Consider the following 57,671-nt stretch of genomic DNA (forward strand, 5'->3'; position numbering starts at 1 on the left):
AGTCAAAGCAAAAGCACCTCCAAGATTTATTTTCTCAGAAGTGCTCTTATTTATCTGTATCAAATTATATACTCAGTACCTTGCATTTTTAGTGAGAGTCCTTTTATGTTTGTCAGCTGAAATAATATGATTTCAGTCGACGACTATGAAGGGATTTTTTCATTTCCAGATTAAATTTAATGCTATTTAAAAATGATAAATTGACGGGTACTGAAGTATTTCGCAGTTATTAATTGGTTGAATATCCAATATTAAATCCTAACTTCCTAAATTAATAATATTGGTATATACTTATTTATATAGAAAAAGACGAATGTAATCGACATATTAAAAATACAGTCAAATACATTCGTCTTTTTGTGTTTGTTATAGAGGGGGAAATATGAAGCGTAAAAATTATATACTAGTAATTATCAGTATTTTATTTTTACTAGTAATAGCTGGCTGTGGTAATAAAAAGGCTGATTTGAGTAACGTAAAAGAATCAAGTGGCAATATTGTGATTAAAGGCCACAATTTTAGAGGGTTGCATCAAGGAAATGGAACAGTTAAAGATCCAGATTATAAATATTCTATTTATTTTAGTAAAGATGGCAATTTTGTTCAGGATATTATCAGTTCTAAAGGATTTGCGGGAAGATTCACAGAAAAGGGTACTTACAATATTTCCAAGAATGGTGATGTAACAATGAATATTGCTAGTGTTACTGAAGAAAGATTCAATAGTGATTCTGCTCTATTAAAGGGATATACACCAACAAGTATTGTTCAAAGGGAAGATAACACTTTAAATGATGCTGAAAATCATCCGATTAAAATTGAGAATAAGAAGACTTATTTATTAGGTACAGTAAATAACGTCAAGCTTTATCCAACAGATGCCAAGACGGTTAATTATAAAGAACATTATCAAGATGAAATGAAGAAATATGATAATACTTATAATAAATTTTCAGGTCATGGTTTTACTTCAAATGGTATGGACACATCAATGAACGGCATTGCTTTCAAGGGGAATAGCTTCATCTGGAGATATGGTTATTTAGGCAAAAATACAGATAAGGACAACGCTGTCATGACTGTGTTTGAAGGTACTTATTCATATAGTTCTAATAATCATATTTTGACTTTGAATGTTTCCAATCAATCAAAAGCTTATTATGGCAATTTGATGAATCTTAATGATTTTAAATATATGAAATCTGACAATTCATTGGCCGTAAACAGATTGAAATTAAAATATCGAAATAATGTTCTTACTTTAGTTGATAGTTCACTTAAGGGTTGGAAAATGAAAGATGCATACCCAGATGACACTTCACGAAGTCAACTTAAATATGATGACTATCTAAATAGTTATTCAGTATCAATCTTTGATTCAAAGATGCAAAAAGATAGCGATGATAATTCATCCGTAAAAAAGGTTTTTCCTACTAAGGAAGATTTTGCTGATTGGGTAACAGATTATTATCAGGATGATGAAGATACTGAAAACTTTCACGTTTTAGAAGCTGGGGATGGTGCAACATTACCGATCCAGGAAAATACCGGCGGGATTAAAAAGGATACGCCGATGGTATATAGATTATATTATTCTCTTGCTGAAGAGGGTAACGACGAGTCTGACGTTGGCAGAAACGTTGGGATTACCTCAGATGGTAAAATTTATAGTGGTCACGATATTATGTTTGACCCTGATTTAACTCAAGCATATAAGGACTACATAAATAATTAAAAAACTGATGGTGGAACAATTACAAAAGACGGATTAACTTTCACCATAACATTAAAGGCTGATACAGCGATATCTGAAAAATAATTATTAACCAATGAAGCACTTAAACCAATCAAGGTCTAAGTGCTTTTTATAACTATTCCGATATAATAAAATTAATCCTATAAATTACTGTCAAACTGTTTTATACTTGTGATTATAGAGAACTTTTTACAAAAAACTCAACTTTGAAGGGAAATGTTAATTATGCCACTAGTACATATCGAACTAATCGAAGGACGCGATCAAGAACAATTAAAAGGAATGGTAAAGGATGTTACTGAAGCCATTTCTAAAAATACTGGTGCGCCTAAGGAACATATTCATGTTGTTTTGAACGAGATGAAGAAAGATCGTTACGCTGTTGGTGGCGTTCTTAAGAGCGACGAATAGATATTAATAATGTCCGTGTCGATTTTATCGATGCGGATTTTTTATTTGAGGAGTTTTAATATGTTAGAGTCAGTTTTACCAAATAAACAACTTACTATTGAGCAGCAAGATGTTTTAAATGAGATATTAGAATTTTGTCATAGCAATTCAAACGATACTAGATCGTTATTCCAACTGAATGGTGATGCAGGTACTGGTAAGAGCGTTATCTTGACTCAATTGTTTTTAAAAATAGAACAGGATGCGAAAGTTTTCAATAAAGATAATTATTTCTTAGTTAATCATCCAGAGCTTCTAAAAGTCTATCAAGATAATGCTGGAGAATTTTCCGAATTACGTAAAAATAGATTCTTGCGCCCAACTACCTTTATTAACAAAATGAATAAAAATCATAAACAGGCTGATGTTGTCGTGATTGATGAGGCTCACTTACTTCTAAGTGAAGCCGATAAATATAATAATTTTTCTCAGAATAATCAATTGGAAGAAATTATTAAACTCAGTAGAGTAGTAGTTATTGTCTATGATGAGCGCCAAGTATTAAAAATGAAAAGCTATTGGTCTCAACAAATTATCGATAAACTAGTTAAACAGTTTGGCTTAAGATATAAATTAAACACTCTTCATACTCAAATGAGGATGAATGCCCCTCGTAAAATAGTTAGATGGATCGATGATTTAACTAATAATCTACAACTTGATACGATTGATAATAAATCTAATAATTATTTGGGAGGAACTTATCAAGGCTATGATTTTAAAATATTCGAAGATGCAGAGGAGATGTATCAGAAGCTACGTTTGGATAATAGAATAGTCCAAAAATCTCGTATTGTATCAACTGCAGACTATCCGTCAACTTTAGATGGTAAGAAGCACTATGTTAATGAGGGAAAGTTTCATTTGCCATGGGATCAATACAATTATTCTAATGTGACCTGGGCTGAGAAAGAATCTACAATTAATGAAGTAGGGTCAATTTACACTATTCAAGGATTTGATCTGAATTATGTTGCTGTCATTATTGGACCATCGGTAGTTTATGATAAGAATGGTCAAATTAAAATTGATCCTGCTAAGTATGAGGATCATGAGGCCTTTAAAAAGCGACATTTAAATGATGTTATCCAAATTGATCGAGCTAAAAAGAGGATCATTCAAAATTCTATGAACGTTTTATTAAAACGTGGGGTCAAGGGTCTATATATCTATTTTCATGATCAAAGGATCTATAATTTTTTAGCAAATAAATAAGGTTACATAACAAAAAATATTAGAAGATAAGAGTCAATATTCAAAACAATGGATATTGGCTCTTTTTGTCGATCTAGCATCTGGCAAAAGGGAAGATGATACAAATAGTATCAAATTAAATTTAAACAGTTAGAGTAATACGCTTCCACTAAACCATCTTAGTGTTGGTTTAACAGAGAGATTTATCTGAACTATTTACAGAATAACTATGCTAAAATATACATAGTGTTGTATTAAGGATGGTGGTATTGTGCGAAGAAACACTAAAACGAGTGCAAAAATAAAAAAAGCCTTCATCAATTTGATGAAGGTCAAAGGATTTGAATCTTTAACGGTTAGAGATATTACTAGTACTGCCAAAATAAACCGCAGTACATTTTATGCCCATTATAATGATAAATACGATTTGCTAAAGAGTTACGAAAATTCTGTCTTAAAGTCGTTGAGTCAAACTTTAAATAATAATCTCAATTCATTAACAAAATCACAAAATATTAAAGTGGATGATGAGTCTTATCCAGTGATAAATTTAATTATTGGATATATTGAATCAGAGTTTGATTTGATAAAAGTTCTCCTTACGATTTCCTCGTTTGGCGAAAAGATCAAAAATATTTTACGACAGATAATCATTAAGGGATTATATCTTGATAAAGGAAATAATAAGACAGTTGGTACGATTCCAAATGATTATGCGTATGAAATAATTGTATCTGGATTACTCAGCACAATTACATATTGGCTGTCTAAGGATCATCCTGAGAACAAGGATACAATTATTGATATCATTCTGAAATCACGTTATTTAAGTCCCTATGATCTATTAGGTGTCGATGATCAATTTGGAAATACTATTAGGGTTTGATTTTTAGTTCATTGATATTGTTAGAATTCATGAACTGCTTTATTTGATCCATCAATTCATTATTGGCGTTATAATCAGCAAATGCTATTGCTGTAGTCAGAGCATGGCTCAATTTATTGTAATCAATAGGATCAGTTCCTAAGGTATTTATAGCAGATAGATAATATAATTCATCAGTGAATCTGGCCGTAAAGAACTTATCGAAATTATGTAGCCCAAGATCGATCAGTGATGCACTGCGGTCGTAATCCTTTTGTTCCGTATACCATTTAGTTAATCTAACGATATTAGAGCGATAGTAAAAATAGTCGCTTCTTGAATTGACTACAACATCGATGTTTGCGTAAGCCAAATCAAAGTAATAGCCTGTTTTAAGATTTTGATGTTTTTCCAGATAAATTTGCCCTAATGCTGAGTAAATCATTGTTCCCCAAAAGCTATTACGATTAGTTAATAATCCCAGTGAATAGTTTAATTGGAAAATGGCCTCGTCGAAGTCTTGCTTTGATTTTGCTAATGCGGCATACAAAAAATGCGAGTGTATTTTCTCCGAAGAGGGGAGTGCACTTTCTTTTATTGTTGGTAATTCTGATGATAGTATTTGGTAATCTTCATGTTGAATGGCAATATCTAATTTTTTAAATTTATCTTGAGCTAAATTACTAGTTGGCAGAGAAGAAAATTCTGAAAAGATTTGATCCAAAGTGAGATTTAACCTCTGGCAAATTGAGATCAGTATGCCAACAGAAGGAGATAAATTCTGATTTTCAATCTTACTTATAATTGCTTGAGTACATATTCCATCAGCTAATTCAGTCTGATTTAGATTAAGAGATTTGCGTTTGTTTTGAATGACTTTTCCTAAAAGCATGTTTCACCTCAATTAATATTATTTGAAGTAATAAATTCTGGTTAATTCTTATTCATATATTATCTATAGTAATATTATATTCAAATAATTCCAAGCCAGAGTCAAATAATTTTTCGGATAATTAATAATAGTGAACATTGTAAATGATTTGAATAGTTGTCTGATAGAACTGATTTATAAAAATAAATTTAATTTATGATACAAAAAAAGAGTGAACCTAAAGGTTCACTCGAGAATGCTCAACTATGAATGTAGCTTAATATATTCTAAGATTGTTTTCGCTTCATCAGATGTAGGTTCATAATCACCAGATTTAAGATTATGAATCCTTTCAACTGAAAGGTGACTTTCAAAAGCAAATTGTGTATCGTTCATATTTTTATCACGTTCAAAGTGAATAATTGTTTCAGCAATATTTGGTTTATCCATATCACTACCTCCATTAGTTAAATAATAGCATTAAGACAAGATTATTTAAAACGTTGACCATTTATTTAGTGGCCAGTAACGCCATTTAACTTCACCAATGATACTTTTCTTATTGATGAAACCAATGATTCTACTATCTTTAGAAACGGTTCTGTGATCACCCATAACAAAGTAAGAACCTGCGGGTACTTTGTTAGTTTTTTCAACCTTTTTAAGATAGCTTGTGCTGTATCTTTGTTTGTATTCTGATGATTCTTTAGCAAGTTTGCTTAATGTAAAATTATAAGTATAGCTGTATGGTGTATTAGCATAAATGCTTGTATCTGGTTCTTTTACCTTGGAGCCCGCATCTAAGAATGATTCATCAAGTTTTTTACCGTTGACATACATCTTATTATTCTTAGAAACAACTGTATCACCAGGTAATCCGATGATACGCTTAATATAAAACGATCCTGGTTCATCAGGTGCCTTCAAAACAACTACATCGCCTCGAGATAGCTTGGTATGTCGAACTGCGATTACCTTATCCCCGTTTTCAAAGGTCGGTTGCATAGAGGGTCCTGAAACCTTGTCATTTGAAAAAACAAACTGCATAAGTAGGAAGAGGACTGCGTAGATGGCTGCGGTCAATGCGATTGTTTGCAACCAAAACTTCCAACCGCCTTCTTCCTCCTTCTTAGGCTTTTGTCTTGTTCTATTGTTTGCCATAATTCACCTCGTATGTATACTAACTAGAATATTACACTTTTTGAAGATTATTGGAAATAATTGTATCATTTTTAAATTTTTTTAATTAACAAATTGACAGACTAACTATTGTATAATATTTAAGAATTTTATTTTAAGGGGATCGTTATTATTAATTCATCGAAAAGATTGATCTATATTGATTTTATCAGAGTCGTGGCTATGCTTGGTGTGGTTATGGCTCATTCAAGTGCTGATATTTTGATCACTAAATCATTTTCAAATTATTGGAACTTAGCCAATGCAATGATTGTTATTGTTACACCGGCTGTACCACTGTTCTTTATGATTAGTGGAGCGACTATTTTAAATAGTCAAAAAACATATGGAGTAGGGTATCTATTCAAACATCGGCTGACACGTGTTTTAATACCATTTGTGTTTTGGTCATTTGTTTCGACGGCTTTCTTCCAATATATTGATCCAAATACCGGTTTCTCATGGCATTTAACTTTGAAAAATATGTCATTGATTTACCATCAACCTGTTCTAGAGGCCTACTGGTTTATCTATCCATTGATAGCCTTCTATCTGCTTTCACCAATACTCAAGGCTTTAGTGGATAATATGAGTGATAAATTGCTGAATTATGCTTTGATCTTATGGTTTATTACTAATATGATTTTGCCATTCTTGGTTGTCACTATGCCAAGTCCATGGTCTGATATTTTTAAAGTTGATAATTTTGGTAATCTATTCTTTGTTTCTAAATCATTAGGCTACTTTATCTTGGGTTATAAGTTGTCTAAGGTAGATACAAAGAAACTTCATTTGTCGGTCAATCTACTTGTTAGTGTCATTTTGATGGTAGCAATGATCAGTATTAACTATTGGACTTATCATGACAGCAGCGTACATATTCCTGTTACGGGATACGAGCCATCAGTTTTCGTACCAGTCATTTCAGCATTGATTTTCTTATCATTCAAGAAAATCGATCCTAAAGTTTCTCCATTTATGGGAAAAATCATCGAGTATATTGCTCCTTTGACTTACGGGGTATACTTGGTTCACGGTATCGGTATTCGTCTAGCACAATACTATGTAAATAGTTTGAACTTTTTAGGTGTATTCGGACTGGCAACGATCATTTCATTGGTTATCGTTTGGATCATCAGTCTGATTCCGGTTGCAAAGAAGTATCTAATTTAGAGGTGATATCATGAGTTTGAGTTATATCGGTGAATTAAGAGATGAAATAGATGAACTTACTAATGGAAAACGTTTTAAAGCTCGAATTGATTTTATGGATCATGTTTGCCAAGCTTTGTCAGACAAGAGACTGCCTAAATATCACTTTCCGAAGTTTCAGTTATCCGAAAAGGATCTTTATAGTTATTTAGGATCATTAATGGATTTGGATCGGCCGTCATACGATGATGCTGTGAGAAAGTTGGAAAAATTTGATCATAATTTACGTGAGTTCAGAACATACTTACAGATTCGCTTTGGATATTGGGCTACAGTAACCGAAGATTTTATGAGGATTTGGAGTGAGTTATATCCTGATACCAAATATTTAGAATTGATGGCCGGTAATGGCTATATCTCACGTGGTTTCAAGAACTTTGGTGTGGAGTCAATTTGTACCGATGATCTTAGTTGGGCTAAGCAAAGTCAAACTGGATTGAAAACTTTAGTAGATGTTGAGAATTTAGATGCTATAACAGCTTTAGAAAAGTATCAAAAAGACATTGATGCTGTGGTATTAGCTTGGAGTCCTGATCGAGAAGAAATTGATTATGATATTTTACAATTGGTTAGAAGAGCTGGTATAAAGCTTTTTGTGATAGGTGAAAAAGATGGAGCTACTAATAGTCATAAATTTTGGGAAAATGCTGAAATAGTTGAAGATCCTAAAATAGAGCAATTAAATAAAATGTATTCTCACTATGATCTTGTTTGTGATCGACTTTATTTAATTAGGTAGAGTTTTTTGTGCTTAATACATAATAGAAGCAGTAATCAAAATCGATTACTGCTTCTATTTTCATCAGTGCGTACAAGCTAACCATGTTTTGTTGAACTATCTCTATTAGTGTAAAATGAGTTATCGTACAAGTATTAGTTAGACTAGGTGGATTGAATGAAAAAAATAATTTCTAGTATTATCATATTTATTTTAGTTCTGTTAGCAGGAACCGCTATTTCTAAAAGTGATTCGATCAAATATAGTAATACTATGAATCGCTTAGGAATGAGTGAAGATGCGACCGTTTTAGAAACTAATTCTAAAAAGAACTTAGTTACAGCAATCAAAGATTTGAATAAGAAAAAATTAACCAGTTATCAGATAACCTTCTTTGATAAGAATAATAGTGATATTGGCTATATTTATAACTATAAAAGAAATGATAAATTACCGATAATATCTGGACGTTATTTTTCTAAGAGCGATTTTTCGTCTCAAATTCCATTTGCTGTTCAAGGTAAGAGTTCTGAGATTGAAGACTATAAGCCGCAGAGTCAGTCTTATATTAAGATAGGTCAACGTTATATTTCAGTGATTGGTACGATGGGTTTTGGAAATTCTGATCTGTTGAATAATCAAACATTGATTTCGCTGTCACCTAAGCAGCCTAAAGTCAAAAAGTCTTTAAAGAACGTAATTACTGTGTTGGACGGAAAAGCGGTCACTTCTAAAGAAAGTTACAGTAGGATCAAGAAGACGTTACACGTTAGAAGTGCCCATAAATACAGTCCTCAAACGGATGATTTTAGTGCCGTCAAAGTAGAAAATAACGGTGAACTTTATAAGGTTGGAATTGTTTTATTGTTTATTATGGCAATTGCAGTTGAATTTTATATCCTGATTCCGTTGAAGTATGATCTTCAGAGATCTAATTTGACTGGTGATTTGAAGAATAATTATCGAAATGGTTTATTAATTAGGTATTTGTTGTATACACTGATTCCTTATTTAATAGGATATTTAATCGTAAATTGGAAGATTGTCATCATCAGTCATACAACGTTTAACATGTTTATGATTGGTTCATTAGGTTTGGCAATAATTGTCGGACTTCATCAAATATTTTTTGTGAAACGAACGGAGTGAAGGATTTAATGAGAGTTAATTTAAGCGATGAGTTTAAAACTAAATATCATGGTTTACTAGGCGATAGGTCAGAAAAGTTATTTGCTGCCATTGAAACAAATAGTCAGAGTGCTTTTCGACTCAATCCTTTAAAAAATGATTATAAAAATGTTCAATACAGTTTGGAACAACCAATTGAGTATTCTAAGGTCGGTTACTTTGGAGATATTGATGGTAATTCGATCGACCATTTGTCTGGCTATGTTTATAGTCAAGAACCAAGTGCAATGTATGTTGCTGAGGTTGTTGATCCTCAGGCCGATGAGAAAGTTCTCGATCTTTGTGCAGCTCCAGGGAGTAAGACAACTTATTTAGCCTCAATAATGGACTCTCAGGGACTTTTGGTAAGTAACGAGATAAATAACAAACGAGCACGTATCCTTTCCTCAAACGTAGAAAGAATGGGTATCAAGAATGCAGTGGTAATAAATAATTCGCCAAAAGATCTTGAAGATGGATTTGAAGGATACTTTGATCGAATTTTAGTTGATGCACCATGTTCTGGTGAAGGGATGTTTCGAAAGGATCCAGAAGCGGTCCAATATTGGTCATTGGAATACGTTGAACAGTGTGCTAATCGACAGAAGCATATCTTAGATTCGGCTTTTAAACTATTAAAAGATGGCGGAACATTAGTTTATTCAACTTGTACTTTTGCGCCCGAAGAAAACGAAGAAAATATTTCTGAATTTGTTGAGCGACATCCAGAAATGGAAATTGTACCAATCAAAAAATATCCTGGTATGGAAGATGGACGTCCACAATGGGGACATAATAATCAGGATTTAACTAAGGCCCTAAGAATGTTTCCGGATCAGTTTAATGGTGAAGGACATTTTATTTGTAAAATGATCAAAACGGGTTCCGCTAGTTCGGCTAAAGTTAGAACCTTCAAAAACCAACCTACAAAAGTTGAAATGAGTTATTTGGATAAATTTGTTAAACAAAATTTGACTAATAATTCATTGTCAGAAATTTTTAAAGTTAAAGATGACCTTTATCAAGCTGCTACATTTGATACTAGATTTAAAAAATTACACGTGTTACGTAATGGATTAAAACTTGGAGAACTCAAAAAAAATAGGTTTGAGCCCAGCATCTCATGGATGCTAGCACTCAAACCAGATGATTTGAATTCAGTATGTGAATTAACCGATGATCAATTTGCTAAGTATTTGCATGGTGAATCGGTTATGGTAGATCAGGATTTCTCCAATAAGTGGATAGGCCTTAGTTATCAAGGTAAACTCTTCAGTTGGGGTCGATACAGTAATAAACAGATCAAAAATGTTTATCCTAAAGGATTAAGGAAGTAAACTGATCTGACGTTGTTTAGCATAATTTATCAAGCTTTCATCATAAATGATGGGGGCTTTTTTTATTTGTTCAATGTTTTGAGCACCAATGTTAGCCATGATCACTTTTAATTGAACGATAAAGCTTTCAAAGAAGAGTCTTGTTTCTTCGTATGAATATTTTTGCAGATGATGTAATACTAGTCCAGACATACCAACTGACTTAGCACCCATTTTCAATGCTTTGATAACATCCATTGGTGTACGAATTCCACCTGAAGCAAAGATGTCTAAGTCATTTTGGAATGGTTTAGTTTCGATTAGTGATTCAACAGTAGAAAGAGAAAATTGATCTAAGTACGTGAGATCTAATTCATGATTTCTAGCACTTTCTATCTGAGCAAAATCAGTTCCACCAAAACCAGAGATATCAATATGCATTACACCAATATTTTTTAATTTTTGAATAGTATTTTGTGACATTCCGAATCCGACTTCCTTGACAATTACAGGCACAGAAATATTTTCAATAATGTCTTGAATATTCTTTAACCAAATAAATTCACGATCGCCTTCAGGCATAGCGAGTTCTTGGGTGACATTTAAATGAATTTGCAGAGCACTAGCTGAAACTAGATCAACTGCTTGTTGTGCCATCTCTGGTGTTGCTTTAGCAGAAACATTGGCAATTACAAATCCGTCTGGGTTATTTTTACGTAAAGTTTTAAAACTGTCAGCAGTTTCAGGTATTCTAAAATAAACGCCCATTGAGCCGCTTGATACGGGGACGTTTATTTCTTGAGCTAGTTTCGATAATTCATTATTGAATTGTGCTGATTGCTTAGATCCACCAGTAATAGCGTTAAAATAAATCGGCAAACTGGCTTTGAAACCTAGGAAATCAACTGACAAATCAATATTATGATAATTTAGTTCAGGCAATGCATCGTGTAATAATCTAACATTATCAAAATCGGCGAATGATTCGTCGGTATAGTACTTTTCGGCCAGAAATAGATGTTCGACTTTACGTTGAATTTGTTTGTCTTGTTTAGGCATTGGCAATTATTTCTCCGATTTTTAAGGATAGAGGAGTGATACCAACCTTTTTCCATTGTTCCTCTAATAAATCTAAGTTTAAATCACGATCACTGATGACAATCCCGCAATCTCCGCCACCAGCACCGGACGTTTTAGCAGAACCGCCTAATTTTTGCGCTATATCACATAAATCAGTGAGCAATTCTGTTTCGATATGAACGTTACTAAATTCAGCCAAATCAGCTAACAAAGTACGATATTGATTGATCATTTCTTTGATCAATTCAGAATTGCAAGTTCTAAATCCGTGAATAAGTGTCTCAACACTCTTACGACTTGCTTTTAGGAAGTTTTGATATTTCTCAACTTTTTGAGCTTTTGTCAAAGCAATGCGGTCAACTAAGATTGAAGTTGAGGCTGGGGAACCAGTCCAACCGACAGTTAGTTCGAGATCACTGGGCAAAATCAAAGTTTCAATTTCAAGATCAGGCCAATTAAGTTCAAGAACTTTTGATAAGCTGTGATTACGAATTATGTTAAAGACCCAGTTACGGTCCGGTGATTTGTAGGCTACGATACCGCCAAAGGCACTTGCAGCAATATCTCCTAAACTGCCATTCCCTTGAACAGATAAGTGAGCGATAGAAGCTAATTTATAAATATCTATTGGCGTTAATTTGAGTTTATAGAACTCTCCTAAAGCCTTGACAACGGCAACAGTCACAGCGGCTGATGATCCTAGACCATATTTCTTGCCATCTTTTGAATCAAGCTCACTTGTAACTAGTAGGTCATAATATGCTAATTCTTTGTTTTTCTCTAAAGCATATTTTTCTACAAAATTAATGGCCGCCAAGATGTACTGTAATTGACTTTCAGTATCGTCAAAAACTAATTCTGTACCTTGTCGGTCCCAGTGAATAAGTTCTTTATTAAGATTTTTAGATTGAATTGTGCCACCATCCTCGGAGCGAGTGATTGTGGCAGTAACATACTGGTTAACTGAAGCGATAACAGCAGGGAAACCAGTTTCAACAACAGCGTATTCTCCTGCTAAATATAACTTCCCAGGTGCTTTTCCTGTAGACAAAAATATCATACCTTTCAATATCTGTATCAGAAGTATTGTATACCATGACCAATATTCGCCACAACTGTAGTAACATCAGATAAATTATTTAAATAAGATTTAATTTGTTCAATAGATTTATGTGTTCCAAGTATTTTTACGTTTGGACCAGCATCTATAGTAACATACGCTAAGATGCCTTTTTGCCTGAGTTCTTGAATTAAATGAATTATTTCAACGGTCTCTGGTTCAAAATATGTAAATGAAGGCTTGGCGGATAATGTCAATGCATGCATACTCATTGCATTATGTTCAGCAATCTCACCGATTTTTTGAATATCCTTTTGTTTGATTGCTTGTTTGATTTCGTTTGTTTCTGAAGACACTAGTTTAACCCAATTTGGATAAAAAGGGGATGTTTCGACACTTTTTTCCATACCACTGGTGGATGAAATCTTCTTAGCCTTCTTATTTATAACAGCTGACAAGATTTCTAAATCAATATCTGGATTCTCGTCGATCGGAACAGCAAATGAGTTATTATTGTTGTCTCCGGCGATCCATTCAACAAACCCACCATAGATAGAACGACTGGCTGAGCCAGAACCACGACGAGCTAAAATAGATAATTGTGACTTATCGAGATTTAAGGCCATCGTTTGGTCTATCGAAGCCGCCAATGCCGCAAATCCAGAGGCCGATGAAGCAAATCCGGCTGATGTAGGGACGTGGTTAACTGAATTGATTTTAAAATGTTCAGAAAAATTGTATTTTTTTCTAGTACTATCTAAATATTTTATGATCCGTTTGCTTTGTTCCTCATTGAGTAACATATCATTTAAATAGATAATATCTTTACTTGAATCAATTATTTCAGATGAAGTATCAGTGTAGAAACGGTCTAATGTTAAAGATAGACTGTTTGTATAAGGTAACTTTAATTTTTGATCTTTTTTGCCCCAATATTTTATCAGAGCGATATTAGTAAAGGCCCGAGCTGTTTTAGTCAACGTCAGTTTCCTCCGCATAGATAGATAATGGTTGAATCCAAGTCTGTTCGGCACCATTTTTTATAAGTGCTTTTTGAACCATAGTGGCATTATTTAAACTTTTGGCTAAGGCAATGATGCAACCGCCACGTCCACCACCAGTGATTTTACCGCCTAGTGATCCAGCATTTTTAGCGGCAGCTATTAATTGATCAGTTTTAGGTATTGCTAGATTCAATTTAGTCAAAGTAGCGTTTGCCTGATCAAAGGTTTGTCCTAAAAGACGTAATTTATTATTTATCAGACTCTTCTTAGTCGTTGATGTGCATGTACCTAATTGTTCTAAATACGCACCGATCGTCGCTTTATCAGTTTGATACATTTTATGCACATCGGCAACGGTTTCTTTGGTTTTTCCTTTGACGCCAGAATCTCCAATAACGATGAATCCATCTGATGAAAAATTGAAGTGTTCGATCGTATCCTTACTATATAAAACAGGTTCATTAGAAATAACGGTTAATGCATCTAATCCGCTAGCTTTACCGTGTGTTACTGTTTCTGATTTGTTAACATATTCTAGAAGTGTCTCTGTTTCTAAAGATTGATCAAATAAATCAAAAAAGGCACGGGTTAAAGCGGCGGCAATAGCTGCAGATGAGCCTAGACCACGTTCAATCGGTAGGTTGCTGTCGATACTAATGGCATAGTTTATTTTGTCTTTATTCAAGTGCTCATCTAGTAATTCAATCAAGTATTTTACACCTGAAAGTGTATCAGGTATTTGTGATATTTTACCAACATAATATTTTGACGATAAAATATTTTCTGGATTTTGCTTTATTTTAACAATCACTGGAATACTGACCAAAGGCACAGCAATGGCAGGGTAGCCATAAACTACCGCGTGTTCGCCCATAATAATCGTCTTTCCGTGACTTTTTCCAATTCCTTTAAGCACACGCTCACCTCTCAATTTCTTCAAATACTTATTTTATACATCTATTGTCCGGATTTCCACTTTCAATATAATTATCTTAAATATGATAAAATTTTTTAGGGAGAAATATTATGACATTAAATTTTGTATTGGGTAAAAACCAGTTTGATCACCATCAAAAAATGATGGAACTCTTTAGAAAAGATTATCAAAAGAATCCAGAAGGCCAATTTTTTTTCTTAGTGCCTAATCATATTAAATTTGAGTCAGAAATTAATATGTTAAAGGAACTTGGAAATGAAGATGCTGACCTGATTGCTACAAGTAATATCCAGAGCTTTTCTTTTTCTAGATTAGCCTGGTATTTTTTACGTAGCAACTCAACTTTTACTACTGAAAGCTTAACTTCAACTAAATCAGCAATGATTTTGAGAAATATTATAAATAAAAATAAAAAGTCGCTTAAAATTTTTTCAGGAATGACCGAGAAGAGCGGTTTTTTTGAACAATTATCAAAACAATTTAATGAATTTCAAAATGGTCAAGTTCAGCCTGATGACATTGAACACTCGTTAGAAACTGATGATCAGGCTTTATTTAAAGATAAGATTGCCGAATTGAATAAGATCTACCGAGATTATCTTGAAGCAACTAAGGACTACGAAACGGCCGACTATCAATTGAATGCCTTAGCAAAATATTTGGACCAGGATTTAAAGTCTAAAAATTATTATTTTTATGTTGAGAGCTTTTCTTCTTTTACAGCGGCTGAACTTAATTTAGTTAGTTCTTTGATTTTAAATGGAGCCAGTCTCAATATTTCGTTAGTTATGCAACAACCTGTCTTAGGGGAATTAGATGTTGCTAGTTTTTACTATCGACCTGAAAAAACTTATCAAAAGTTATATCAATTGGCAAGAAATAATCAAATAGCCGTTTATAATAATTTTGCTGATGATGAACGCATTGATCCTGATATTGCTAAATTGGAAGATTATTGGATTCAATCCAGTAGTGCCGGTGTAGTTGACGGAGATGTCAAATTAAAAAATATTAGCTCGGTTCAAATCTGGAAGTGTACGAATAAACAGACTGAGGTTTCGGCGGTCAGCACATACATTCGTCAACTAGTTGCCACTCAAAACACACGTTATCGTGATTTCTTGATTGTAGCCAGGGATTTAGGTCAATATAAATCTTTTATTGAATCATTTATGGAAATAAATGACGTACCTTATTTTATTGATTTGGAAAAGAAAATGACTGATCATCCATTTAAAAAATTGATTGATCTATTATTTACAGTTTTAAATCGTGGTATGCAAAGTGCTGACATAATTGCTTTATTGAGAACGGAATTATTGATTCCTAATGGTTTTGATTCAATTTCCGCCTATCGTAATGCTGTTGACCTGACAGAAAATTATATTTTGGCTTCCGGCGTTACTAAAAGAAATTGGCTAGGGGATGATTTTGAACCAGCCGCCGACTTAGATGTAATCGTTGATGCATCGGTAATTGAGCGATATCGTTTGATCAATCTAATAAAGAAATTTATAAAAGATATTTTTAATGAATTAGATAAATTCTTTAAAGATGAAAACAGTGCAACAGAAGGTGCCGAATTTTTATATGAATTCTTGAGTAAATACGGAGTATTTGAGCAGTTATTGGTATGGCAAAAGCAGGCTACAGAGCAGAACGATTTGTCATTAGCTAATCAGCCTGAGCAAGTCGTAAATAAGTTTAATGAAATTCTAGATGAGTATGTAGATATTTTTAAGGATGAAAAATTCGACGCTAAAAATTTCATTGGAATTTTGGACGCAGCCTTTGAAACAGCTCAATATTCACAGATTCCTTCTACTTTAGATGCTGTAAATATTTCTGAAATCGGGATGGTTCAGCCTAATAATAGAAAAATCACTTTGATTCTGGGAGCTACGACAGACAATATGCCAGCGGCCTCTGTTTCAAATAACATTATTACTAATGATGAACGCAAGTTGATTTCAGATTCGTTGGAGGAAGATAAGTTCTTAAAAGATCCTGACGAGATAGTTAACAATTCAGAACCGTTCTTGCATGATTTAATTTTTAGCACACCTAGCACACGTCTAATTTTTACTTATCCAGCGTTTACTGAGGATAATAAGCAAAAGGATCTCTCAAGTTATGTGGTTAGGATCAAGAATCATTTCAAATTAGAAGAGCAGGATGTTTTGTTCAATCCTGAGGCTGACGAGGATGCAGAACAGGTTATCCGCTATGTTGGTTCTAAATCATCTAGTTTGAATTATTTGATCCGTGTATCGCGTTCAGCAGTTGACAATAAGTCAGATATTTCTAATCAATGGAAGTATGTCCGTGACCGACTTTATAATGAAGAACCTAAAAAGACTGAATTTGTCTTGGATTCTTTGAATTATAAAAATTTACCACATGATTTAAATACTGAAACGGTTTCAGAGTTATACGGAAATAACGTTAATGTTTCTATTTCTCGGTTAGAGACATTCTATAAAAATGAATATGAGTATTTTCTGAAATATGGTTTGCGACTGCAACCAAGACAAATTTTTGAAATCACTCCAGCTCAAACTGGCTCACTTTTCCATGCTGTATTAGATGGATTGGTTAAACATCTGAATAATGACAGTACTAATCTAAAATATTTATCAGATGATCAGATTCAGCAATTAGTTCATCAAATTTTCCAAAGTCAGATCAGCTTTTCTGAGAATCGTATTTTTAGATTTAATGATCGAATGGACTTTATCTCTACTAAGCTAGAGTCAACAGTTTTGCAGTTGATCATGTCAATGAAGGAACAGTTAACACACAATCAATTCGTTCCACGTGCCTCAGAAATCACATTTGGCCGAATCAGAAATCAACAGAATTTGCCTGGATTGTCATTTGATTTGGACAATAATCATAAGATAAATGTTCGTGGAAAAATTGATCGAATCGATGAATTAACGATTGATGACGTGAATTATTTGGCCGTTATTGACTATAAATCTAGTGAACATAAATTCTCATTTGCAGAGTTTTTAGAAGGTCTATCAATGCAGATGCCGACTTATTTACAGAGCTTGGCCGAGAACCTGGATTTATTGTCAGAAGGTAGGCCGACGAAGATTGCTGGGGCTTTTTATTCTCACATTCAAAATCCTAAAATTGTTTTAAATAAGGGTGTTCATCCTGAACTGGAATTATTAAAAAAATTCAAGTTATCAGGATTGATCGTTGATGATGCTGACCTGATAGAAAACTTAGATACACGTCTGATCTCAGGTAATTCGACTGTTTTACCAATAAGTAAGACAAAGAGTGGGGATGTCAAAGTGAAGGGTCCTAATTTAGTTACTCCTGATGACTTATTCAGAATTCTTAGCTACAACAAGCATTTGATAACTAAAGCAGGGAATGACATTTATTCAGGTAAACTTAGATTGAATCCATATCGGGATCGTAATTTGAATACGGGGTTGCAGTTTAGTGACTACAAGGCAATATTTGAATTTGATGCCATGTTACCGGAAAATGACTATCATGATATTATCAACTACAACAAGCAAGACGTTTTGGAAAAAATTCAAAGTATTCTGGAGGATGGAGAATAATGCCTGAATGGACAAAAGAGCAAAAACAAGCAATAAATAACCATGGGCATGACATTCTAGTCTCTGCCTCTGCTGGATCAGGTAAAACAACCATCTTGATCGAGCGCATTATTGAAATGGTCAAGCAAGGTGAAAATGTCGATAATTTATTAGTTGCAACTTTTACAGAAGCAGCAGCAGCTGAAATGAAAGATCGATTAGTTAGTCGTTTGAAAGATCTTGTTAATGGAAAAGTAATAAATAGAGTTTTACGAAAACATATACAAGAACAAATATTCAAAGTTCCGATCGCAAATATCAGCACGTTACATGCCTTCTGTTTAAGTATCATAAAAAAATTCTATTATGTGATCGACCTGGATCCAAACTTTCGCCTTTTGAGTGATGAGGTAGAAAAATCAATAATTCAAGATCAGGCTTTAGACAACGTCAGAAACTATTATTACGAAAAACATGATATAGATTATTTGAAGTTGGTCGATAATTTCTCAAATGATCGTAGTGACGATGGGTTAACCGACATTATTTATCGATTATATGATTTTGCTATTACAAATGATCAAACCGATAAGTGGCTGGATCAGCTGACAAATATTTATACAGTTGATTCACCTTTAAATGAATCCAACTTTTATAAATTACTTTATTCTTCACAGATTTTGAATAAATTGGAACAGATAAAGAATCTTTTGGAAAGTGGCATGGATATTGCTGCTGAAGACGAGGTCAGTGATACTTATACGCCAGTATTTAAGGACATGCTCGAACAAGTTAAGAAAATACACGATGATATAAGAAAAGATATTAGCTATAACGAACTTCGTGAGGAAGTATTTAATCTGAGCTTTACTAGAAAACATACTGCTCCTAAAGACGTTGAACCAGATAAAGATCGTATAGAAATACTTAAAGATATTCGAAAAGACTTAGGAGTTAAGATTACAAAAGATTTAGTTAATGACTTCTTTCTTTTGAATGAAGATGACACTTTAAAAGAAATTTCTAAAGCCAAACAATTAATTGTTAAGCTAGTTGAAGTTGAGCAAAAATTTATGAAGGAGTTCTCCCGATTAAAGAATCGTCAGCAAGTTTTAGACTTTAATGATCTTGAGCATATGGCAATGAAGATTCTTTCAACTGAAGTTCAAGGTAATAAAGTTGCTCTTAATTATTATCAAAATAAATTCCACGAGATCATGTTAGACGAATATCAAGATATTAATGCCATGCAAGAGGGAATCATCCAGTTATTAAAGTCAGATGAGAACCACATTTTTATGGTAGGTGATATTAAACAGTCAATATATGGATTTCGACAAGCAGCTCCGTATATTTTCGCAGGTAAATACGAAAAATTTCAAAAAAATGATAATCCTGATGAATTGATTCAGCTGTCGAAGAATTTTCGTTCATCAGAACAGGTCGATGATTTAGTTAATACGATCTTTACAAAAATATTCGATAAAAATATTGGTGAAATTGATTACGATGATCAATCTAAACTAGTTGTGGGAACCAGTTTTCCTGAAACAGTTGACACAACTAGTGAAATGTACGTCCTAACAAACGAAGAAATAGCTAATAAAATTGAACGTCGGCAGAGCCAAATACGCTTTACTGCTCAAAGAATCAAGAAATTAATGGCAGATGACTTTCAGGTCTTTGATGCTAAAAAGGGTGAAGTACGTTCTCTAAGATACTCAGATATCGCTATCCTAGTTAGAAATCGTAATAATAATACAGATTTAATCTCTTATTTCTCTAAGGCAGAGATTCCCTTGATGGTAACTGATGCTCAAAATTATTTTCAGACAACAGAATTACAGATCATGATGTCTATGTTAGAAATTGTCGATAATCCTCGTCAGGATATCCCATTAGTTGCCGTACTTCGTTCACCAATAGTTGGTTTAAATGAAGAAGAATTGGCTCAAATTCGTTTGATCAATAAGGATGAAGATTACTATACCGCCATGCTTGATTACGTTTCAGCAAATGGTTCACAGCCTGAATTAACTAGAAAACTGAAGTCATTTTTGATTCAGCTTGATACATACCGTGATTTCTCAAATAAAAATACAATTTCTCGATTGATTTGGAAAATATATCAGGAGACAGCTATTTTAGAGTATGTTTCAGGTATGCCTAGTGGTAAACAACGTGCAGCTAATCTCCATGTTTTATACCAACGTGCTAGTGATTACGAAAATAATAACCTTAAAGGACTGCATCCTTTTATTGACTTTATTCAACGTATGGAAAAAATGGATAGAGATTTGTCACAGCCGAATAGTATTGAGGCAACTGAAGATACTGTTAGAGTCATGACGATCCATGCTAGTAAAGGATTGGAATTTCCAGTTGTGATCTTGCTAGATGCTGGCAGCGGATTTAATATGCGTGATGTTAATAGTGAGACCTTATTTGATTCTGAACTGGGTTTAGGATTAACTGTTTTAAATACACAGACCCGTGTCGCCGTTCGAACTTTACAGCATTCAATTATAAGTGAGAAAAAACGTGTTTCAGCAGTATCTGAAGAGATGCGTTTATTGTATGTGGCTTTAACGCGTGCTAAGCAAAAATTGATCATCGTTAGTTATGACAAAGATACAACCAAGATGGTTAATAAATGGGATCAAATTAAGTTATCTAAAAATGGTGTTGTAGATGATGGATCCAGACTAGCTGCGGGTAATTATCAAAATTTGATTGGTATAGGTTCATTGAACAGTTATGATCGAATCGATTCACATAATCATTATGCAAGAAATGAATATTGCCGTTTGAACCTTGATATTGTTTTTGATGAAGAAACGAGTGATAAAAATGACGATGGATTATTAAAAGTTATTGATGTTAGGGAACCTTCCGATCTATTTAAACAGACCGTCGATAATATTTTAGATTTCAAATATCCATATCAAGAGGCGGTTGAAACTACTGCATATCAATCTGTCTCTGAAATCAAGAATTTGTTTGCAGATCCAGATGATGAAAAGATGTCTAAGTCTAATTTATTGAATAACAGTGGGCGCTACAATATGGAAAGCTTTGCTAAACCTAAATTTTTAGTACAATCAAGTGTCTCATCTGCAGATGTTGGTAGTGCAACTCATTTAGTCTTACAAAGAGTCAAAATCGATCAAATTCCAGAACTAGCCGATTTTCAAAATTTAGTAAATGATTTAGTAAATGACAGAATAATTGAATCAGAGGTTGCAAAGAAAATTGATTTGGCCAGTTTAGTTAAGTTTTATCAAAGTAGATTGGGAGAGGATATTGTTGCTAATAATCAGGCAGTTTCACGTGAAGTTCCGTTTTCATCCCTGATGCCAGCTAAAAAACTCTTCAAAAAGGAAATCGATAACGATTCTTTCAATGATAAAATACTAGTTCATGGTATTATTGATGGTGTGATTGAATTAGAAGATGGGATAAAAATTTTTGATTATAAAACTGATAATGTAACTAGTCAGAATTTATCTAAAAAGATTAGTGATTACTCTGGTCAATTAAATCTTTATGCTCAGGCTATTTCAACGATTAAAAATAAGCCAATTCTAGGTAAGTATCTTTATTTCTTAAAGATCAATGAAATGGTTGATTTGAATAAAAATCTAAATTAGATGAGTGGTGAATTAATTTGAAAAATTCCTACGCTGTTGTTGATTTAGAAACAACAAATGCTAATTGGCATGACAACGGGCGTATTATTCAATTTGGTTGTGCGATCATTGAAAATGGAAAAATAACCAAGGTCTACAATCAAAAAATTAATCCTCAAGTTCCAATACCAGGCAGAATTACCGCGTTGACCAAGTTAAGTGATAAAGATGTTGCTGATTCTCCAATATTTGAAGATGTCGCGTCAGATATCTTTAAAATTCTTAAGAATCGTATTTTTATCGCTCATAATGTAAATTTTGACTTAACTTTTTTAAATCGTGAATTGAAGCGAATTGGTATGAACGAGTTGAATGTAAAGGCAATCGATACAGTTGAACTGTCGCAGATTCTTTTTCCAACGATTAGTAGTTATAAGTTGCAGGATCTGACTCATTATTTGAGTATTGAACATGACAATCCACATCGAGCTGACAGCGATGCATTAGTAACCGCAAAGTTGTTCTTAGTGATCAACAAGCGATTACAGCAGCTTCCTGTTACTACGCTTGAGTTATTGGCTCGACTGGGCAAATCCACCTTACGTGAAACAAACTTAGTATTTAAAAATGTTTTAAAAAAAGTGGAGAACGGTAGTACTGTTCTGCCAGATTACCTATATGAAAAAAATGGACTAGTTTTGCGCAAAAAGGATTTTCATATAACTGAGAATTTCAACAGTGGTCAAAAGTATCCTGATACTAAAGAAAAGAAGAAAAAACTTCTTGATGGTATTTTAGACTACCGGAAAAACCAGTCACAGTTAATGGATAATATCTATCAAACTAGTCAGCACCGTAACAAACAAAAAAAATGGAATCTGATCGAAGCACCTACTGGTGCCGGTAAAACGTTGGGATATTTGTTGCCATTATCCTATTTGATCAATGGTAAGCAGAAATTAGTTATTGCAACAACAACCAAGGTTTTGCAACAACAAATTGCTGAACAAGCTATCCCACTATTGAATCAAGTAACTGGCAACAGTCATCATGCCGAAATAGTTAAAAGTAGTTATAATTTTATCGATTTGGATAGATTTTTCGAATCGATCGATAACTATAAATTACATAGTCATACAGCAATTTTGAAAATGAAAATTATCGTTTGGTTGACGATGACAACGACAGGAGACTTGAGCGAATTACATTTGACTAATTACAATAGTCCCTTGTTTACGATCATTCGTCACCGTGGTGCATTAAAGACTAAAACGTTATTTAGTGAAGATGATTTCTGGCTTTATCAACAAAATCGTTATGAAGAATCGATGATTTTAGTTACTAATCAATCGTATCTATCAAGAAATATTGACAGTACGATTTGGGGTGAAAATTCGTATTTAGTAGTCGATGAGGCAAATCACTTGTCTGACAGCTTGCGTAACGTAGCTTCACCGACGGTTGATTTCTTACGTTTAAACGAATATGTTAGAAAAATAAGTGATATTCTTTATCAAAATAGAGTCACTTTACGATATGCATTCAACGAGGTAACAACACAATTGTGGAATTATCAAGATCTTCAGGATATGGAAGCACATTTCCAGGTAATTGATGAGTTAATGCAACGAATTGAGTACAATATTTTTGATAATTATGTTAAAAACGAAGTTAGTTTTAAAGATCGAGAACAATTTGTTTCGATTATTGATAGCGAGCAAAACTTTGGTAAAGATAATCTAGAATTAGTTGAACTAATTTCAGATTTAATCGTTGAATTGACCCTTGTAGTTAATCGAATTGATATATTGTTTGATCAATACAATTTTCAGAAGAATTTTATTTCGATTGAATTGTCGAAAATTATTTCTAATCTAATTATCGAGAATAGTAAATTGCATAGTGAATTAGGTAATTTGGACAAACTATTACAATCTTTGCATGTTCCTAGTGACGAATTCGGTGTTCAGATTGAAATGCGTGATTATTATGATCCTAACGGCCTTAAGTTAAGTTGGCGCCAATTTGATATTCATGATCAGGTTGAAGCAACTAATGATCGGTTTAGTCAGATATTTGCGGTCGGTGCAGCAATCACTGTCCAAAAGGATTTTTCTTATTTCATTATGAATTTACAACTCAGTCAAAATCAGATCAATCAGATGATCATCTTGCCAGATACCAATAATATGGCTAAAAATAGTAAAATATATTTACCAGATCAGATATCTGATATTCAATCTTTGAACAGTGAAGAGTATTATGAAATGGTAACTCATTATATCGTTGAGATTCTAAACGATATGGATCATCAAACCATGATCCTCTTCAATTCATTAAATACATTAAGTCATGTTTATAATCGATTAATGTCAACTACCATTAAGGAAAAGTGGGAGATATTGGCACAAGGTGTGAGCGGTTCAAATGAAAAGATTAAGAAACGCTTTGCTATTGGTCAAAGATCAGTATTGTTGGGTGCTAATTCATTCTGGGAAGGTGTCGATTTTCCAAATAAGACGTTGGAAATACTTATCGTTACCCGAATTCCTTTTGAATCACCTGAGCAATCTGACGTTAAGATCAGACAGGACATTTTGCACGAGCAGAAGTTAGATGTCTTTAAAGTCGATACATTACCTAAGGCAATTTTGCAGTTGCGACAAGGACTGGGACGCTTGGTACGTAGTCCAGAGGATAAAGGTGTGATCTTGTTATTGGATAATCGTATTTTGACTAAAAATTATGGTAAAGAAATTTTGGATTCTCTGCCAAAAGGGCTTCCAGTCGTCAACGAAAGTATGGATTTAATTAAAAAAGATATAAATGAGTTTTTGAATTAGGTGAAAAGTTGATATACTATCTCTGATGACTAAGTAAAGGAAGAATTATGACTAAAGGCACAAAGATTTTATTAGGAATATCGCTAGTTGTATTGGCTATAGTATCGGTACTGACATACATAAATATTTCATTTGCACCATATTCTAGTGCAAAATCACAGGCAAATGATATTGCTGAGAAAAAGGCCCAGATAGTCGAACCAGATTATTTTGGCAACTATACTCGTGATAAGCAATATTATTCTGTTGGTGGTTTAAATAATAAGGATAAATACCGTTATATTATTATCAATGCTAAAAGTGGTAAAACTGAAGTTATTAATAAAAATAATGCACCCGTACGTAAGGAAATCGTTCAAGGCGTGGTTGATCGATATGATCCTAAAAAGGTTCTACATATAAATTTAGGATTATATAAAAATAAACCTACTTGGGAAGTTGCCTTTGAAAATAAAAAGGGAACTATCGGCTATAACTTGGTCGATTTTAGAACCGGCAAGAGTGTACAAACAATAAATAATATTTAACAATAAAGGAGGAGGGGATTTTTTCTCAGCCTCCTTTTTGTCAGCTTTTGAAGGGATCAAAAATATGAATGAAGACTTTTTGCATCAAGTTATCAATAGCGGTGCTACTAATCTAAACAATTTGATTTTAAAAAATTACAGTAAACTTGGTATGACTGAAAAGGATTTAGTCATTTACTTAGTCTTGTCAATGTACGCTCAAAAAGGCGTGCAATTTCCAATGGCTAAGGATATTTCAAGAGATACAGGCATGGATGAGGCCAGTATTTATACGATCATTCAAGGACTCATTAAGCTTGGAATCATTGAGTTAAAGACGGTTATTGAAAATCATCAACAGCGTGATATCTACTCATTAACGCCAATTTATCAACGTTTGAATAATTTATTAGAACAAGAAAATCAGGGTCAAAAGCAAAAGCAATTAATGACTGATACTGAGGAGTTGTTCAAGAAACTCGAGGTCGAATTTGGGCGTCCAATTTCGCCGATAGAGCAAGAACAAGTTCATCAGTGGATCGATAATGATCACTATAGTATTGAATTGATTGACTTAGCTTTGAAAGAAGCTGTTTTGAATCAGGCTTATTCGTTAAAATATATGGATCGCATTTTGATCAGTTGGGAAAAAGGCAATATCAAAACGGTTGAACAACTACAAGATAGACGAAAGAAGTTGGGTTATTAATGTTAAAAGATGATCAAATAGTATGGGCTATCAAAGAGATGGAAAAAGAAATGGGACCCGTTGGTCCATCGCTGGATTCCAGAACCCCTTTTCAATATTTAGTTTCAGTTATTTTAAGTGCACAGGCAACTGATGTATCTGTAAATAAAGTTACGCCAAATTTGTTTGGACGGTATCCTGAACCCAAAGACTTGATGGATGCCAATGTGGAGGATGTAGAAGCAATTATTAAAAGTGTTGGACTATTCCACAATAAGGCTAAAAACATCATTAAAACGGCTAAAATTGTCCATGAGGAACTCGATGATGTAGTTCCTACTACAAGGGCCGGAATTATGGCTTTACCTGGTGCTGGACGCAAAACTGCTAATGTAGTTTTGAGTGATGTCTTTGAGCAACCAACGTTTGCGGTTGATACACACGTTTCTGCTATCTCTAAAAGAATGCATTTTATTGATCAAAGGGCTACACCAATTCAAGTTGAGAAGAAAATCGTTAGTGTGATGGAACCGGAAGAACTTCATCGAGCACACCATACTATGATCGAATATGGACGTAAGTACTCAATGAAACTAGCTCCTGAGCAAGAGACTAATTCTTTGATTCAAGAATGTGATCGTTTGAATGAGCAGAATTATTTGTTAGATAATAAGTAGTAATAATAAACAAACACGGATTGCTTAAGGCAATTCGTGTTTTTCATTTACTAAAGCTTTTAATGTAGAAACTTGAAAATCAGAAATCAAGATATGAATATCATTTAAAGATTCCTGCTGTCCATTAAGTAGCCAACTTTTCCAAATTGCGTAGACCCCAGCACTCATAAAGCGGATCCAGTAGGTTTTTTGAATTTCTGAAAATTCATCCCATTTTATGACGGTATCATAGAAATGCATCATATTTTCGTTAAAAATATCTTGGACAATAAATTCATAATTTCTTTGAATGGCTAATTCCATAGTGTCAGATGTTTCGGAGAAGAAGTTTCCTAAAGCAGCAATTTTCTTATCTGGCTGAGTCCGATTAATAACAAGGTCAAATTCAGCATCAATTTTAGGTTTGAAGTAGGCAGTGAGAATATCATTAAGCGTCTCAAAATTTCTATAAAAGGCCATACGACTGACGCCGGCTTTTTTGACTACTTGAGTGACGGTGATATCATTTAAATTATTATTTTTCAATAGTTGTAGAAGAGCAGTGATTAAATAAGTCTTTGAATCTTGTTTGATTTGTTTTGAATGATCGGTAGCTGCCATTACAATTTCTCCTTTTTGTCACAGATGCTTGTAATTTACTTGAGCATTGTTTGTTTAACTATTAATATACAACACATAGGCGTTACATGTGCAACGTTAGTTAAATTAATTAGAAATTTCAAGGAGATTTAAAAATTATGAAAAAACAATTAGTCGTCGTAACTGGTGGTAGTGGATTTATTGCCATCCACATTATTTTACAATTACTTAATCAGGGTTACTCCGTTAGAACAACGATTCGTTCACAGGCCAAGGAGGCAATTGTTAAGGAAATGTTGACGAATGGCGGCATCACCGACTTTACTGATTTATCATTTTCTCAGGCCGATTTATCATCAGATGATAATTGGGAAGAGACAATGGCCGGTGCAACTTACGTAATACATGTTGCATCGCCAACACCTAAATTGAACTTTAAAAATGAATCAGAAATGATTCGTCCAGCGGTGGATGGAGTTATCCGCGTCTTGAAAGCCGCCCGTGATAATGGAATCAAACGTGTTGTTTTGACATCGGCATATGGTGCCGTTTTTGCAGGTCATAAGAATCGAACTACACCATATACTGAGGAGGATTGGACTAATTTGAATGCCAAAAATATTCATCCTTATCAGAAATCTAAAACAATGTCAGAAATGGCCGCCTGGGATTTTATTAAAAAAGATGGTCATGGATTAGAACTATCAGTTGTTAATCCAGTAGCTGTAATGGGACCAGTTCTTTCAGCTAAATATTCTCATTCAAATATTCAAATTCAAGAAATGCTAGAAGGTAAGATCAAGGCTTTACCTAAGGTTGATTCTGGTTATGTTGATGTTCGTGACGTTGCTAGCTTGCATATTTTAGCGATGATTTCAGAGAAGGCCAACGGGGAAAGGTTCTTAGCAACAACAGGCGAGACTCTATCCATGATGGATGTCGCCGATGTTTTACGAGAGTCTTTTCCAGATTATGCATCCCAACTGCCAACTAAATTAGTCCCAAATGTATTAATTAAAACGGCGGCTGTTACTAATCCTAAATTACGTATGATAGCTTCAATTGTTGGCGGGTATGCGGAAACTAGCAATGAGAAGGCTAAATCATTATTAAATTGGCATCCTCGTTTGGCCAAAACGGCTATTATTGCAACGGCGCAATCGATGATTGATCTAGGAATTGTGAAATAAAAAAACTACATCTACTTAATTAAAAGTAGATGTAGTTTTTTAGTTACCAGTGTTTGTAGAACTCTGAGTCGTTGAAGTGGATCCACCTTGTGTAGAACTATTACCACCAGTATTTCCAGTATTCCCAGTGTTTCCAGTATCAGCTCCACCAGTCGTTCCACCACCATTATTGGTTGAACCACCACCGGTGTTTCCAGTATTGGTATTTCCAGTATTAGTATTACCATTGTTAGTTCCACCATTATTAGTTGAACCACCATTGTTATTAGTATTTGAATTGTTCTCTGAACTAGTCGTTCCGTCGCCAGTATTAGTATTACCATTTTCAGTATTATCTGTTGTATTGTTTGAATCTGAAGTTTCATTATCAGTCGTTCGTTTGTTAGTTGTCACATCATTATCACTTGATTCAGATGTACTATTTGATGAGGACGAATAACTTTGTCCTTTATAAGGATTGTTAGGTGCATGTCCTTTGACAAATAATTCCTTAGTATAAGAACTAGAACTTGGTGAGGCAACAACCGGTGTATCAGATCCACCAGTCTTAATTCTTAAGGAAACAACGCTGCTTGGTTTCTTCCAGTCAGAATTAGATTTTTTATTCTTCAAGTAAGACATTTCAGCCTTGTAAATTTTACCGGCTACATTTTGATAACTTTCAGTTATACCTTCAGAATTAGGTGAATCATACCCGGTCCAGATACTCATAGAGTAGTTCTTAGTATATCCGGCATACCAAGCATCTTTAGCTTTACCACTAAGTGCAGAGTTACTTGCGATAGCTTCATCACCATAATTAGTTGTACCAGTTTTACCAGCCTGATGTAATCCAGAGATATTTGCATAAGTAGCATATGTCTTTGGAACGCCTTTTAATACATCGGTGATCATATAAGCAGTTGAATCTTTCATAGCTCGTTTACCCTTTGAATGGTACGAGTGGGTGATACCGTCAGCTGTTTCGATCTTAGATACATATGTTGGTTTGTAGTAAGTTCCACCATTAGAAAATGTCGCATAGGCTGAAGCATTTTGTAAGCTTGAAACATCACTACCAATACCAGCTGATAGGCCTTGATCAGATCCGATCTTGATACCTAAGTTAGAAGCAAATTTCTTGGCCTTTGAGAATCCAACAGCTGAAAGGGTCCTAATAGCAGGTACGTTTCTTGAATTGACCAGTGCTTGGCGAAGACTCATTTGACCTTCGTATTGTTCATCCCAGTCTTTTAGAACGATATCAGTACCAGGGTAAGTATATTCACTATCTTCCAATTGATGGTAAGTTGACCAATTCAGATATTCAAAAGCAGGTCCATAATCAAGAATTGGCTTCATAGTTGAACCGTTGCTACGAGTAGTTTGAACAGCACGGTTCAATCCAAATTGAATATTTTCAAGATTCCTACCACCGATCATGGCAATTACTTTACCATTGTTAGGATTGACGATCGATGCACCGACTTGCATCTTAGAGTCTTGGAATTGAACATAATTTGAAGAGTTAACGATGTTATAAAGTTTCTTTTGAGCATCGTAATCCATGTTGACAGTGATCTTTAGGTTATCACGATATGGATCGAAGCCTTTTTTCTTAACCTCAGTAATTGCTTCTTTAATGTAAGGATCAGCGATTACTCGACGAGTATTACTACTATTTGAAACTTTCTTATATGGTTCTAACCCATCAGTTATTGGTGTGTTGATAGCTTCAGTAGCTTCGGACTTTGTTATTTTGTTGTTGTTATACATTGCACTGATAACTGTATCACGACGCTCTTTAGCAGCTTCTGGGTGCGTATACGGATCATAATTACTTGGAGCATTTGGTAAACCAGCAATTAATGCCATTTGAGGTAAACTCAGGTGTTTTAATGATTCACCATAATAGTACTTAGCACCAGTTTCGGCACCGTAGATACCATTATTCAGATAAACTTTATTGATGTAAAATTCTAATATTTGTTGTTTGGAGAATTTTTGGCTTACCTTCATTGCTAACCAAGCCTCTTGCATTTTACGTTTAAAAGTTTGGTCCTTTGTATCAGTAGAAAAGACCGTTAATTTGATCAATTGTTGGGTCAATGTACTACCACCTTGCAAAGTACCTCTGGTTACATTGGTATACGCAGACTTGATGATACGTACAGGGTCAATTCCAAGTGGCTCATTATAGAAATTTTTATCTTCAATAGAAACAACAGCATCTTGCATTTGCTGTGGAACTTTGTCGATAGTCACGTAATTTCTTTTATTGTCACCAAGGGAGGCAATTGTTTTGCCGGTGGTATCGACAATAGTGGAGGAGCCACCACTCTGGAGATTTTCTTGGCTGACTGTAGGGGCGCGTAATGCATAATAGACAAATATAATTAAAAATATACCAACTAATATCCCTAATATAACTCCAAGCCATTTCATTATATTGCGAAAGGTTGAAGGAGTTTTTGGATTTCTTCGATCTTTAGGTGTATTGCTCATTATTTCTCCTTCTCATTATCAATTAATTGTTGTACAGCCTTGATATAAGGTAGGGTAGGATTATACGACGAATCAATTTCAACAGAACAGTCGACGATTTGTTTCAATTGAATCGACTTAGCTCCGTCATGTTTTTGATTATTCCAATATGTTATCAGATTTTGAGCCGGCATGATAAAATATCTTTTTAGTAAGACATATTTTATAATTACAAAGCAAATACCACCTTGTTTTTGACAAGCTTTCAAGTGATCAATTTGATGCTGATGAAAGTTTTTTAGCGGAAAGGTATTTTTGTGTTTAGTTTCCTTGGCCTCAAAATCAACGTAATATCCATTGTATATTCCGTTATAATCGGTAGTAGAAGCTTGTGTAAAATAAGCTTCTTTAATAACTGCCCGACTTCTTTTCGGATAGTCTACTTTTACTATTTGAATAGGTGTAGGCTTTTTATAGATAACAGCAAGGTCGTGACTACGATAGTACTTGTTACTTTCGTTGATCTCTTCTTCAAGAGTCATTCCACGATCACCAAAGAGAATTTTCTTCTTGGCTGAGGCGGATGAAACAGATTTATTTGATGGCTGATTAAATTTTCTGCCATCAGGATAGTTTAAATTCAAAATATCAACTCCCATCTGTGAATTATACCATGGCAGTGAAAATATTAATTAAGGGAGGTGCTTAATGCTCAAAAATTTGTGGGTCACTGGTTACCGCTCTTACGAGATTGGAATGTTTAAAGACGATGACCCTAAGGCCCAAGTTATCCAAAAGTTTTTTGAAGGACGTTTGATCAACTACATTGAGGACGGGACTGAATGGGTCTTGACAGGCGCTCAATTAGGTACAGAACAAATAATTGGTAAAGCGGTAACTTCATTAAAGGATAAAGGTTATAATATAAAGCATGGTGTTATGTTGCCATTTGCGGAATTTGGGGACAAGTGGAATGATAATAACAAACGATTACTAAATATTTTTTTAAGAAATGCGGACTATGTCAATAATTTAACAAATATGCGGTATCATTCAGGTAAACAATTAAGAGTGTGGCAAGATTTTATGCTTAGACACAGTGATGGCTCGATTATTTTTTATGATCCAGAGAGTGGTGGCAAACCCAAATATGACTATGAAGCAATGCAAAGTTATGTGAATTATGGAAATGATTACCAAATAGAGCTTGCAGATTTTGACACTATGCAGGATTTTGCTAATATGATGTATGACAACTAGTTCAATTTATTTTTTGCTATTAAAATAATGCAATGGGGTGTTTTTAATGAACAATATGAATCAGATGAATGGTTATAAGCAACAAAATCAATCTCCAGAAGGTAACGACGATAATAAATTTGTTTTGAATTATCAACCAAATGATATTTTACAAAAGGAATTTAAGAATAAGATGCGTGGTTATGATCCAGTTGAAGTTGATCAATTCTTGGATGGAATTATTAAGGACTATGAAACATTCTCAAATGAACTTAGTAATTTAAGAGAAGAAAATGATGTTTTAAATCAACAAATAGGCAGTGGAAAACAACCAGAACCACAACAACCTAGATCTGCGGTTAAGAATAATAGCATGCGTCAAGCAATGCAATCTCGTCCAATAGCAACAGCTAAAGCTGAAAATCCATCAACAAATTACGATATTTTAAGAAGAATTTCTAATTTGGAGAGACGTGTCTTTGGACATGATTTTGCTAATGGCGTTCCTAATGAGGCTGAAAATAATAATTCTGTAAAACAATTTGCATCAGCAGTTGTTCCTAATAATATGAACCATGATAATTTAGAAAATGGTCATAACAAGATCAATCCCAATCCAATAAATAATAATATGAATAACCAAGGTCAAATGAACAATCAAAATCCAATGAATAACGGATTTAATGGTTCACCAGATCACTTCCAAACAAATCGTCCAAATCCTAATCAAGATCAAAATATGAATGGCTTTAATAAAAATATGAATAATGGTGGAAATTATAACCAGTTTTAGTTATAATAGTTCCATTGGTAAATTTTGAGTAATCGCGGCCTAGTAATCTAGGCTGAGGAAAGTCCACGCCCGCACAGGCTGAGATGCTGGTAGTGTTCGTGCTTGGCCCAATAAGCCAAGGTACCTTTTGGTAACGGCAGCGAAAGCACTAAGGTTTTTGACTATGTGTTACTAGCTTGAAAGTGCCACAGAGACGTAGTGTTGAGAGAAATCTCAGCAGTGGAACGAGGTAAACCCCGCGAGCGGGCAACCCAAACTTTGGTAGGGGCGCTTCATAACGAGAAATGAATCTACTGTGAAGGCTTAATTGTAGATAGATGATTACTAACTGTATCGGACCGCCTAGTCGGTACATGAACAGAACGTGGCTTATAGAAATTTGCCCAAGGCAGAGGACGACTTTGTTCGTCCTTTTTTTGTATAAAAAATAAAGTTTAAGAGGAATAACATGAAATTAATTGCAACCATGTCTAGTGGTTTTGAATCTATTACAGCAAGGGAACTTCAAGATCTTGGATACAAAACACAGACTGAGAACGGAAAAGTTTACTTTGATGGTGAACAAGAAGACATTGCAAAGGCCAATCTATGGCTTAGAAGTGCTGACCGTATAAAAATTTTGATTGGCACTTTTAAAGCAACTACTTTTGATGAACTGTTCGAAAAGGTCCATGCCATTGCTTGGGATAATTGGTTGCCATTAAATGCTGCATTTCCAATTAAAGCTAGAACCGTTAAGTCAGCCCTGCATTCTGAACGTGATATTCAAGCAATCACAAAAAAGGCCATTGTTAATAAAATGGCCGATGTTTATATGAGACGTGGACGTCTACCAGAATCAGGTGCAACTTTCCAAATTGAAACCAGAATTCATAAGGATGAAGTTGAAGTTACGATTGATACTACTGGTGCTTCACTTTACAAACGTGGTTATCGTCAAGAACATGGTCTTGCTCCGCTAAAGGAAAACTTTGCTGCATCAATGATCCTTTTGACAGTTTGGCATCCTAATATGCCATTTGTTGACCCAACAACTGGTTCAGGTACAATTGCTATTGAGGCTGCTCGTTTGGCCAGAAATATTGCACCTGGTATCCAAAGACACTTTGCATTTGAAGATTTTGATTGGTTTGATTCTAAATTATTGGAAAATCTCAAAAAAGAAGCTAAAGCTGGCGAAACAAATCCAGAGTTAAATATTTTTGCTAGTGATATTGATGGATCAATGATCGATATTGCTAAGTTAAACGCTCATGATGCCGGTGTATTACATGATATTAATTTCAAACAAGTTGCTTTGAAAGACTTAAAGATCGAAGGAGACGATGGTGTAGTTATTGCTAACCCTCCATATGGTCAACGTATGAGTGAAATTTCTAAAGTTAGAGAATTATACAAAGAAATGGGAACGGTTTTTGACACCATCCCCACTTGGAGTAAATATATTTTAACTAGTGATTTGGAATTTGAAAAATATTACGGTCAAAAGGCCACTAAAAAGCGTAAATTATATAATGGTTCAATTAGAACTGATTACTACCAATACTGGGCAACTCGTCGTCATTAAGAACGGTCACGACGATGAAGGTCCCAAAGAATTAAACCAATCATAAAAATAGTTAAAGCAATGGAGAACACCCAAGACCATTTCTTATCAGAAACCGGTAAAGGCATGTTCATTCCATAAAATCCAGATACGATCGTGGGAATACTTAAGACAATAGTGTATATTGTCAGTATTTTCATGGTCGTATTTGTTTGGTTATTGAGGATATTGTTGTAGGTATTTGCTACTCGATCGATAGTATCTGAAGCCAAACTGGCTTGTTCACGCATCTGTTCAATTTCAATAATAGAATCATGCAGGTGCTCATGAGAATTTTTAGATAAACTGATACTGCGGATCTTACCACTAGAAATGATTTCAATTTGTTTAACTACATTAAAGTTGCCATTGATTGATGTGCTGATATAAGTTATCAAATCCTGTAAATCGGACAATTCGAAAATTTGCTTATTGTTAGATTTGTGACGCTTGATATGATCTTGTATTTTATTCCGTCTGTGGTTTATTTCGTTTATTTTGTCGTTATAATCATTTGAAATTTGATCAAAGACATTGAAAATCAAAGACCAGATTCGATCTTTAGAAATATTATTTAAATCCTTATCCGCTTGTAAAATATAGTCTTTAACATAATACGTCTGACTGTTAGTAAATAGAAAAATGTTGTTATCCTTAACGGCAAATGATATAGGCATAGTTACCTCCGAAGGCTCATCAATCGTATTCTGTTCATTCTGAGCATTAAAGACAACTAGAAAAACATTATTAGAATCATCGTATTCTAGTCTTGCACGTTCATCAGTATCATCAGCGTAATCTAATATTTCATTAGTTACTTGGAAATCCTCTATCAATTTGGATCTATCTTCGTCACTTAAATTTTCCTTAGAGTTAATGTCAATTAAGTTTATATCTTGGTGCAATATTTGTTGAGTGATCATATTTGAACTCCTTATCAAAAATAATCATAGCATAAAAGGCATATAACTGAAGATGAATAATATGTCAAACCTAAAAAAATACAAATGACGAACTGTCTCTTTATTTTCCAATAAAAAAAGTGTACCCGAAGGTACACTTTTTAATTTTATGGAGTAAATAGAGTAACTAGTTCGTCCTTAGAAATACCTTTGAAGTAATCATCTAAGTTGAACTTGTCTAAGATTGATATTATATCATCACGATCGAATTTAGCATTCAAAAGTTCTTTCTTGATATCTGTAACATCTTTCATACCAAAGTAGTCACCATAGATCTGTACGTCAGCAATTTTACCATCGGCAACATTGTAACGAATATCAACAGTTCCCATATCAAAGTGTTTTCTCTTCTTTGATGTGAATGCAGGTGACTTACCGTAAACCCAATCCCAGTTGTAATAATACTTTTCTTTAAGTTTATCGATTTCTTTTTGATCATCATCTGTGATGACATATTCATGAGCTTTGATATCTTCAAGCTTGTCAGCGTGGAATAATTCCAATAATAAATTGTCTCTAAATTGTTCAGTACTTAGGTTTTGATATTCTTTAGCTAGGTATGGACGAAGATTTGTTACACGACTTCTGATCGACTTGATACCTTTTGATGCGATCTTATCTTTTTGAACATGCAAAGCACTTGTTAGAACATCTAAGTCAACATCTAATGATAAAGTACCATGAGAGAATGTTTTGCCATTTCTTGAGTACATAGCGTTTCCAGAGAATTTCTTACCGTCAACTAATAGATCATTTCTACCAGAAACTTCAGCAGTTGTAGCACCCATTTGATGTAGTGCATCGATGATTGGTTGTGTAAATGATTTAAAATCACCAAAATTACTATCATCTGAGTCTACCATGAAGCTGAAGCAAAGATTTCCAAGATCTTGATATACAGCACCACCACCAGATAAACGGCGAGTAACGGTTATATTGTGATCCTTAATGTAGTCAGGATTGATTTCTTCCATTGTATTCTGGTTTCTACCAACGATGATACATGGTCCTTCAATGTAAAACATAACTAGTGGTTCATTAAATTCAACATTGTTCATCAAATATTGTTCAGTTGCTAAGTTATCACGAATATCGCGATCTTTCATTACAACGTAGTACATACAAAGTGCCCCCTCGGCTATTAATTGAAAACGTTTTTATCATACCATATAATTTAGGGATTTTATAACGAAAGCTATTGTTATGAAGGTCTTATTTTAAGCAATTCTTGATGAACTAAGGAATGGGCATAACGATTGTCTTTATCGGCAATGTGTTTGACAAAATAACTGGGAAAATTGTCCAGCTTTTTCAAGATAGGATCCAAAATATCTTGATAATGTTTGGAGTATTTTTTTGCAATACTGTCAGTTAAAATTTTGCTGTCGGAATGAATAAACAGAATATCATCCATTTTTAAACTGATTATTTTATCTAAAGCCTTATTTAAAGCCAAGAATTCTAGATAGTGATTATCGGCTGCCGGTGTTTGTTCAGCATAGGTTGTCGTATTGTCATCTTTTCTTATTACATATGCAATGGCGGCAAGATTTAAATTAGTATTTAAACCAGCGTCGGTGTACAATCTAATCATATTATCAAAAGCCTTTCAGGAGAGATTATGAAGAAGTATTATGTACAACCCACAGGATCATGGGGAATTATCATATGGTCTTTAGCACTAAGTATTATCTTTTTTGGGATCATTATGCAATTAGAAATATTTGAGCTTAGCATAGTGCCCTTTGTAATTTGGTTCGTTGGTATAGTTTATATAATTTATATTTTGTCCAATTCTTGGATAAAAATATCGAAAGATCAAATCGTTGTTAAAGAACCTAACTACTACAAGGCGAGATCCTTTGATCGTAAAGATGTCAGCTTAAAGTATATTAATGACTACCTAGTTATGATAAATTTTGAGAACCACGATTATTTTCCAATGAAGGTTGTTTCAACAAAGAAAATTTTATCATCAATTAAAAGAGAAGCGGGTGAGATAAATGTCATTTCCAAGTGATATCGAAATAGCTCAAATAAATGAGCACGATAATATGAAAAATATCGAAGAAATTTCAAGTTTATTGGGATTAGATACAGCAGACATTGAACCATATGGACATTTTAAGGCTAAGATCTCTAGTAATGGGATCAGAAAATCGATGAAGCAAGAAAATGGAAAGTTGATTTTGGTTACTTCTATTAATCCTACTCCAGCTGGTGAAGGTAAATCTACTGTCGCTATTGGATTAGCGGATGCCATGCAATCCATAGGCGAAAAAACCGTCCTAGCATTACGTGAGCCTTCATTAGGACCAGTAATGGGAATGAAGGGTGGAGCCACTGGTGGCGGATACGCTCAAGTAGTTCCAATGGAAGACATCAATCTGCATTTCACTGGTGATATGCATGCTTTAACTAGTGCAACTAATACTTTGGCCGCTTTGATCGACAACCACTTACATCAAGGTAACGAATTGAACATTGATCCTAGAAGAATTATTTGGAAACGTGTTCTGGATATCAATGATCGCTCATTAAGAAATACAGTTGTAGGTCTTGGTGGACCAACCAGTTCGATTCCTCGTGAAGAACATTTTGAAATAACTGTTGCCAGCGAATTGATGGCGGTTTTATGTTTGTCACAAGATCTTGATGATTTGAAAGAACGTATCGCAAATATTCTAATTGCTTATACATATGATAAAAAGCCCGTATTCGTACGTGACTTAAATGTTGAAGGGGCAATTACCATGCTTCTAAAGGATGCTCTAAAGCCTAACCTAGTACAGACACTTGAAAACACACCTGCTATTGTTCATGGTGGTCCATTTGCTAATATTGCCCATGGATGCAACAGTATTTTAGCAACAAAGCTAGCTATGAAGCTTGGTGACTACGCTGTTACTGAAGCTGGATTCGGTGCTGATCTTGGTGGCGAGAAATTTCTTGATATCGTGACGCCTAAATTAGGTCATACTCCTGATGCAATCGTTATTGTTGCGACTGTCCGTGCCCTTAAATATAATGGTGGACAAAAACTTGCTGAACTAAAAAGTGAGGACTTGAATGCTTTGACTATCGGATTTAAGAACTTGAAACGCCACGTTCAAAATATGCGATACTACCATATTCCGGTCGTCGTAGCTATCAATAAATTTGATACAGATACTAACAATGAAATCAAATTACTTAGAACTCTTTGTGAAGGTCTAGGGGTTGATGTTGAAGTGGCCGATATCCATCATCACGGTAGCAAAGGTGGTAGGGAATTGGCTCGCATGGTCGTACGTGCAACTGATAAAGAATCAAGCTATACAAGACTTTATGATGACGCACAGACAACAGTTGAAAAAATTGATACTATTGCTTCTGAAATATATGGAGCGAATAACGTTGAATATAGTAGAAAAGCAGAAAATCAATTAAAGATCTTAAAAGATAATGTATGGGATGATCTACCTGTCTGTATCGCAAAAACTCAATATTCTCTAAGTGACGATCCTAAGAGATTAGGTAGTCCAAGAGATTTTACTCTACATGTAAAGGAAATTGTTCCAAAGCTTGGTGCAGGTTTTGTCGTCGTCCTAACTGGTAATGTATTAACAATGCCTGGATTACCTAAGAAGCCAGCTGCTTTGAATATGAATATCGACAACGATGGGACAATTAGTGGACTATTTTAATGCCAGCAGTATATGCAATTCTATTAATTTTACTTGTGGTAGGAGACCAAACTTTGAAACTATACGTGGTGAATAATATTGCTACGTTACATTTTCAAGAAGTAATTCCAGGTATCTTATCTCTAACTCATATTACTAATACCGGAGCAGCTTGGAGCATGCTGGAGGGAAAAATGATTTTCTTCTATATTGTGACGATTATTGCTATAGTAATTTTGAGTTACTTATTTATTAAGGCCCCCAAGAAAAACTATATTTACCGCTTCTCACTGATCTTTCTTTTGTCAGGAACGATCGGGAATGCGATCGATCGGTTTACACAACATTATGTTATTGATATGTTTAGTTTTGATTTTGTTAATTTTCCAATTTTTAATTTAGCAGATACATATATAACAATTGGGGTCATTTTAATTATTATTTCTCTAATATTTACGTCAGCGGGTGATCAATATAAGCAATAAAGTTCAGTTAACATTCAATGAAGAAAAAAAATCTCGACTGGATAATTTTGTCAGTGAAAATTTGGCAGATCAGACTAGATCTCAGGTTCAAAAATATATCAAAGACGGTAATATTTTAATCAATAAAAATATTGCAGAAAAAGCTGGATCTAAGGTAACTAAGGGTGACGTAATTGATATTACTATTCCTGATGAGAAACCGATCGAAGCCGTTGCTCAAGATATACCTTTGGACGTGGTTTATGAGGATCCTGATGTACTCGTAGTCAATAAGCCACAGGGAATGGTCGTACATCCCGCTGCTGGTCATCCGGATCATACGTTAGTCAATGCTATTTTATATCACAGTAAAATCAATGATGATGACATTTTAAGACCCGGTATTGTTCATCGAATCGATAAAGATACCTCAGGACTTCTAATGGTTGCTAAAAATGACTTGGCAAAACAGTCTTTAATGAAACAATTAAAAGATAAAACTAATTTACGTGAATACTTAGCAATTGTTCATGGCAATTTCAAAGAAACAAATGGTAAGATAAATGCTCCATTGGGACGTTCAAAAAAAGATCGCAAAAAACAAGCTGTAGTCGATGACGGACGTATGGCAGTAACTCATTTCACTGTTTTGGAACAATTTGATGGATACTCATTGTTACGCTTAAAGTTGGAAACTGGAAGAACTCATCAAATTAGAGTCCATATGAAATACATTGGTCATCCGGTTGCCGGTGATCCACTTTACGGTCCTAAAAATACTTTAAAAGGTAATGGACAGTTCTTACATGCACAAAAATTGGGATTCGAACATCCCAGAACTCATAAATGGTTAGAATTCTCAATTGACCCACCAGCAATTTTTCAAGAAACTTTGAATAAACTGCGCAGTTGACAGTAATAGCTTAGTGCTATAATCTGAAAACAAGGTTATGTGAGAAAAATATAAAGATCACTCACAGATGTGAGTGCTTTTTTTTTAAGGAGAGACTTTATGGCTAAAGAAATAATTGATGGACAAACAATGACTCGCGCATTGACTAGAATTACTTATGAAATAATTGAAAGAAATAAGGGAATTGATGATTTGGTTTTAGTTGGTATCAAAACACGCGGTGTCTTTGTGGCTCATAGAATTGAATCTCGATTAAAGCAACTAGAGAATATTAGTATACCGGTAGCCGAATTAGACATTACACCATACCGTGATGATATGACACATGAAGAAATTGAAAATATCGATGTACCACCATTAAATATTGATATTGATAAAAAACATATTATTTTGACAGATGATGTTTTATATACTGGAAGAACTATTCGTGCTGCAATGGATGCCTTAATGAAATTTGGCCGTCCTAAAAAAATCTCTTTGGCAGTATTAGTTGATCGTGGACACCGTGAATTGCCTATTAGAGCCGATTTTGTTGGTAAGAACATTCCTACATCACAAAAAGAAAAAATTCGCGTTTCAATGAAAGAGGTTGACGGCGAGGATAAGATTGAAATCGAATAGTTTGGAGGAGTTCCTTTAAATATGAAACGATATTTAATTTTAGAAGATGGAACAGTTTTCCCAGGAGTCGGTTTTGGATCGTCCATTATTACTACTGGTCAATTGGTTGTTTCAAATAATAGAACTGGTATCGAGCAATCTGTAACCGATCCAGACTCAGAGGGCCAGATTATAGCTTTTACCGTTCCTGCAATTGGATTGTCAGGGATAAATCGCGATTTTTACGAGTCAATTAACTCACAGTGTAAGGGTGTCGTGATTGGTTCATCAAGTTCAGCAACTGTTGATGGTTCTATTCCTTTTGGAGAATGGATCACATCATTAGGGATACCAGGCATTAAAAATATCGATGTTAGGGCATTGTCCAGGCATATTGCTGAATACGGTGAGATGAAGGCCAGTATTATGGATACGCATGATGAACATGCGATTGATCAGATCAAGGCTTTAGTTTTACCACCTGATCTTGTTAAACGTGTCTCGACCAAACAATCGTATCCCAATCCTAATATGGGCTTGAAGATGGTAGTAGTAGATTTAGGCTTGAAGTATTCCATCTTACGTCAGTTATCATATCGAGATTGTAATTCAGTTATCGTCAATTACAATGCCTCTCCTGAAGAAATTGAAAGTTTGCATCCTGATGGGATTATTTTTTCGAATGGTCCTGGAGATCCTAAGGATTTGCCACAAACAATTGAAAATATTAAAGTTCTACAAAAAAAATATCCTATTCTAGGAATAGGGTTGGGTAATCTTTTGATTGCTTTAGCTAATGATTGCAAAATCGAGTTATTGGATCAACCACATCATGAATCATCTTTAGCGGTTAAAGAGGTAGCCAGTGGCAAGATTGATTTTGTAAACCATAACCATTCATATACGATCGATCCTAAATATATTAGTGCGTCAGATTTTATCGTAACTAATATCTGTGTTGCCGATGGTAGTATTGAAGGTATGCGTCATGAATATTTACCGATCATGTGTGTGCTATTTGAGCCAGAAGCTGCACCGGGACCAACAGATGGTTATTATGTTTTTGATGAATTTATTGATTTGATTGGTTCAACTAAGAACCAGTATGGAGGTGGAGATCAGTGGCAATAAGCGATATACATAATATTTTGATCATTGGTCCAACATCCAGTGATAAGAATGTTGACCTTTCGACCGCCTTATACGATACAGTCGAGATCCTTCATAAATTAGGATACAAAACTTCTATTATAGTTGAGGATCCAACGTCACTATTATCATCCGGAGATTTTTTAGATCGAGTTGTTGTTGAAAGAGTCACTGGAGATAATATTTTAAAATATCTAAATGATTACCATCCTGATGCTATTTTGCCAACTATCGGTGACAAGAATGCTTTAGGTATCATAGCTAGTTTAAATGGCAAAATCAGCAATATAAAAATTCTCGGTACTAATTATCTAGCTTCTTTAGCAACGTTTAAACGTGAATTATTTATTAAAAAATTGAGTCAAAACGACTTACCAGTTATCAATTTTATATCTTCTGATGATGAGACTGAAATTTACAGCTTTATTAGAAAAATTGGTTTTCCGATAATTGCTAGAAGAAAATATTCTAATCGTCATTTTAGCGGTTGGACAAACATCAATAATTTATTCGAATTAGATAATTTTATGTCGCTGGAAGACCTAGGCGATATCAAAATTGAAATTGAGCGCAGTATTCGTGGGTTTAGTGAGTACTCATTCACTGTTATGCGTGATCGGTATGAAAATGCTGCTTTATTGGGAACAATTGAGGACATTGAGCCTATTGGTATCCATCATTTGGACTCTAACTTAATTTCCCCAGCGGTTTCACTTAATGACTCCAAATTACAGAAATTGCGTAATTATTCAATTAAGTTGGCTCAAGTTTTTAATGTTGTCGGTGCATGTACAGTTCATTTTGCCTATAATCATAAAACTAATGAGTGTTACATTACTGAATTCATTCCACGTCTGAGTGAAGAAACGAAATTTCTTGAGTATGCTACGAGCTATCCTTTAGCTACAGTTGTAGTAGAACTTAGCCTAGGCTATCATCTGGATAAAGTGCAACTGGATTCTGGTAGTAATTTCAATGGTGCCATAGAACCATTTGTTGACCATATAACCTCACGGTTTCCATTGTGGACTGATCCTAAGCAACGTTACTTAGGACCAAGTAAGACGTCTAATTCCAGTATTGTCGTTAATGGCTTTAGTATTGAAGAAGTGCTCAATCGTGGTGCTTTAAATGATAAAATAAATGACAACTTGGAACGTTATAATGAGTTGCGTAAGTTAGATGATGATGAACTATTTGAAAAAATCATTCATCCGACTAACTGGATGCTAGATGTTTTGCTGGAAGCTTTAAGAAGAAAATTTGAGATTCCAGTACTATCTGAAATAACTAGTATAAATGTTCCATATTTAGTTGCTTTACAAAATGTGATCGATAACAGTGCTGTTATTCGTGACGATGCAGTTGATGAAGATAATATTGAACGTCTAGTTGATTATGGAATAAAGGGTGTTGGTAACAGTAAGCTTTTAAAGAATCGTGATGAAATTGTTACACGGACTGTCATCAAGAGTAAGCGTGCTGTTGGTGCGTCGGGACCAGGATTTATGAATCACAATTATTTTGTTACGAGTGGTATTTCCAATGATATTGACTTCAATGATCGTAATAAGATCATTGTTCGCTCACCGATCATTACTTCTAAAACAGATATTATGGTGCGTCAGTTTGTCTTGCTACAGCTCGTTAAGTCAATTGAACAAAATGGTTTAGAAGCAGTTGTAATTGGACGTGAGCCTTGGACTGCTCCATTGTCAGTTCGCTACAAGGTGCTTGAGATCGACGATCCTCATCGTGAAATGCGTGATTTAAAGCTGATACCAGATGATAAAATATTTAAAGTGATCGACTTTTCAAAAGTTTGGAATCTTGATAGTGTAGACAGCAATAACGAAGATGTTTTTCCAATTAATGCTCGTGAAATCAAGAATGTTAATATTACTGGTGATACTACAATTAAGGTAATGGTAGTTACTGATGGTAATAACTACTTAGCACCATCAATTATTTATCGAACTGTTAAAAATTCGCAAACATATGAGATAAGTGATTTTAACAACTTTTTGAGCATTGAGAACAAGGACGAGATTCTAACTATAATAAAACATGAATTAGATCTCTATAAAGAGATCAATATCTTTAATTTAGAGATTGTTAGAATAAACGATCATTGGGTAGTAACTAAGATACATGAAGGTATGACTGAAGATATTATTCGTCATGAATTAGCCAGTTCAGTTCATGTGATCGATACTTTAGTTAAGCTCATATTAGGTAATAAAATTGATGATGGATTATCCTTGGATGAAATTTTCAAAAATTATGATTCTAATTATTTAGTTACAACAAATGATAAGAAATATCAGCTATTAGATTATGATGGCGTTCAAGATGTACTTAATAAGATATAAAAAAAGAAGGCTAATTTTAGCCTTCTTTTAATTTGCCTACTAATTTTCTATCCGGGTCAACTAAGATTGTTTTTTGACCTTCAAAAATAACGAACCCGGGTTTTGCTCCATTAGGTTTTCGGATATTTCTAACTTGTACATAATCAACAGGAACCTTATTAGAATCACGAGCCTTTGAGTAGTAAGCCGCAATTTGAGCCGCCTCGACGATTGAATTTTCATCGGGATCACTGTCTTTTAAGATGACATGTGAACCAGGAATGTCTTTAACATGTAACCAGTAATGATTTTTTTGTGCTAGCTTCATGGTTAATTTGTCGTTTTCAATATTATTCTTACCGACAACCATCTCAATACCGTTAGTAGTCATAAATTTCTCGCCGACAGTCTTTTTACGTTTCTTACGACCATTTTTACGTTTCTTCTTAATGTAACCTGATTCAATTAATTCTTCAATAATACCGTCAACATCTTCAATATCAACATACTCTAGAGATGCCAGAACCGATTCCAAATAATTGATCTCATTAGTGGTAATTTCCAACTGTTCTTTGATATGGGGGATTGAATTTTGCAATTTACGATATTTCTTATAATAACTTTGAGCGTTATCAGAAGGAGAATATTCAGGATTTAATTTGATCTTAACTTCTTCATTATTATAATAATTCGTCAAAGTGATCGATTTCGATCCACGTTCAATTTTGGACATATATGTTGTTAAAAGCTCACCATAGAGATTATATTCATCCATAATTTTAGTTTGCTTAAGTTGTTTATTGAGTTTTTTAACCTTAGATTTATCCTTTTTGAGGATAATGCTTAAACGATGAGTGATACTCTTAGTCTGCTGTTCAATACGATCTACACGTGCACGATCAAGGTAATAATTATCCAGTAGGTCACTTAAATTTTCATATGAAACAGGATCCTTAGTAGTCTTGCTGAATAGGGTAGGGAAGAATCCTAACTTATTATTTTTGATTGAGCGTGCTGCATTAGGATTAGGATTTTCGTAATTTTTGATAAATTCTTGCAAGCTATCAAGATTTTCGAACATTTCATCTGAAGTATCAATACCGATACCTTCAAACTTTTGACGAATATCTCCAGCTGATTCAAGATTACTAAAATCACTTTGTGAAGCTGTAAATGGATTTATCTTATCTTGTTTTGGTGGTAATTTGTAATCGTCGTTAGGTAATAATCCACGAAAACTATTGTTTTCGGGTGAAACACGCTTGATCAAGTCGATGATCTTACCAGTTTCTTTACTTATCAAAAAGATATTGCTATGACGACTCATGATTTCTGTTATCAAGGTATATTCATGAATATCACCAAGCTCGTTTTTAGCGCTGAGTTCGATCATTACAATACGATCATTATTTAACTGATGAAAACCTTGAACAATGGCACTAGTGATATACTTTCTTAGTGACATTACAAATGTGGCCGGTTTAGCAGGATTTTCGAATGGTTGCTTAGTAATTTGAACACGAGCGTAGCTAGGATGGGCTGACAGAAGCAATTGCTGATTCTTTCGATTGCTTCTAATTGTAAGGATCAACTCATTTGCAAATGGTTGCTGAATTTTTGCAATTCTGCCGCCGGTTAAGTTTTGGTTTAGTTCGTTTACCATTGAATGGGTAAACATTCCGTCAAATGACATATTTAAGGTAATCCTTTCTTTTAAAAAATAATAAAAAAACAAATTTCTGCTTTTTGCTGAGTGGTAAAAAATTGGCAAAAGTAATATGATATAATCTAATGGTCATACAATCATTATACGTAAGTAAAACAAGGAATTGATAATTTTATGAAAATAGCCATCGTTACAGATAGTACATCGTACTTACCACAAGATATCGTCGATAAGTATCATATAACAGTAGTTCCAATCGAGGTAGTTTTCGATAGTCAGACATATCGTGAAGATATTGATATAACCACTTCAGAGTTCTATGAACTCTTACAAAACTCAAAAGAGTTACCATCTACAGCACAACCTTCAATTGGCGAAATGATGAATATTTACGACAAATTAGCCAAAGAAGGTTATGATACCGTAATTTCTATTCATTTAGCAAGTACCATTTCGGGGTTTGTTAATAATTTAAAGAGCGCCGCATCTTCAATTAAGAACATTAAGGTAGTCCCATATGACTCGTGGATCACAGTTAGATTAATGGGATACATGGTCCAAGAAGCCGCTAAAATGGCTCAAGAGGATAAGTCGTTGGATGAGATTATTCATAGACTAAATACTCTTAGAGATTCAATTGGAGAATCATTTGTAGTTAATGATCTTAAAAACTTAGTTAAAGGTGGTCGTTTATCAAATACGTCTGCCGTAATTGGTACAATGTTGAATATCAAACCATTGTTAGAATTTGATGATAAAAGTCATAAAATTGTCGCATACGATAAAGTACGTTCAATTAAAAAGGCTAAACTAAAAGCCGAAGAAAAGCTAGAAAAAGCCATTGGAAACTCGGAATATCCACTAAGATTGCTAGTAATTGATGCTGACGATAAAGAATCAGGCGATATTTGGGCAAAACATCTTAAAGAACGCCATCCAGAGATGACATTAGACAGGTCATATTTTGGACCAGTTATTGGAGCTCACTTAGGAAAAGATGCTTTAGCCATTGCTTGGATCAGAGATTTTGAAAAATCATAAAGTAATTAATTTTAAAGCCAGATTAGGCTTTTTTATTTTGCTCATTTACATTAAAATATAGGTTATAGATATTATTTATATATCGTTTATTTTCCTATCAGGAAAGGGGATTATTATGTTTTCAAAAACTAAAAAGATAGCTGTTCTATTAGCTTCAGGGGTGCTACTATCAACGTCATTTAGCACAACTGCGTTTGCCGATACGGCAACTACTTCCGATGCAACGGTTTCTACAGCAACAAATAGTACAGATAGTGGAAATACTCAAGTTGATACCAATACCAACTCTGATCAATCCACTACTAGTAACGGATCTAGTGATTCAACTACGGGTCAGAATCGAACTGCCGTTACCCAATCAAGTGTTAATGATATCGATGTAAGTGCCGTTAAAGATGCAATGTTGACTGAGGTCAATCGCTTACGCTCCCAAAACGGATTAAGCCCCATGACTTCTGTTGATGTATTGAATTCATATGCACAATCCAGAACTGATAGTTTTATTAGTAGTGGTGTTGATGATCACGCTGGCTGGAATTCAGCAAATATGTATCCTTATAATCAAAGTGCAGAAGAGAATATTGCTCAAACTCCTTTCTCAATTTTAGGAACAACAGATCCAACGACAATTGCTCAAAAAATTACTAATGAGTTTTATGTTGAAAAATACGATCCAGAACCTAATTACGGTCACCGTAAGAATATGTTGAACCCATATGTTAATTACATTGGTATTGGTGTGACTGTATCAAATGGTATGGTTTATTTTTCACAAGAAATAGGTAATGATAAAGAAGCAAATGATAAATATGATTCTAGTGATATGTATAACTATTATTTGACTAATAATAACGATTTTGCTAATGTTTCAACTTATGATTTAGCAGATTCCGAACGTCAAAGCCAAAACAAAGACTACGTTTCAAAGGATAATTATACTATTGTAGATTTACGTGGTGGTGTAACTACTAAGGATAACTATGTCAGTATTTATGATAGAGATGGTAACAAATACGACAGTATAGCCTTACAACCACATACCGATTGGGCGTCAGATATAATTGCCATCATCAATAATAATATCTATTTCCATGTATCTACTAATGGCTTTGTTTTAGCAGACGATGTATTACCATGGGCAACATTCTTAGCTGGCACAACGGTAACAACTAATTCAGATGCTCAAATCTATGACGATTATGGTAATCCGACTGGGCAATATCTAGCAGCAGGTTCAGGTTGGTTAACAGATCGTAGATCGACTAACTTAACAACAGGCGCAAAGATGTATCGTGTTGGTACGAATGCTTGGTTAAGGGCAGCAGATCTATCATATTAATTAAATATTTAAAGACATTTGAAAGACAAATGTCTTTTTTATATTTCTATAGATAAATTTATTTGTTTTACGAAAACAATATTTTTAAAAAACTTATTTAAATAAATTCCCATAACCAATTCGTAAGAGACTATAACAGTAAATTAAGATGTTCAATCATATTTTAGTGGTTACTTTTATAGTCCTTAATAAAATTAATGACTAGTTGATTTCAACTGCAACGCAATTCCAAAACGAAATAAACCCATTAATATAATAACGACAAAAAATGCACGCGCCCCTACAAAGGTCGAGTGCTCTCCGAAATAAGATTGCACTGTTACAAGTAGTCCTGTACCAATTGAACCACCAACCTGTCGTAATGTGTTAACCATAGCCGTCCCGTGTTTTAACATTGAGTCAGGTAGTACATTCAAGGCTTCCGTTGTCAATGGTGTCATCACTAAACTATTACCAATCATTTTAAAAATCAGACAAATTATCATCATAATTAACGAACTATGAATGTTCAAAAATAAAAAGGGAACCATCGAAATGGCGACCATAAGGCTACCAATGGCACCAAGGAACTTCGCACCTATATGATCGTATAAATGCCCCGCAAAAAGTGAAGTAATTCCGCTTGCAAGTGCTCCTGGCAGTAAGACAATGGCAGAGGTCAGTGCAGTATAGTGCATAGCAGCTTGTACCAAAGTTGGAATGATTGCTTGAGGACCAATTAAAGTAACAAAGGACAAAATAACTAGGATTAATGAAAGTGAAAACTGTCGGTTTTTAAAAATCTTAAAATCAAGCATCGGTTTGACTAAATTTAACTGTCTATGTATAAAAACTATAATGAAAGATACACCAATAGCAATGAATATCGCACCTAACACTATGTTTTGATTAAAACTACCGGTTCCATAAAGTAGCAGTCCAAAACCGAGTGTTGAATAAGTAACAGATTGATAATCTATATGATTATCATGACGCTTGGGGGAACCAACGTTTTGCATGCCCAGCAAAGTCGCGAAAATTAGTGCAACCCCTATCGGGAATGCTAACCAGAAAAGATATCTCCAAGACATTTTAGTAATGATAAGACCCGCAATGGTCGGACCAACCAAAGGAGCAAAACCAGTTGTTAGACCAATAATGCCCATTACTTCACCATGTTTGTTTTTGTTAATAATCGTAAACATAACAACTTGCATTAACGGAATAATGATGCCCGCACCAATCGCCTGAATTAGACGAGAAATTAACAGAAATTCAAAAGTAGGTGAAATTGCAGAAAGTAAAGTGCCAAGAGTGAAAGAACTTAGTGCAAATAGCATTAACTGGCGAGTAGTAAAACGACCAATCAGATAAGCGGTTATAGGTATCCAGACACCATTCACTAGCATATATGCAGTAGTTAACCACTGTACAGTGCTATTACTAACCGAAAAAGTTGTCATAATATCAGGGAATGCAGTAAACAAAAGAGTTTGGTTAAGAATAGAAATGAACGCTCCAAGCATGAAGATGAAAAGAATCGTTTTGACGTGGTATTTTTTTGCTGTTAACATGAAGAACCTCCTTTGTTTCATTAAAGTTGTATATACAACTTTAATGCAAAAACGATACTACAACACTTGATATTTTAAGTCAATTATCCTATGTTTTATTTACAATATAAAAGGAGGTATAGAAATGTCTAAAGAACACTTAATAACATCGGCAGAGTTAATATATCAAATAGGACAGCTTGAAGGACAAGTTATCCAGAAGCAATTAATCAATATTGATTTACGAATGGATCACGCTCGTTTATTACATTATGTCAGTAATGAACCTGGTACTAATCAAATTAATTTAGCTAACTACTTGAATATACAGCCGGCATCACTAACCAACATGATAAAGAAACTTGAAAAGCAAGATTTAATTGTACGGAGAGTTAATCCGTCAGATTCACACCAAAAACAAGTTTTTTTATTACCAAAAGGTGAAAAGATCGCTCAGAAGATTAACGATACCTTTCATTTTCTCAATCAGTTAGTCGAGTCTGCTGACTTAACTAATTTAATCGGTTTACAAAAACTGTCAAAGATGTTGAGTAATAAACTTAAAGAACAGGTATAAGCATCGGCTCCAGTCGATACATTTGATAGAAGTATAAAAGTCATTGTTCAAAAAAATAACATTTTGATTAACTCCCCAACTAATTGAAAAAGGTTTGAAGAAATCATATATATTTAAATCAAACAAAAACCAAACTTCCTTAAAAAAGAAAATTTGGCTTCTAACGTCATAAATAAAATTCAAAAAATACATTTTTATAACTACATCTTGTCCAATCCCTTGCGCTGTTCTTCATCGATAATATGAGTATACAAACCAGTGGCACTAGTTGAGTTTTGACCAAGCTGAGTTGCAACTAATTGCTCATTTTTGGTAGCCATATACAACTTAGACGCAAGTGTGTGACGAAGTTTATGTGGCGTAATACGAACCTTGAACACCGATGAATATTTAGCAACCATTTTTTCCATCGAATTGGCTTGCATACGTGATGCCTGTCCGCGATAAATACTAAGAAAAAGAGCATGATCATCACTTGTCGCATGATATATTTCAGCCCGATGATCAATATAATCTTGAATATATGGTAATGTCCAGGGAGCTATTGGGACGGTGTCTTGCTGACCACCTTTACGGATAACACCAATTGTTCCTGTTTTTAGATTAAGATTGTGAAGATCCGCATTAGCTGATTCTGATACTCTAAGACCACTCCCCAGTAACAATGCATTTATTGCTAAATCGCGTTTTTTATCGCGATAAAAATAACGCCTCTGAGAGGATGAGAGGTGAGATTCGTACTTATGATCAATAAATTCAAGATAATCGTGATCAGTATTTCCAAGCATAAGCTTTGTCCTTAAATTAGCAGCTCTTGTTGCATAGGTTTCACTTGTTCTGACCAATGAAATCTTATGCATAACATTTCGGTCAAAGTAGGCTTCACCATTTTCATCCTCAGTGTCCTCCGTGAGATACCTAAATAATGACGAGAGGGCATTCAACGAACGATTGATTGTTGGATGTGTTCGACTACCAGAAGCACCCGTTAATTTCGTCTTATTAAGAAGAGCGGACTTATATAGTTCTACAGTTTCTTTTTTAAGCCTTGCTAATACTTGAATATCAATATCAGTGGGGGAGGTTACAGGGACAATGTTTTCACTAATCAACCAATTGAAGAACCGTCGAAATTCTGTAAGATATTGGTATAATGTTGCTGGTGACAAAGGAATAGTTGATTTTGCTTGATAGTATTCTTTAACATACCAAGGTGAACTGGAAAGCTCTTCATCGATTAATTTTAGGTAATGTTGTTTTTCCATAGAATTTTTCTCCAAACGTATGTTCTTATAAAACCTTATGATACTGGTGAACGTGAAAATAAGCAAGTCCCCCACCTATTTGTCACTCAATACTTTCTTTAAAATACTTGTTTTAATGAAAGTATTCAATTAAAAGTAATATATGAAATTATACATCTACCTTAAAATTCAAACATATTAAAATTTTTCTCTATAGTTTATACATTAGTTACATGATGCTAGTAACATTAATAATAATAGATACTGCTGTAAAGGCATTTTGGTCCCATTTTAAGCATTTATAATCATTGATTAGCATGGAATGATTAGACAAAATAAAACTACTGATTAGCAATTGGTTAGTATATTTATTAAAATTTGCACTATCTAGTAATGATATAAATGATTTGACCAACTCTTAAGATTCTTTAGTGTCAAAGTTTCAGTTAGCAGGTATATGATTTTTATTTACTAGTACACAATCAACCAATGCCAAAAGTAGTTATTTTATACAACGGTCCTAAGACGAATTCCATTTTTGGTTAGAAAAAACATCTATTAAAACATCCAATGCCAAGCAGAGTAGCCTTATAGAATAAAACTATTCGATTGTTAATGATGTCATCAGTCAAGTATAAATACATGTAGAGCTATCTTTAAAACAAATACTCTGGTTTTAGATCAATAATTTATTTACTGGCATTGACAATTTGCCGTATTTTTTTAAATCTGGTAAGGAACTAAAAATATTCATAACAATTAGCAAAAAGTAAACAGGGCATTAACGATTTCGACTAATAGTATTTGAATTCTAACTAAGGTTACATAATATGTATTATAAGAAGTAATTATTTTCTTTAAATTCAAGTAGCCATTTCGTTCATTTCCTAAATATCCTCTTCGTGATTACCAAATTTTATTTGATTGTCCTCTAAGTGCATTTGCTATGTATTATGCACTGGGTTAAAAAAAGTTCACCGACTTTTTATATATTGTTTGAGATGAACTATGAGAGTTCAGATTCGTTTAGAATGTAATCATTTGTGTTAACGGTATTTTTCGTTTGCAAGTTAGTTATGGTTTTTGATTCTTTTTTAAAATGTTTTCGTAAAACATTTATCTTGATATGTCTTCTAACAAACTGAACAAAAAAATCCTAACAATTACGTTAGGATTTCGATACTGCCACTTCATTTTTTTGATAATTATTAATAATTTCCATAAATCTAGTTCCATAGCGCTCAAGTTTAGCATTACCAACACCATTAACTTGCAAAAACTCGGTATCATTACTTGGTAAACGTTGGGCCATGTCCTTTAATGACTTATCGGAAAAAATGACAAATGGTGGTAAGTCCTGAGCATGAGCAATCTGCAAGCGTAGTTTACGAAGCTCTTCGAATAGCCCTTCATCAAAACTACCATCAGAAACAATAGACTTGCTACTCTCAGGTATTGCGACATTCTTTCTACCAACTACTATATGGCCCTTAAGGGCTGAGGCACCATTCTCAGTAAGTTTCAAAACAGGATAAGTACCATTGGTCATTTGTAAAAATCCATTTGCTATTAAGAAATCAATGAATTCACTAATTGATTTCAACGTCCAATCTTTTAATAGTCCAAAGGTTGGTAGCTGTCCGAATTTGTGCCAATCGTTAGCAACATCGTCTTTTCCGGCTAAAACACGGGAAATAACCTTCTTACCGTAATTTTGCTTCATTCTAACGATACAGCTGAGAATCTTTTGAGCATCACTGGTTACATCAGTAATATCGCGATTATCCAAACAATTTGAACAGTGACCGCAGACCTGGCTTGTTTTTTCTCCAAAGTAATTCAAGATAAACTGCATTAAACATTTTTCAGTTTTTGCATATTGATTCATTTTTCTTAATTTAACATTCAGACTTTGTTTATATGTATCATCAGCTTCTGAACGTTCAATAAAGAACATATGCAACCGTAAATCAGCAGGAGTGTACAGCAATACTGCTTCCGCCGGAAGGCCATCACGTCCAGCTCTACCAACCTCTTGATAATAGTTCTCAATCGTTCCAGGAATAGTAAAATGTAACACATATCTAACGTTAGTTTTATTGATCCCCATACCAAAAGCATTGGTAGCAATAATCACATCAACTTTATCAAATAAGAAAGCCTCTTGCTGATCATGGCGTTCTTCATCACTTAAACCGGCATGATACTTTCCTACATTTATACCTCTATCTTTTAGATAATCATAGAGTTTATCAACGTCTTTTCTTCGTCCAGCGTAGATTATCCCAGACTCATTTGCATGTGATTTAACGTAATTCAGCACATAAGAAAATTTATCTACTCCACGTTCAACCTTAAGTGCCAAATTAGTTCTAGCGAAGCCAGTCTTAATGACATTTTCATCACTAACGTTCAAAATAGACATCAAATCTTCTTGAACTTGGTCAGTAGCAGTAGCTGTAAGTGCCAACCAGGCAGGATTACTAGGCAATTCATTTAACGGTTTAATGATATTCAAATAACTAGGACGAAAATCATGTCCCCAAGATGACAATACATGGGCTTCATCGATTGCTAATAAATCTATTGGCAATTGTGTCAACCAGCTATAAAAATCAGGATTTTCTATTTTTTCTGGTGCAGCGTACAGTAATTTAACTGCTCCAGATTCAATATAGCGCATTCTTTCTTCTAAATCGTGATATTCCAAAGTACTATTTATAAAAGTCGCTGGAATATTCAATTCATTTAAACTATCCACTTGATCCTTCATTAGTGAGATCAATGGGGATATAACCAATGTGAGACCTGAAAACATTATTGCCGGAATCTGGTAACAAATTGATTTACCACCACCAGTTGGCATAATGCCTAGTGATCTTTTACCTGCTAATACACGATCAATTATTTCTCTTTGGCCATTACGAAAATCATCATAACCAAAGGTTGATTTTAGTATGGACTGTGGATCGTTCAACTTAAAAACTCCCTATTTTTAGATATACAGTTAATAGAATATCACTAATACTCTTACTCTAAAACAATTTCAGAGCAATACAAGCATTCCAAATGCCATCATCGTTCACATCGGTCGTGACAAAATCTGCTAATTTCTTGATTTGTGGTATTCCATTTCCCATGGCAATCGTGTATCCTGCTTTCTCAAACATTTCGATGTCATTCTCTTCATCTCCAAAGGCAAGCGTCTCTCCCACTCTTATCTTCATAGCTGAAAGAATTTTATCTATTCCAACTGCCTTATTTGAGTTTTCCATAGTAATATCAAAAACTCCTGGGGCAACTTTAACAGCCTCAATACCGCCTATTGGTATATCAAATGATTCTTTACTCCGAACAATCATCTGGATAACTTTATCTGGAATTTCTCCGTCAGGTATTTTGTCCAGATCCATTGCACCGTCATCAAGAAATTTTGAACTCTTATTAAGATATAAATGATCATTCGTCTCAAAACAGTAATCTATATGCTTGGACTTAAAATACTTAACAATTTCTTGTAGGTGGTCTCTTGAAAAAACATCATGAGCAATTGTTTGATCATTAAATACTACGTAACGTCCATTATTTGCAATGAAGCTACTGATGTTCAAACTCTGCAACAAATCTCTTATCATACCGTGATTTCTACCCGTAGCAATTATTGGTTCGATACCTGACTTTTTTAACTCTTTTATAGCTAGTCTTGTTGATTCTGGTACTCTGTCAACCATACTGGACTTAATCTTAGGATCATTATGTGAAGCTAATGTTCCATCTATATCAAAAAAAGCTAATTTATATTGCGACATGTTCAATGACCCCTTTTTCCAAGTTCAGCAGTTCTTGTTTCATAGCTAATCCACCTCGGTATCCGCCCAGAGTACCGTTCTTAGCCAAAACACGATGACATGGAACAATGATCGATACAGGATTTTTACCAATGGCTGTTCCCACCGCCCTTACGGCATTAGGACGATTAATTTTTTTAGCAATTCTAGAATAACTGCTCGACTGACCATAAGGTATTCTCTGTAATTGCTTCCAGACTTGCTTTTGAAATTCTGTTCCACTGACATCTAACCTTATATCAAATGTAGTTCTCACACCGGATAGATATTCTTTTAATTCCTCTACATAAGTTTTATTAAGTCCCTCGTCATAAATTAACTTGTCGTGTTTAAAGAAACTATTCAACTCATCCATATTCCCATTTTGACATCCTACAAAGGCCAAGCCCAAATTTGTTGATGCTATTAAATACTCTCTATTATTTATTCTTGTTTTCGAATAGAAGATTTCTTTTGCCATCTTATACACCTACTTTGTAATGGCTATATTATATGCTATAATTCACTTAAAAATCTTGCTTTTTAATTGAGGACTTTATGAAAAAACATCTATTAACTGATAAGAAGTGGAATGAAATCATAAATAATAATAGTCAATTAGATGGAAAATTTTATTACGGCGTCACTACTACAAAGATATTTTGCAAACCATCTTGTAATTCAAAAAATCCTAACAGAGAAAATGTCATTATTTTTAAGACTATTCAAGAGGCGCAGTCAATGGGATTTCGTCCTTGTAAAAGGTGTCATCCACATGGAATCAGATTATCTAACGAAGAATGGATCGTTCAAGTAAAATCATATTTGGAACTTAACTTTAAGAAAAAATTAAATCTCAATACAATTGCCGAAGATTGTCATGGTAGTCCCTACTACCTACAAAGAACATTTAAGAACATCACTAATCAAACGCCTCTTTCATATTTAAGTGGTCTCAGACTAAATTACGCTAAAAATTTATTACAGGAAACCGAATTACCAATTAATAAAATATCTATCGATAGTGGCTTTTCTAGTGATACATATTTTATGACCTTTTTTAAGAAACAAGTTGGGATCACTCCAAGTGAATTCCGCCAAAATTTGAAGGGAGACATTTATGGTTAAAATACCTTTTAAGGCTGGTTTCGACGCCTATTTAAAAACTAGACATATATCTAATCGTGCTAAGATTGAATATAACAATTCACTGAATGACTTTTTTGCATTTGTGATCGAACACAATTCAGAATACAAAATATCCGAAGATATAAAGGATATTCATGAATTAGATGTTCGTGAATTCAAGAATTTTATGCTGACTAATTTGGAATTAAGCCCTAGTACGATCAATAAGGTAGTCAGCAATCTAAATGTTTACTTCAAATATATTTTTGGAATTAAAAAATCCATTGAGATCCCAACATTATATGTAAATAGTATCACTGTACCTAAACAATCTGATTTTCCCGTTGAAATATTTTTGGAATTACCCAAGTATCTTAATAAGGAGATTAGTGTCTATACTCGTTTACTTATTCTTATTATATCTAAAGGATTTACCTATAAAGAGGCTCTGGCACCAGATTTTTACAAAAAATTCAATCAGTTAGGTTTCATTCAATTTGAAAAGAAATTTTTAAATATATACCAAGCATTTATTGAACCTTACAAATCTTATTGGAAAAACGACAATTTATTTTTAAGTAGAAATAAGGCTGCTAATTCACCTTTACTGTCCATACCTGCCCTACACAGAGATTTAAAAACTGAC

At 34.1% G+C, this 57,671-nt stretch carries 48 protein-coding genes, 1 other RNA gene and 1 pseudogene (1 of these 50 running past the window's edge); 31 read left to right on the top strand and 19 right to left on the bottom strand.

From position 1 onward, the window contains the following. The first annotated feature begins 382 nt into the window (after positions 1-382). From EKM64_RS04055 to EKM64_RS04070, 4 genes are all read left to right on the top strand, one after another. Positions 383-1,735, top strand: coding sequence for a hypothetical protein (locus EKM64_RS04055; protein WP_125675864.1), 1,353 nt, complete (start codon positions 383-385; stop codon positions 1,733-1,735). A gap of 246 nt (positions 1,736-1,981) precedes the next feature. Then, entirely contained in the window at positions 1,982-2,167 is a 186-nt protein-coding gene (locus tag EKM64_RS04060; RefSeq protein ID WP_125675866.1) for a 2-hydroxymuconate tautomerase, read from the top strand. 60 nt (positions 2,168-2,227) lie between these two features. Then, on the top strand, positions 2,228-3,421 hold the full coding sequence (locus EKM64_RS04065; protein WP_125675868.1) for a DUF2075 domain-containing protein: 1,194 nt from the start codon (positions 2,228-2,230) through the stop codon (positions 3,419-3,421). 250 nt (positions 3,422-3,671) lie between these two features. Continuing rightward, a complete protein-coding gene (locus EKM64_RS04070; protein ID WP_125675870.1) occupies positions 3,672-4,286 on the top strand; it encodes a TetR/AcrR family transcriptional regulator in 615 nt (204 codons plus the stop codon). Here EKM64_RS04070 and EKM64_RS04075 read toward each other — a convergent pair. From EKM64_RS04075 to lepB, 3 genes are all read right to left on the bottom strand, one after another. Beyond that, positions 4,276-5,157: a helix-turn-helix domain-containing protein gene (locus EKM64_RS04075; protein ID WP_125675872.1), complete on the bottom strand. Its 882-nt coding sequence runs from the start codon at positions 5,155-5,157 to the stop codon at positions 4,276-4,278. The genes EKM64_RS04070 and EKM64_RS04075 overlap by 11 nt on opposite strands. A gap of 243 nt (positions 5,158-5,400) precedes the next feature. Then, on the bottom strand, positions 5,401-5,586 hold the full coding sequence (locus EKM64_RS04080; RefSeq protein WP_125675874.1) for an LBP_cg2779 family protein: 186 nt from the start codon (positions 5,584-5,586) through the stop codon (positions 5,401-5,403). Between the two features lie 45 nt (positions 5,587-5,631). Continuing rightward, the gene (lepB, locus tag EKM64_RS04085; RefSeq protein ID WP_125675876.1) at positions 5,632-6,297 is read right to left on the bottom strand and encodes a signal peptidase I; all 666 of its coding nucleotides are present in this window, start codon (positions 6,295-6,297) and stop codon (positions 5,632-5,634) included. Between the two features lie 168 nt (positions 6,298-6,465). Between lepB and EKM64_RS04090 the strand changes: the two genes are divergently transcribed. The 4 genes from EKM64_RS04090 to EKM64_RS04105 all read left to right on the top strand — a co-directional run bounded on the left by EKM64_RS04090 (position 6,466) and on the right by EKM64_RS04105 (position 10,749). After that, positions 6,466-7,488, top strand: coding sequence for an acyltransferase (locus tag EKM64_RS04090; RefSeq protein WP_164505294.1), 1,023 nt, complete (start codon positions 6,466-6,468; stop codon positions 7,486-7,488). A 10-nt stretch (positions 7,489-7,498) separates the two neighbouring features. Next, the gene (locus tag EKM64_RS04095; protein ID WP_125675880.1) at positions 7,499-8,266 is read left to right on the top strand and encodes a hypothetical protein; all 768 of its coding nucleotides are present in this window, start codon (positions 7,499-7,501) and stop codon (positions 8,264-8,266) included. A 156-nt stretch (positions 8,267-8,422) separates the two neighbouring features. Then, positions 8,423-9,394 (top strand): hypothetical protein, encoded by a 972-nt coding sequence (locus EKM64_RS04100; protein ID WP_125675882.1) that lies wholly within the window; start codon positions 8,423-8,425, stop codon positions 9,392-9,394. Between the two features lie 8 nt (positions 9,395-9,402). Continuing rightward, positions 9,403-10,749 (top strand): RsmB/NOP family class I SAM-dependent RNA methyltransferase, encoded by a 1,347-nt coding sequence (locus EKM64_RS04105; protein ID WP_125675884.1) that lies wholly within the window; start codon positions 9,403-9,405, stop codon positions 10,747-10,749. Here EKM64_RS04105 and fni read toward each other — a convergent pair. The 4 genes from fni to mvk are packed head-to-tail and all read right to left on the bottom strand — an operon-like array spanning position 10,738 to position 14,812. Further along, positions 10,738-11,787 carry a type 2 isopentenyl-diphosphate Delta-isomerase gene (gene fni, locus EKM64_RS04110; RefSeq protein ID WP_125675886.1) on the bottom strand — a complete coding sequence of 350 codons (1,050 nt, stop codon included), beginning with the start codon at positions 11,785-11,787 and terminating at the stop codon, positions 10,738-10,740. The two genes, EKM64_RS04105 and fni, sit on opposite strands and share 12 nt — an antisense overlap. Continuing rightward, positions 11,780-12,859: a phosphomevalonate kinase gene (locus tag EKM64_RS04115; RefSeq protein WP_125675888.1), complete on the bottom strand. Its 1,080-nt coding sequence runs from the start codon at positions 12,857-12,859 to the stop codon at positions 11,780-11,782. The genes fni and EKM64_RS04115 overlap by 8 nt, the downstream gene beginning before the upstream one ends. Positions 12,860-12,885: 26 nt before the next feature. Further along, on the bottom strand, positions 12,886-13,848 hold the full coding sequence (gene mvaD / locus EKM64_RS04120) for a diphosphomevalonate decarboxylase (protein WP_125675890.1): 963 nt from the start codon (positions 13,846-13,848) through the stop codon (positions 12,886-12,888). Then, positions 13,841-14,812 (bottom strand): mevalonate kinase, encoded by a 972-nt coding sequence (mvk, locus tag EKM64_RS04125; RefSeq protein WP_225420949.1) that lies wholly within the window; start codon positions 14,810-14,812, stop codon positions 13,841-13,843. Before mvk ends, mvaD begins: the two co-directional genes overlap by 8 nt. 86 nt (positions 14,813-14,898) lie before the next feature. On the opposite strand from mvk, the gene EKM64_RS04130 reads away from it, so the two are divergent. The 6 genes from EKM64_RS04130 to EKM64_RS04155 are packed head-to-tail and all read left to right on the top strand — an operon-like array spanning position 14,899 to position 26,718. Continuing rightward, complete coding sequence (locus tag EKM64_RS04130) at positions 14,899-18,396, top strand: PD-(D/E)XK nuclease family protein (protein ID WP_125675894.1); 3,498 nt, start codon at positions 14,899-14,901, stop codon at positions 18,394-18,396. Beyond that, positions 18,396-22,025, top strand: coding sequence for a helicase-exonuclease AddAB subunit AddA (gene addA / locus EKM64_RS04135; protein ID WP_125675896.1), 3,630 nt, complete (start codon positions 18,396-18,398; stop codon positions 22,023-22,025). Before EKM64_RS04130 ends, addA begins: the two co-directional genes overlap by 1 nt. A 17-nt stretch (positions 22,026-22,042) precedes the next feature. Next, a complete protein-coding gene (locus EKM64_RS04140; protein WP_125675898.1) occupies positions 22,043-24,847 on the top strand; it encodes a helicase C-terminal domain-containing protein in 2,805 nt (934 codons plus the stop codon). A gap of 47 nt (positions 24,848-24,894) precedes the next feature. Beyond that, positions 24,895-25,374: a cell wall elongation regulator TseB-like domain-containing protein gene (locus tag EKM64_RS04145; protein WP_125675900.1), complete on the top strand. Its 480-nt coding sequence runs from the start codon at positions 24,895-24,897 to the stop codon at positions 25,372-25,374. A gap of 37 nt (positions 25,375-25,411) precedes the next feature. Further along, entirely contained in the window at positions 25,412-26,062 is a 651-nt protein-coding gene (locus tag EKM64_RS04150; protein ID WP_225420950.1) for a DnaD domain protein, read from the top strand. After that, the gene (locus EKM64_RS04155) at positions 26,062-26,718 is read left to right on the top strand and encodes an endonuclease III domain-containing protein (protein WP_125675904.1); all 657 of its coding nucleotides are present in this window, start codon (positions 26,062-26,064) and stop codon (positions 26,716-26,718) included. The genes EKM64_RS04150 and EKM64_RS04155 overlap by 1 nt, the downstream gene beginning before the upstream one ends. A 24-nt stretch (positions 26,719-26,742) precedes the next feature. On the opposite strand, the gene EKM64_RS04160 is transcribed toward EKM64_RS04155, so the two are convergent. Beyond that, complete coding sequence (locus tag EKM64_RS04160) at positions 26,743-27,318, bottom strand: TetR/AcrR family transcriptional regulator (protein ID WP_125675906.1); 576 nt, start codon at positions 27,316-27,318, stop codon at positions 26,743-26,745. A 137-nt stretch (positions 27,319-27,455) separates the two neighbouring features. Here EKM64_RS04160 and EKM64_RS04165 point away from each other — a divergent pair, with 137 nt between their 5' ends. After that, the gene (locus EKM64_RS04165) at positions 27,456-28,487 is read left to right on the top strand and encodes an SDR family oxidoreductase (protein ID WP_125675908.1); all 1,032 of its coding nucleotides are present in this window, start codon (positions 27,456-27,458) and stop codon (positions 28,485-28,487) included. 39 nt (positions 28,488-28,526) lie between these two features. Here EKM64_RS04165 and EKM64_RS04170 read toward each other — a convergent pair whose 3' ends face one another. Both EKM64_RS04170 and recU read right to left on the bottom strand, forming a co-directional pair. Continuing rightward, complete coding sequence (locus EKM64_RS04170) at positions 28,527-30,971, bottom strand: transglycosylase domain-containing protein (protein ID WP_125675910.1); 2,445 nt, start codon at positions 30,969-30,971, stop codon at positions 28,527-28,529. After that, positions 30,971-31,594, bottom strand: coding sequence for a Holliday junction resolvase RecU (gene recU / locus EKM64_RS04175; RefSeq protein ID WP_191988517.1), 624 nt, complete (start codon positions 31,592-31,594; stop codon positions 30,971-30,973). The genes EKM64_RS04170 and recU overlap by 1 nt, the downstream gene beginning before the upstream one ends. 64 nt (positions 31,595-31,658) lie before the next feature. On the opposite strand from recU, the gene EKM64_RS04180 reads away from it, so the two are divergent. The 4 genes and pseudogenes from EKM64_RS04180 (at position 31,659) to EKM64_RS04195 (ending at position 34,549) form a co-directional block, all read left to right on the top strand. Beyond that, on the top strand, positions 31,659-32,210 hold the full coding sequence (locus EKM64_RS04180; protein WP_125675914.1) for an SLOG family protein: 552 nt from the start codon (positions 31,659-31,661) through the stop codon (positions 32,208-32,210). Between the two features lie 64 nt (positions 32,211-32,274). Beyond that, positions 32,275-32,688: pseudogene (gpsB, locus tag EKM64_RS11735) on the top strand (cell division regulator GpsB); the annotation flags it as partial. A 314-nt stretch (positions 32,689-33,002) separates the two neighbouring features. After that, positions 33,003-33,359: RNase P RNA component class B (gene rnpB, locus EKM64_RS04190), an RNA gene on the top strand. A 71-nt stretch (positions 33,360-33,430) separates the two neighbouring features. After that, complete coding sequence (locus tag EKM64_RS04195) at positions 33,431-34,549, top strand: THUMP domain-containing class I SAM-dependent RNA methyltransferase (RefSeq protein WP_125675916.1); 1,119 nt, start codon at positions 33,431-33,433, stop codon at positions 34,547-34,549. Here EKM64_RS04195 and EKM64_RS04200 read toward each other — a convergent pair. The 3 genes from EKM64_RS04200 to EKM64_RS04210 all read right to left on the bottom strand — a co-directional run bounded on the left by EKM64_RS04200 (position 34,546) and on the right by EKM64_RS04210 (position 37,123). Then, positions 34,546-35,490: a magnesium transporter CorA family protein gene (locus tag EKM64_RS04200; RefSeq protein WP_125675918.1), complete on the bottom strand. Its 945-nt coding sequence runs from the start codon at positions 35,488-35,490 to the stop codon at positions 34,546-34,548. The two genes, EKM64_RS04195 and EKM64_RS04200, sit on opposite strands and share 4 nt — an antisense overlap. 146 nt (positions 35,491-35,636) lie before the next feature. Continuing rightward, on the bottom strand, positions 35,637-36,650 hold the full coding sequence (locus tag EKM64_RS04205; protein WP_125675920.1) for a lipoate--protein ligase: 1,014 nt from the start codon (positions 36,648-36,650) through the stop codon (positions 35,637-35,639). An 80-nt stretch (positions 36,651-36,730) separates the two neighbouring features. Continuing rightward, positions 36,731-37,123, bottom strand: a complete 393-nt coding sequence (locus tag EKM64_RS04210) for a reverse transcriptase-like protein (protein ID WP_125675922.1) — start codon at positions 37,121-37,123, stop codon at positions 36,731-36,733. Between the two features lie 27 nt (positions 37,124-37,150). Here EKM64_RS04210 and EKM64_RS04215 point away from each other — a divergent pair, with 27 nt between their 5' ends. The 7 genes from EKM64_RS04215 (at position 37,151) to EKM64_RS04245 (ending at position 44,692) form a co-directional block, all read left to right on the top strand. Further along, the gene (locus EKM64_RS04215) at positions 37,151-37,549 is read left to right on the top strand and encodes an EbsA family protein (protein WP_225420952.1); all 399 of its coding nucleotides are present in this window, start codon (positions 37,151-37,153) and stop codon (positions 37,547-37,549) included. Beyond that, a complete protein-coding gene (locus EKM64_RS04220) occupies positions 37,533-39,215 on the top strand; it encodes a formate--tetrahydrofolate ligase (RefSeq protein ID WP_125675926.1) in 1,683 nt (560 codons plus the stop codon). Before EKM64_RS04215 ends, EKM64_RS04220 begins: the two co-directional genes overlap by 17 nt. Continuing rightward, positions 39,215-39,679, top strand: a complete 465-nt coding sequence (gene lspA / locus EKM64_RS04225; RefSeq protein ID WP_125675928.1) for a signal peptidase II — start codon at positions 39,215-39,217, stop codon at positions 39,677-39,679. The genes EKM64_RS04220 and lspA overlap by 1 nt, the downstream gene beginning before the upstream one ends. Beyond that, entirely contained in the window at positions 39,669-40,571 is a 903-nt protein-coding gene (locus tag EKM64_RS04230) for an RluA family pseudouridine synthase (RefSeq protein WP_125676094.1), read from the top strand. The genes lspA and EKM64_RS04230 overlap by 11 nt, the downstream gene beginning before the upstream one ends. 99 nt (positions 40,572-40,670) lie before the next feature. Beyond that, positions 40,671-41,192 carry a bifunctional pyr operon transcriptional regulator/uracil phosphoribosyltransferase PyrR gene (gene pyrR, locus EKM64_RS04235; protein ID WP_125675930.1) on the top strand — a complete coding sequence of 174 codons (522 nt, stop codon included), beginning with the start codon at positions 40,671-40,673 and terminating at the stop codon, positions 41,190-41,192. Positions 41,193-41,213: 21 nt separating this feature from the next. Beyond that, the gene (locus EKM64_RS04240; protein ID WP_125675932.1) at positions 41,214-42,302 is read left to right on the top strand and encodes a carbamoyl phosphate synthase small subunit; all 1,089 of its coding nucleotides are present in this window, start codon (positions 41,214-41,216) and stop codon (positions 42,300-42,302) included. After that, positions 42,293-44,692 carry an ATP-binding protein gene (locus EKM64_RS04245; RefSeq protein ID WP_125675934.1) on the top strand — a complete coding sequence of 800 codons (2,400 nt, stop codon included), beginning with the start codon at positions 42,293-42,295 and terminating at the stop codon, positions 44,690-44,692. Before EKM64_RS04240 ends, EKM64_RS04245 begins: the two co-directional genes overlap by 10 nt. Before the next feature lie 16 nt (positions 44,693-44,708). Here the strand turns inward: EKM64_RS04245 and EKM64_RS04250 are convergent, their stop codons facing one another. Continuing rightward, positions 44,709-46,364 (bottom strand): Rqc2 family fibronectin-binding protein, encoded by a 1,656-nt coding sequence (locus EKM64_RS04250; protein ID WP_125675936.1) that lies wholly within the window; start codon positions 46,362-46,364, stop codon positions 44,709-44,711. A 147-nt stretch (positions 46,365-46,511) separates the two neighbouring features. Here EKM64_RS04250 and EKM64_RS04255 point away from each other — a divergent pair, with 147 nt between their 5' ends. Both EKM64_RS04255 and EKM64_RS04260 read left to right on the top strand, forming a co-directional pair. Then, entirely contained in the window at positions 46,512-47,378 is an 867-nt protein-coding gene (locus EKM64_RS04255; protein ID WP_125675938.1) for a DegV family protein, read from the top strand. 115 nt (positions 47,379-47,493) lie between these two features. Further along, positions 47,494-48,717: a CAP domain-containing protein gene (locus EKM64_RS04260; RefSeq protein WP_125675940.1), complete on the top strand. Its 1,224-nt coding sequence runs from the start codon at positions 47,494-47,496 to the stop codon at positions 48,715-48,717. 194 nt (positions 48,718-48,911) lie between these two features. Here the strand turns inward: EKM64_RS04260 and EKM64_RS04265 are convergent, their stop codons facing one another. Next, positions 48,912-50,270 (bottom strand): DHA2 family efflux MFS transporter permease subunit, encoded by a 1,359-nt coding sequence (locus EKM64_RS04265; RefSeq protein WP_164505295.1) that lies wholly within the window; start codon positions 50,268-50,270, stop codon positions 48,912-48,914. Positions 50,271-50,394: 124 nt separating this feature from the next. Here EKM64_RS04265 and EKM64_RS04270 point away from each other — a divergent pair, with 124 nt between their 5' ends. After that, positions 50,395-50,826 carry a MarR family winged helix-turn-helix transcriptional regulator gene (locus EKM64_RS04270; RefSeq protein ID WP_125675944.1) on the top strand — a complete coding sequence of 144 codons (432 nt, stop codon included), beginning with the start codon at positions 50,395-50,397 and terminating at the stop codon, positions 50,824-50,826. Between the two features lie 200 nt (positions 50,827-51,026). On the opposite strand, the gene xerS is transcribed toward EKM64_RS04270, so the two are convergent. The 4 genes from xerS to EKM64_RS04290 form a co-directional block, all read right to left on the bottom strand. Continuing rightward, positions 51,027-52,091, bottom strand: coding sequence for a tyrosine recombinase XerS (xerS, locus tag EKM64_RS04275; RefSeq protein ID WP_125675946.1), 1,065 nt, complete (start codon positions 52,089-52,091; stop codon positions 51,027-51,029). A 1,147-nt stretch (positions 52,092-53,238) separates the two neighbouring features. Beyond that, complete coding sequence (gene recQ, locus EKM64_RS04280) at positions 53,239-55,047, bottom strand: DNA helicase RecQ (protein ID WP_125675948.1); 1,809 nt, start codon at positions 55,045-55,047, stop codon at positions 53,239-53,241. 58 nt (positions 55,048-55,105) lie between these two features. Beyond that, positions 55,106-55,879, bottom strand: a complete 774-nt coding sequence (locus EKM64_RS04285) for an HAD family hydrolase (protein ID WP_125675950.1) — start codon at positions 55,877-55,879, stop codon at positions 55,106-55,108. After that, the gene (locus EKM64_RS04290; protein ID WP_125675952.1) at positions 55,866-56,378 is read right to left on the bottom strand and encodes a methylated-DNA--[protein]-cysteine S-methyltransferase; all 513 of its coding nucleotides are present in this window, start codon (positions 56,376-56,378) and stop codon (positions 55,866-55,868) included. The genes EKM64_RS04285 and EKM64_RS04290 overlap by 14 nt, the downstream gene beginning before the upstream one ends. 77 nt (positions 56,379-56,455) lie before the next feature. Between EKM64_RS04290 and EKM64_RS04295 the strand changes: the two genes are divergently transcribed. Next, a complete protein-coding gene (locus tag EKM64_RS04295; protein ID WP_125675954.1) occupies positions 56,456-57,025 on the top strand; it encodes a bifunctional transcriptional activator/DNA repair enzyme AdaA in 570 nt (189 codons plus the stop codon). Then, positions 57,018-57,671, top strand: the 5' portion of a protein-coding gene (locus EKM64_RS04300) for a phage integrase N-terminal SAM-like domain-containing protein (protein ID WP_125675956.1). Its footprint extends 189 nt past the window's final position; only the first 654 of its 843 coding nucleotides appear in the window; it begins with the start codon at positions 57,018-57,020; the stop codon falls past the right edge of the window. The genes EKM64_RS04295 and EKM64_RS04300 overlap by 8 nt, the downstream gene beginning before the upstream one ends.

The sequence above is a fragment of the Companilactobacillus keshanensis genome (assembly GCF_003946205.1).
Lineage (GTDB): Bacteria > Bacillota > Bacilli > Lactobacillales > Lactobacillaceae > Companilactobacillus > Companilactobacillus keshanensis.

Coding starts and splice junctions, on each gene's coding strand:
- EKM64_RS04055 (WP_125675864.1), top strand. CDS start 383: ATGAAGCGTAAAAATTATATACTAGTAATTATCAGTATTTTATTTTTA.
- EKM64_RS04060 (WP_125675866.1), top strand. CDS start 1,982: ATGCCACTAGTACATATCGAACTAATCGAAGGACGCGATCAAGAACAA.
- EKM64_RS04065 (WP_125675868.1), top strand. CDS start 2,228: ATGTTAGAGTCAGTTTTACCAAATAAACAACTTACTATTGAGCAGCAA.
- EKM64_RS04075 (WP_125675872.1), bottom strand. CDS start 5,157: ATGCTTTTAGGAAAAGTCATTCAAAACAAACGCAAATCTCTTAATCTA.
- EKM64_RS04080 (WP_125675874.1), bottom strand. CDS start 5,586: ATGGATAAACCAAATATTGCTGAAACAATTATTCACTTTGAACGTGAT.
- lepB (WP_125675876.1), bottom strand. CDS start 6,297: ATGGCAAACAATAGAACAAGACAAAAGCCTAAGAAGGAGGAAGAAGGC.
- EKM64_RS04095 (WP_125675880.1), top strand. CDS start 7,499: ATGAGTTTGAGTTATATCGGTGAATTAAGAGATGAAATAGATGAACTT.
- EKM64_RS04100 (WP_125675882.1), top strand. CDS start 8,423: ATGAAAAAAATAATTTCTAGTATTATCATATTTATTTTAGTTCTGTTA.
- EKM64_RS04105 (WP_125675884.1), top strand. CDS start 9,403: ATGAGAGTTAATTTAAGCGATGAGTTTAAAACTAAATATCATGGTTTA.
- fni (WP_125675886.1), bottom strand. CDS start 11,787: ATGCCTAAACAAGACAAACAAATTCAACGTAAAGTCGAACATCTATTT.
- EKM64_RS04130 (WP_125675894.1), top strand. CDS start 14,899: ATGACATTAAATTTTGTATTGGGTAAAAACCAGTTTGATCACCATCAA.
- addA (WP_125675896.1), top strand. CDS start 18,396: ATGCCTGAATGGACAAAAGAGCAAAAACAAGCAATAAATAACCATGGG.
- EKM64_RS04145 (WP_125675900.1), top strand. CDS start 24,895: ATGACTAAAGGCACAAAGATTTTATTAGGAATATCGCTAGTTGTATTG.
- EKM64_RS04155 (WP_125675904.1), top strand. CDS start 26,062: ATGTTAAAAGATGATCAAATAGTATGGGCTATCAAAGAGATGGAAAAA.
- EKM64_RS04160 (WP_125675906.1), bottom strand. CDS start 27,318: ATGGCAGCTACCGATCATTCAAAACAAATCAAACAAGATTCAAAGACT.
- EKM64_RS04165 (WP_125675908.1), top strand. CDS start 27,456: ATGAAAAAACAATTAGTCGTCGTAACTGGTGGTAGTGGATTTATTGCC.
- EKM64_RS04170 (WP_125675910.1), bottom strand. CDS start 30,971: ATGAGCAATACACCTAAAGATCGAAGAAATCCAAAAACTCCTTCAACC.
- EKM64_RS04180 (WP_125675914.1), top strand. CDS start 31,659: ATGCTCAAAAATTTGTGGGTCACTGGTTACCGCTCTTACGAGATTGGA.
- EKM64_RS04195 (WP_125675916.1), top strand. CDS start 33,431: ATGAAATTAATTGCAACCATGTCTAGTGGTTTTGAATCTATTACAGCA.
- EKM64_RS04200 (WP_125675918.1), bottom strand. CDS start 35,490: ATGATCACTCAACAAATATTGCACCAAGATATAAACTTAATTGACATT.
- EKM64_RS04205 (WP_125675920.1), bottom strand. CDS start 36,650: ATGTACTACGTTGTAATGAAAGATCGCGATATTCGTGATAACTTAGCA.
- EKM64_RS04210 (WP_125675922.1), bottom strand. CDS start 37,123: ATGATTAGATTGTACACCGACGCTGGTTTAAATACTAATTTAAATCTT.
- EKM64_RS04215 (WP_225420952.1), top strand. CDS start 37,151: ATGAAGAAGTATTATGTACAACCCACAGGATCATGGGGAATTATCATA.
- EKM64_RS04220 (WP_125675926.1), top strand. CDS start 37,533: ATGTCATTTCCAAGTGATATCGAAATAGCTCAAATAAATGAGCACGAT.
- lspA (WP_125675928.1), top strand. CDS start 39,215: ATGCCAGCAGTATATGCAATTCTATTAATTTTACTTGTGGTAGGAGAC.
- pyrR (WP_125675930.1), top strand. CDS start 40,671: ATGGCTAAAGAAATAATTGATGGACAAACAATGACTCGCGCATTGACT.
- EKM64_RS04240 (WP_125675932.1), top strand. CDS start 41,214: ATGAAACGATATTTAATTTTAGAAGATGGAACAGTTTTCCCAGGAGTC.
- EKM64_RS04250 (WP_125675936.1), bottom strand. CDS start 46,364: ATGTCATTTGACGGAATGTTTACCCATTCAATGGTAAACGAACTAAAC.
- EKM64_RS04255 (WP_125675938.1), top strand. CDS start 46,512: ATGAAAATAGCCATCGTTACAGATAGTACATCGTACTTACCACAAGAT.
- EKM64_RS04260 (WP_125675940.1), top strand. CDS start 47,494: ATGTTTTCAAAAACTAAAAAGATAGCTGTTCTATTAGCTTCAGGGGTG.
- EKM64_RS04265 (WP_164505295.1), bottom strand. CDS start 50,270: ATGTTAACAGCAAAAAAATACCACGTCAAAACGATTCTTTTCATCTTC.
- EKM64_RS04270 (WP_125675944.1), top strand. CDS start 50,395: ATGTCTAAAGAACACTTAATAACATCGGCAGAGTTAATATATCAAATA.
- xerS (WP_125675946.1), bottom strand. CDS start 52,091: ATGGAAAAACAACATTACCTAAAATTAATCGATGAAGAGCTTTCCAGT.
- EKM64_RS04285 (WP_125675950.1), bottom strand. CDS start 55,879: ATGTCGCAATATAAATTAGCTTTTTTTGATATAGATGGAACATTAGCT.
- EKM64_RS04290 (WP_125675952.1), bottom strand. CDS start 56,378: ATGGCAAAAGAAATCTTCTATTCGAAAACAAGAATAAATAATAGAGAG.
- EKM64_RS04295 (WP_125675954.1), top strand. CDS start 56,456: ATGAAAAAACATCTATTAACTGATAAGAAGTGGAATGAAATCATAAAT.